Here is a 57,671-nt window from a genome sequence, read left to right as displayed (position 1 = left end):
TATTAAGTTTCTGAGATACTAAGCTTCTAAGTTTCTTAACATTGAGAAAAGAAAAGGCCGAACTTACGTTCGGTTTTTTTTATAGAAAAATCTCAGAAGCTCAACATCTTAGCGTCTTAGAAGCTTAGAAAAGAGTTAATAATTTGGTAATGTGTGCGAAATATCATAAAAAACATATTTCTTTATCTTCGTTTTTTTAAAAGCGTTAAAAAATATGAGCATTGACTATTCTGCTAACAAAACTATATTAGTTGCTCCTCTAAACTGGGGACTAGGGCATGCCACAAGGTGTATTCCGATAATCAAGGCGCTTCAAGAAAATAATTTTATTCCAATTATTGCTTCTGACGGTGTTTCGCTGGCATTACTGCGTAAGGAATTTCCATACATTCAAACTCTTGAACTGCCTTCTTACCATATTGAATATGCCAAGAATGGTAAAAATTTTAAATGGAAGCTGATCAAAAATCTTCCGAAAATGATAACTGCCATTTTAGACGAGAAAAAAATGGTAAACAGCTGGATTAAAAAACATGGTATCGACGGTATAATTTCAGATAACCGATTAGGCGTTTTTAGTAAAAAAGTGCCTTCTGTTTTTATGACGCATCAATTAAATGTCATGACCGGAAACACGACCTGGTTTACCAGTAAATGCCATCAGTATTTTATTAAAAAATATACCGAATGCTGGGTTCCCGATTCCAATGAAAAAATAAATCTTACCGGAGATCTGGGACATCTTAAAAAAGAAGAACCGAACCTAAGATATATTGGTCCTTTGAGCAGAATGAAAAGAAAGGAAACCCCAATTGTTTATGATTTGATGATTATTTTATCAGGTCCTGAACCTCAGCGTACTTTTCTTGATGAGAAACTGCAAAAAGAAGCTGCAAAGTTTGATGGAAAAGTGGTTTTTGTACAAGGACTTGTAGATAAAGCACAGGAAAAATGGCAGGCCGGAAATGTGACTTATTATAACTTCATGAATTCTAAACAACTAGAACAGACTTTTAATGAAAGTGAATTTGTTCTCTGCCGTTCCGGCTACACTACTGTTATGGATTTGGCCAAATTGGGTAAAAAAGCTTTTTTTATTCCAACTCCCGGACAATATGAACAGGAATATCTGGCGATAAAACTTCAGGAAGAAAATCTTGTACCGTATGCAATGCAAGACGACTTTACGATTGAAGATTTATCAAAGGTAAAGTCGTTTAAAGGTTTATCCCAATTTAAAAATGATATCGACTGGGACTTATTATTTAGTGTTTTTGAAGATCATATCTAGAAGTTAAACTGCGCTTGCAATCGCAATACATTTCCTTGTTGTCTGTTTATTGGAAGCGCGCTGTCTTCAAAAGTTCTGTCTGCGATTACATATTCTGCCGTTAACTCAAAAGCTTTAATTGGCTGCCATTCAACGCCCAGTTCGTAATCTCTTACAACATAACTTCTGGCATCTTTTTCATATTTTTTTCCTCCGTCATAATATTGAAATTTGGCAAAAGGATAAATATGCTGTTTTTTGATATCCCATTTATAGTTTAATAAAACGTAACCTCCGTTTAAATCTGTTTCATCAACTGTATGAGTTAATGTGTTATAACGCGGACCTCTTCCGACATTGTATTCTGTCTGGATTCCGAATGGTTTTGGATATAAAACAAATGTTGCTCCTACTCTTTGATCTTTTACATACTGCGGATCATTTACTGTTACTCCATTAGAAATTTCTCCGGTAAAAGCCCATTTTCCTGTATAAGCCTGAATTCCCGGTTCGATAATCTGGTTTCCAATTACGAAAGGATAAGTTACTCTCGCAACGACATTCAGATCTCTGTTTCCGTCTAGTTTATTGGCAATTTGTCCGTTGTAAACCCCAAAGGCAAATACTCCAAAATCTCCTGAACCTTTGTATCCGTCTTTGACCAACATAGCAAAACGCTCTCTGATTTCGGCCGGAGCCCAGTAGAAAAACATCCCTAAATCACGTTCATTTAATATGGCACTATTGATGGCATCGGCGCGGTCTAAAGTTAAACGCTGGGAACTTGACTGCATATTTTCAAATCCGTATGGAATTTTACTCTGCCCGATACGAACGCGGTATTCTTTTTTCTTATCAAAAGAAAGATCAAAATAAAGGTCCCTAATCTGCACAAAATTCTGAATTCCGGTAACAGGAGAACTGGCAAAATCTGGCTGAAAATAGAAAAACACATTGGGGTGAACTTGTCCCGAAAATACTAAACGTGCACGGCGAATAAAAAGTCCGTTGTTTGCTTTTGCATCCGGAGCGGTTGATGTTGTGCCCCACGACTTGTCGCACTGTTCGCAGGAAACCTTATCATTTGTAGAGAAAAGCCCGTTGTACCTAATCTGTGCATAACCTCTTAAAGAGATTCTGTCATACCAGTGTTCTTCAACTCCTCCTCCGGATTTAGTCTCCGGAAGTTTTGCTTTATTAATTGAATCTAAAATACGAAGTACTTCGTTTTTTACTTCTTGTTTATTTATTTCCTGTGCATTTGCTGCGCAGGTAATCAGCATTATGGCCGCTAATATTTTTTTTCTTATCATTAGTTCTTTAATTCCCTTAATTTCAGGACGCAAAGATCACTCACCTGTGTTAAGAAATCATTAACAAGATGTTACCATAATAAAAATTTAATGTTACCGACCAAAGTCGTATGTTAATTTATTGTAAAAAGCCTTTGTTTTAAGGCTTTCAGCAAAAAACAGCTTACGATTTTTTAACGTCGGTTTTTTGTGGTTTGAAGGCTTTTTCGAGCGTAAAAGAGAATTCTGAACCAATTCCGAACTCACTTTCTACGTAAACTTTCTCTTTATGTGCTTCAATAATATGTTTTACAATCGCTAAACCTAAACCGGAACCTCCTTCAGAACGCGTTCCGCTTTTGTCAACCCGGTAGAAACGTTCAAAAAGTCTTGGAATGTTTTGTTTTTCAACTCCTTCTCCATTATCACTTATACGAATTAAGACTTTTTTCTTGGTTAGGTTTACAACACCAACTTCTGTCAAACCGCCTTCTTTTCCATATTTAATAGAGTTCACGATTAGATTTTCAAGAACCTGCTGAATTCTGTCCTGATCTCCGCGAATAATAACGGATTGGACATTTTTACTTTCAAAAGCTAATTTAATTTTCTTTTTATCAGCTTTCATTTCCAGTAAATCAAAAACATTCTGAATCAGCTCAACAATATCAAAATCAGTCATATTCAAATCTAAATCACCAGATTCTAACTTGGTAATCATATCTAAATCTTCGACTATATATATAAGACGCTCAACTCCTTTTTCGGCACGTTTCAAATATTTTTTTCGGATGTGTTTGTCATCCATTGCACCGTCCAGCAAAGTAGAAACATAACCCTGAACAGTAAATAATGGTGTTTTTAATTCGTGTGAAACGTTTCCTAAAAACTCTCTTCGGTATTGTTCACGAATTTCGAGCATTTCGATTTCCAGCTTTTTATCAGTGGCAAACTTTTTCACTTCACGCGAAAGCGTTTCCATATCCGTTGTTATAGGCTGATTGATTAGTGTGGTTGATTCTAATAACGAGACCTCATCGTAAATTTTCTTTACCCTTCTGTAAATAAACCGTTCTACACGATATTGTAAAACTAAAAAAGAGAATATATAGATTGATATTATAAAAATAATTCCAAACGCGATCTGATGTTGTAATTGGTTTTTATAAAACAAAGACATCAGTATCAGCACAAATCCTGTAGAAAAGAGACTGATATACAATGCCGATTTTATAGCGAATTTGTATGTTTTTTTAAAATTAATTTTCATTGAAATATTTAAAATAATAAATCATTTATAAGGCTGTTTTTTTTACCATATAAGTGATATAAGTTCATTTAAAGATAAAAAACTTATTTCTAAGAATTAGATATGAACTTAAAAAGTAAATCTTTGTCAAAGTTCAAAACTTTGACAAAGATAAATTAGATTTTAAAGCAATTTAAATCTTTAATTTTACGAAAGTTACAACTTAGAATCTTAGTCTGTTAGCAACTCCGTATCTTAAAAATTTAAACTTCAAATTTATAACCAACACCTTTTATGGTTTTAAAAAGGTCTTCTCCTATTTTTTCGCGCAGTTTTCTAATATGAACGTCTATTGTTCTTCCTCCAACTACAACTTCATTACCCCAAACTTTATCAAGGATTTCATCTCTCTTGAAAACTTTACCTGGTTTGGAAGCTAATAAATAAAACAATTCGAATTCTTTTCTTGGTAAAGCAATTTCAACATTGCCTTTTATTATTTTATATTCTTCGCGGTTAATCTCGATTCCGCCAACATTTATAGTATCTGTAACGACTTCTTGTTCTTTTAACCTTCTTAACAAAGCCTTCACTTTAGACACTAATAATTTTGGTTTAATTGGCTTTGTAATATAGTCATCAGCACCTGCGTCAAAACCAGCTACTTGCGAATAATCTTCGCTTCTTGCGGTAAGAAATGTTATGATAACATTATTTAACTCAGGAATTTTTCTGATGTGCTCACAAGCTTCCATTCCGTCCATTTCTGCCATCATCACGTCCATGATAATTAATTCCGGCAGTTCTTTCTGAGCCTTTGCTATAGCATCTTTTCCGTTAGAAGCAGTAACAATCTGGTAGCCTTCCTGAGCAAGGTTATAGCCAACGATTTCTAAGATATCCGGTTCGTCGTCAACTAATAAAATCTTAGTTTGTGTTTTTTTCATAAATAGCAAAAATTGAGATTTTTACATCAAATATTCTTAATTATTTATCCGATGTTTTTTATTTCACAGGGTAAATATACTAACAAATGAACCTTTAAAAATTGGTGTTAACGGTAATTTAATTTGGTAACAATTTGATAATCTTAACAACACAAAAACATAACAAGTGCGTAACATGAACTTTACAGGGCGGTTCTTTCTTTGCACAAAAATAAATTAAACACAACACACTAATGAAATTCAATTTAAGATTTCTATTTATTGCATTATTTATCTGTACGATTTCGATCGCGCAAAACAAAGGTACGATTTCTGGAGTTCTAACTGACAAAGAAATGAACAATGATCCGCTGCCTTTTGCAAATGTTTTAATTAAAGGTACAAACATTAGCGTAAATACAGACGTTGACGGAAAATATTCGTTGAACGTAAATCCCGGAAACTATACTTTAATTTTTAGTTTTTTAGGATATGAAACAAAAGAAGCTCCAGTAGCTGTAAAAGCAGGCGAAACTGTTACAGTTAACCAAGTGCTTTCATCTGGAAGTTATACTCTTAAGGATGTTGTTGTACAAGCTGCTCCTGTAAGCAAGCAAAAAGAATCAGCATTGTTATTAGATCAAAAAAATGCAGTCGCTTTTAAAGCAGCTATTGGTGCAGAGGAAATTACCAGAAAAGGTGTAAACGACGTTGCCAACGCAGTTGCGAAAGTGAGTGGTGTATCTAAGCAGGATGATTCTGGAAATGTATTTGTAAGAGGATTAGGAGATCGTTACAACGTAACTACTTTAAATGGTCTTCCTTTACCATCAAACAATCCGGCAAACAAAAATATTCTTTTAGAAATTTTCTCTACAAACATTGTTGATAATATTGGAATTAGTAAAACTTTTGAATCTCAAAACTATGCTGATTTTGGCGGAGCAAATATTGATATTAGCGCAAAAAGATTCAGTGGAAAACCATTCGTAAGTTTTTCTATTGGAACAGGTGCCAATACAAACGTATTAGGACAGGATCATTTTTACCTGCAAGATGGACCTACTTACACAGGGTTCAAAAAAGTTGGAATTCCTGATGCCCCATTCCAACCGTACAGCTATGCAACAAGCTGGGATAGACAGGAAAATAAAAATGTATTAAATGCTTTCTACACATTATCAGGGGGAAGAAAATTTAATATAACTGACGAAAGTTCAATCAGCACATTTATCACGGGGTCTTTCAGTGCAAAAAACAAATTTACTGAAGGTTACAGTAGAGGAGGAATTACTTCTGACGGAGATATATTTTCTGACTTTAACAGAAAAGCTTATAAACATAGTACTACTACAACTGTTATGGGTACTGCTGACTATAAAATTAATAGCAAAAACTCAATTTTCTTTACCTCATTATTCTTAAATTCAAGTGATCAGGATTACAGTGAATACGAAGGTACAAACCAGAATTTTGACGGTGGTGGAGATGCACAACAACAAATTACAGGTTTCATTAAACGGGGAACTTTTGAAAGAACTCAGTTAATTGTAAACCAATTAACAGGAAAAAATAAATTCAACGATCAGTGGAATTTAAATTGGGGAGTAGGCTATAGTATATCTAACAGTGCAATTCCAGATCGTATGCAAAACTCTTTTGTATATGCTCCAAATGCTATAGATTATACATTCTTCACGAATTCTAACATCAATAACCACCGATTTTTTCAAAACTTGAAAGAGAATGAAATTGCTGCAAATGTTGCTCTTTCATATAACTTTAAAAAAGGCAGCGATGATACTTATAAAGGAAAAGTAACTGTTGGTTATTCAGGAAAATTCAAAGATGTAAATTATGATATGGAACAATATTCATTTTTCCCAAACAGAACTACAATTTCTTTTCCTAAGGAAGATATTCATCATGTAGATAACTATTTAGATCCTGCACATTGGGGTTCTTCTTATTCAAATAGAATCAACCAAATTTACAACGGAAATTTAGATATTAATGCTGCATTTGCAAATGTTCAGTATTCTTTAACTGAAAGATTGAGTATTATATTGGGTGCCAGACTAGAACAATTAAATCAAAATGTTTTCTTTATCACTACAACAGTCCCAGGCGGTGATAATTCTGACGATTCAAAGTTCAACATTTTACCTAGCATAATTTCTAAATATACATTAACTGACAAACAGAATTTAAAATTCTCTGCGAGCAAAACTTACACACTTCCTCAGTTTAAAGAAAAAGTGCCAATTATTTATGAAGATGTAGCACAAGCATACGAAGGAAATCCAAGGTTATATGCTTCAACAAATTACAACTTCGATTTAGGATGGGAATTTTTCCCAAAAGCAGGGGAATTAATTTCTGTAACTGCATTTGGAAAAATTATTCAAAATCCGATTAACGAAATGTTCCTTAATTCATCTTCAAATGACATATCTTATGCAAATACCGGAGAAAAAGCAACAGTAGCTGGAGTAGAATTAGAATTTAGAAAAGACATTTTTGAAATTGAAAAAAATGACAACTTAAAGACAAAACTTTCTTTTGATGCAAACGGATCATACTTATACACAAACCAAGATCTAAGCAACGATAAAGTAAACAATGAAAATGATTTTGGAGCAAACTTTACATTTACCGACAGTAAATTATCCGGAGCCTCTAATTTCTTAGCAAATGCCAACTTATCATTCTTGAATGAATTCTCAAACAGCAGAGATCTTTCAGCTACTTTATCTTACTCTTATTTCTCAGATAAACTTGCTGTAATAGGAACTTCAAGAGTTGGAAACATGGTTGATAAAGCTGTAAACAAGTTAGATTTTATTTTCAACACAAGTTTAACTAAAAACCTGAAGTTAGGTTTTATCTATAACAATATCCTGAATCCAACTTTCGAGCGTGTACAAGAGCAAGGGAAAGTACCAGGAAAAGAAGCTGTTGGTGATATAATAGTAACATCATATAAAGCAGGTTCAGATCTTAGACTTACATTAAACTATACATTCTAAAAAAATCAATTTAACAATCTTAAAAGGTGATTAGTCAATGCTAATCACCTTTTTTATTGATCATCTTTCAATGTAAATTTTATATTAAGACAATCTATGTTTTACTTCTTATACTTAATGTATTATTAATACCGTCTTAACTCAGCAAAAACATACATTCATTTACTTTGCCTTGAATAAATAAAACAATAAAACACAACAACAATGAAAAAATCATTATTTGCAATGGCTGCAATATTCGGACTTGCTTTAACAAGCTGTAGTTCTGATGACAACAACAAAAGCGATGACAATAAAAGTAGCTTCGTTTTAAAAGTTGACGATTTAAAAGGTAACATCAATGATGGTGTTGTTACTTTAGACCCAACTCAAACTTACACTTTAACTGGAGGCTTAGTTGTTAAAGGTGGAGCTACTTTAGTTATTCCTGCTGGAACAGTAATCAAAAGTTCAGCTACAGCAGAAGCAACTTCTTTATATATCGCTGTAGAAAGAAATGCAAAAATCAACATCAATGGTACAGCTGCTAAGCCAGTAATCATGACATCTGGAAAAGCAAATCCAGCTCAAAGTGACTGGGGTGGACTAATTATCGCTGGTAATGCTAAAGTAAACACTGGAGATAATGGTACATCTGAAGTAGGTGGTTTAAGCTATGGAGGTAATGACAATGCAGATTCTTCTGGAAACATCAACTTCTTGAAAATTTCTTATACAGGTTCTAAATATACATCTGAAAAAGAATACAATGGAGTTTCTTTCTTCGGAGTAGGTTCAGGAACTGTAGTATCTGATATCTACACTTTCGAAAGTGGTGATGACGGAATTGAATTCTTTGGAGGAGCTGTAAACGCATCTAACTTAACGATCATTAACTCTTATGATGATTCATTAGATTTTGCTGATGGATGGCAAGGTACTGCTACTAATGTTTATATTAAAGGTGTTACTAAAGCTGGTGTTGAAGGATCTACTAATGCAAAAGATCCAAGTGGCGCTACTCCAATGACAAATGCTAAAATTGTTAATGTTTCTATCGTTAAAGGTGGCGCTACTTTCTTAGCTGATGAGAAAGCAATCAACTACAAAGAAGGTGGTGGAAAACAAGCTTACACAAACTTATATGTTGCTGACGGAATGCCTGCTGCTCTTGCTAAATTATCTACAGATGCTGGTGCAGTTGCAAATATCGCCGCTGGTAACTTCACAATCGCAAACTATACCTTTGGAGCCTCTGTAACTGATTTTACAGGTCCAAAATTATCAGGAACAACCACTGGTGCTCTAGGTGCTGGTGCTGGTGCTGAATTACCAACTTGGGCAAACTGGACTAAATAATCCAAGGTCTTACAAAATGAAAAAGGCTGTTTGAAAAATTTCAAACAGCCTTTTTCATTTTAATCTATATGTATTAGTTAAAGTATATTTGGCTATAATACCTTCGAACGCAAAATGTTAAAAACATCCTAATAATTTAGGATGTTTTTTTTTGGTGTGGTTTTTGTAATTTTTTTTGTATATTTACTTACACAAATAAATGCGATGGCAAAAAACTACTTTTATATTACATTCTTATTGGCTTTTTTCTTTACTGTAAGTGTCTCGGCACAAGACAGTAAACAATTACCAAAAACTCAGGACGCTGCGGGTATTGAGGGACTAAGCTTGTACCCTAACCCGGTTACCAGCGGAAAAGTGTATATTTCTTCTAAAAATGATTTAGAAAAAGAAGTTATCGTTTTCGATATTCTGGGAAAAAGAGTCCTGCAGGCTCATCTATCTTCAAAAGAACTTAACGTTGCAGATTTAGTTCCGGGTGTGTATATTATTAAGATCAGTGAGCAAAACGCTTCTTCTACACGAAAATTAATTATTCGATAAGTAATAGAAAGTTTTCTTACACAAACTTTAGCGCAAATATTTATCTCTTAACCACATCAATTATAGAGAATCAAAAATAGGACATTCAGAAAGAAGGGATTCAATATTAGCAATTAGTGAATTCTCACAAAGTAAAAAGCTACGAATATTTTTTATTTCAATGAAAGACTTTTCATAAGGCACTAAAAGCTAATCAGATTTACTATCGCATTTAGAAAGATTTTCTTATTTATTTTTATCTAAAGAGTAAATTTTCCATCCGAAATATCTTAATTTCAACCTTAACAAAAAAAAAACCACTTCATAAATGAGTGGTTTTCTTTTTGCCTTATTAAATAAGTTACAAAATTACTTATCAACAACGAATTGATACTTTTCTAATCTTCATAATTCAATATCGATTTTTTTTATTTATTATAACTAATGTGTTTTATTCTCAAAACTTGACTATTATAAAGATTAAAATAATAATTCAATATTTAAAAATTTTTATATGAATAATATATAAGATTCCATTTATTGTCTATTTTTTTAAAAGTGTATTGAATATCGTATCCTGAATTTTCCTTAAAAATTCTATAAATTATCAAAGAATCTTTTTTTATTTTATCTGTTTTTACTTCATCTTTTGTTTTCCCCGTTTTGAAATCTTCTTCTGAATAAAAAATCCAATCTTCTTTTTTCCATAAATATGGTTTATTTAGTGAATCAAATTCACTTTCATCAGAATTAAATCCCTTAAGAGGAAATTTAATATGCATAAGTCTAAAATTCTTATCTAAAGAAAAGGATTTAAAAAAAGAATCAAAATCTTCCGAAGATTTTTGCTCAATTACTTTTTGTGATTTTTGAAATTGATTTAAGTCAGCTTTATTTTTTGTACAACTTGATACAAAAAAGACAATAATTAAAATTTTTAGAATTCTCATAGAAGTGGTGATTTTTTAAAATTATTTATTGGTAAGCCTGCACTAGATTTAGAACTTGAATTTGTGGCTGTACCTGCAGGCGAACTTGTTGATGATCTAACTGTAGCAGTTGTTGTTGGTGAACCTGATGCTGGAGTTGCTACAGATGCTGGACTAATAGAACTTACCGAAGTAAGTTTTGATGTTGGTTTTGAAGATGAAGATGACGAAGATGACGAAGTACCAATATTGGGTATTGAAACACTCGGTATTTCTAAATCCATAATGTCAGAGAAGTTAAAAGAAGGGCTATCGAAACTAAAATTAAATATACTAGATTTTTTTGGATAAAGTTTATCATTTAAATCATAAATGGTATTTGGATCAATTTTATTAGCTTTATTAAAAACTTCTGCCAAAGATTGTGCATTGATAATTTCAAAATGCAAATGTGGACCAGTACTGCCACCAGTACTGCCAGACTTCCCTATTGATTCTCCATTCCCAACTGATTCCCCTATTTTTATTCCATCATTAACTTTGCTTAGATGTGCATACAAAGTATAATATCCATTAATATGTTTAACGACAATATATTTCCCATAACCATCTGGATCCCATCCTACTTTTGCTATAGTACCTATAGCAGCAGATTTAACATCATTTCCAGTACCAGCCGTTAAATCTATACCTGCATGACCTTTCCATGTATGTTTTATTGGATGCATTCTTAGTCCGAAACTACTTGAAATTCTCATCGACTTAACTATTTGGGGTATGGGAATTAACCCATCATAGTCCTCAAAATATATTGGGTTATTAAATGCAAAACCATATGTTGAATTATCTCTCATTAATTCTATCAAAGGATCAATATTCATCCAACGACCTAAAGCTGGATCATAATTTCTAGCTCCATAATCATATAAATTTAATTGTTGTGCACCAATATTATCATCCTGCCACTCTTTACTGTTATATTTGTATTTTTGAGCTGTGGAATTACCGCCTGAATTAGTTATAATATTATATCCTTTTTGTTTTAGACCAAAAGGATAATAATTATTTTCTTCAATTACATTTAGATTTTGGTCAAAACTTAAACGTACATTTCCAAGATGATCTTCATATTGATAAATATAATTAAAAATTCCAGAATTATTGGCTACATACCCCTCCGACTGTGAAAAAAATTGCAGAATATTATCCTCATATATAAAACTATCTGCATAATCAGTTATTTTACCTCCAGTTACAATTTTACGTTGTTTTATGCCAGCTGCATCGTAGATATAGTCAATTGTCCCTGAAGCAAAAGTTAATTTAATTGGCAAATCTAAATAGTTATACAAAATAGAAGTTATCCCTTTATTCGCATCTGTTTTCATATTACCGTTATTATCATATGTATATTCTGTTGCTATATTAGATCCATTACTAAACCCTTCTACACTCCCAGCATCCTCAACTTTTGTGAGTCTATTACCACTATCATATGTATAAGTTAGAATATCCATATTACCAAATGTTGTAGCGGCAACATTAGTATTACCTAATCTTGCTAGGTTGGTAATATTTCCGTTCTTATCATAGCTTAAACTTTCATTATACCTTCCTGGATTATTAGCAGAAACATCACTAGCTAAAGTTAATCTATTTAAAGAGTCATACGTATATAGATAACTTTTTAAACTTGAATCTTCATTAGTAGTCTTCCATTGAGTTTGACTAATGTTTCCATTAAACAGCCCACTTCCAGAGGTTGGTGTATTATAATTTATTTTAAGTGCAAATAAATCAGTGCCCATTAACGAAACATCATTAATATTTTTAAGCCAACCTCGAATATTATAGCTATAATCAACACTTTGCAAACGTGATTGCCCTATTTTTCCCCCAACTCCTTTACTTATCAACTGTCCTAAATTATCATAAGTATTACTTACAATTAATTCTGGTTGTTGGTTATTAATTGTTTGTTTTTGAGTAAGTAATCTTCCAGCATGGTCATAAGTAAAAACATCTAGAATCTGAATTGAAACAGTTGGAACAATACCAGTTCTTAGATGTGTAGTGGTCGTTTCTAATACATTTCCTCCAAAATCTAGTTGATATTTTACAGTATTCACTGTATTCAAATAATTATTTTTATTATAATAGTAAATAGATCTTCCTTTTGAATCATAATAGTTAGCTGTTGTAATCCAATTTGAAGTACCTAGAACACGAACTTTAGTACATGTAGTCAACCCTTTAGCATTAGTTATTGGAGTAACACCGTATGACATTACAGATGCTCCTCCTTCTAAATTTATATTTAGATAATCATCATAATAATTTATAGTAAGCAAATCGATTCCCGAAATTGGAAAAGCATTGTTTGTATAATTTACAACTGTACCATTAATTGTTAAAGCTGTTGTTAGTTTGCTCTCTAAAATAGTAGTACCAGCATCAGCCAATGTCTGCACAGCTGCTCTTGTTGTTTGCGTTGCGTTTACATACTCACCTGTATATACGGTTCTATTAAATGCATCGTATTTAGTAAACATCCACTTATTAACGGCTCTTAAATTAGCATCTTGCGTTAAGATTAGCCTGTCCAGTTTATCATAAATTATATATTCCCAATCTTTACCAGGCAACTTTTTTTCTGCAATACGATTACGTGAGTCATAACGGTATTGATAACACAAATCATTTAAAACAGCAGTAGTAATTGCACCATTAGCTTTAGGAGGCAGCACATAGGTTAAATTTCCAAATATATCATAAATATAATAAGTGTCATGCGCAACTGCAGCATTATATGATCTCTTAAGAATTATATTACCACGATTATCTTTAAATTCTTCAGTTGTGTTATTATTTCCGCTCGTCCAGTTTTCATCTTTATTTATTGTTTTTATAAGTTGTCCAGGATCATAATTAGAAGGATTTGTAAGAGTTGGAACATAAATTCCGGATGGATCAAGTACAGTAGTCACAACATAATATTTTACCTCATTTGAAATATTAGTCTGATAATCAGTTTTTATTTCATGTCCTGAACCTAATGCCCAATCTTTACCCGGAGCACCTTGTTGCAGAGTTCTATTTAAAGGAGAAGATTCAAATACTTTTTGAGAAAAAGGGTTTGGACTGGTGCTATTGACATCTGAAGAAAAATTTGATATATAATAAGCATTTGTGTTTGTTTCAGCAGCTATTCTATAAGAAGCTAGACTGCTAGAAGTATCCATATACGGAAGATAATCTCTAAACTTTCTGCCAAACTCGTCATAACTTATATGTGTTATAACATCTTTCATACTTGGCGAGGCCTTTATATCTATTTTTTGTATTGGTCTTCCTAAACCATCAAAATAAGTAATATTCTCAGTAACATCGCTATTATTAACAATTCCTGAAATTGTTGTCATAGGTACTTGAAAACTACGTGTGAAAATATAATTTTCATTACTAAATAAAACTGGATTATAAATAGTTTGTGACTGTGATGTTGTAATTATAAAAAACAATAAAATGGCTATGTAGTAATTTATTTTCTTCATTGTAAGATTAGTTTTTATAGTGATATTGGTTCTCTGACAATAAATTACCTTGTGCATCTTTAACAAATCGTAATCTACCGGAACTATCATAGGCATATGTATTTTTATCCCCTTTAGAATCAGTAATTGTACTTACTCCCACAAGCGGAATATATGTATAAGTAGTTACCATTGCGCTTGGCAATGCATTTCGCAAATTTGTTAATGCTATAAGTAAGTCTGCTTCGGTTCCAGTATTTGATGCAGTCTGTGCGGCAGTAATTAGACTTAAAGTGATACTCGCATAAGTTGCGTTCTCAATTTTAGCTATAGGCTTTGTCTCATTATACCCCCAAATAATACAATTTGGAGCACCATTTTCAATTTTATATTCTTGAAGGTTTCCATCATAACTGTATTTTAAATATCTAAATTTCGTCTCGAAACTGCTGTTGCCTTTTTTATATAGTACAGATTGTGGAACTTGAATAATATCATACCATCCACTAATTTCCGTATAAACAGTTTGTTGTTCAGATAAAATTGTACTATCATTTGGTTCAGAAGGATCTCCTGTAATTAGTTCGTTTTTTTCGTAGATAGACGGAATTATTCTATTATTATACATATTTGTATTTATAGCATCAGTATAATCAAATGGATATTTATATGTTGTTAAAATTCCACTCGCTATTCCACCAGATACATTGTATAGCTCATAATCTGTATTTTTATACAAGTCACCTCCATTTATAATTGTCCCGGATACATCAGGATATCTTTTATAGGTATGCTTCTTAATTTTAGATGTGGAACCACTAGAACTAAATATTTCTTCTTTTTCGTCAGTAAGATATTTATCTGTATAAAAAATTTGATACGGAGACAATTCATAAACACTGCCTCCTCTATATTTACCCGCTATGGCATTAACTTTTAAATTTTGATTTGCCTGATATAGATAAGTATTTTTTGCTTTTAATATATTAGTATTATCATATATAGATTTTTCTAATAGCTTTCCTCTTTCAATACCTTTGTCAGTTCTTGGATATTTAAACTTATTATCAGGAATCGAGCAATTTGCAGGTAAATCAGGAAATTGTGAATAATTAGAATATTTATAAATTGTATATCCTATAGAATTTGTTGCATTAACAGAATTCGTTTCTTTTTCAATAACAGTTTCATATTCAATTGTATTCCCTGACAAATTTGTTAACCTAATGGTTGGGTTAATATTTATTTCTTTACAAACTTCTGCAGCTGATGTTCCATTATAATGTATTCCCTCAACAAAATATGTTGGAGAAAATAATAAATTTCCACTTGACCTAGTTGCACTTATATCATTCTTATATAAATATTCTTTTATATATGAGTTGCCTTTCCCATCCTTATTAGTAATCTTCTTTATTCTTAACCCACCAATAATACCATCACTGGCAACACTTAAAAGAGTACCATTTTTATCTATTGCCTTTGAATAGGTATGTGGTTCAAATTCAAATTCAGAAACTCCTCCTGTTGGATAAGTGATTTTAGTTAGAGATCCATATTTAACATAATCTGGATGAGTTTCTCTTTCTGTCTTATAATTTCTCCAGAATGTATACGCATAAGAACTGCAAGTAAAATTAAAGCGATGTCCATTATAGTAGCCTAAATGATCAATTGCACTTGACATAAAGTTTGGTAATAAATTATTATAATAATATTCAAATGAATATTTTTTATCAGTATTTAGAACCATACTTTTTAAAAACAACCTCCTGTCTGGCTGATTTTCATAATCAAATGTAAAATTGTAAACTTGTGAAGAGCTTTTATCTTTTACAACAATATTGTCAAGTTTTTTCCATTTTAATGAAGAAAGTGCAACATCATTACTTGGATATCCATTATTTGCTTCGGGATTTAAAGTCGTAAAATCTGACAATCTTCCCGAAAAATATAGAGGCTCAAAATTCAACATATCGTTAGTAGTGTTATATAAACTATTAAGGGGAAATAATGGATTATCGTCCTGCTTAAATTTCATTGCATTAGAAATGGACGAATTAAATTCTATAATACTTCCAGATCTGGGCATCGTTATCTTCTTAAGGTAAACAGGAAGTATCAATTGTCCTACTCCTTTTATAGTACGACTATCACAATTATTAGTATTATCTGGAGAAATTGTTGGAGAGTAATTTTCAGATTCAGGAAAACCATTAATTACCCCATAATTTAAATAAAAATGAGCTGCATAATATTGTCTTTCATAATCGAATCTATAAATAATGTTACCAAATTTATCAGTCACATAAGCTAAATACCATGCACTTGAAACTACAGGTGTATCATGCTGATTAACAAAATTTGGAAATGTTAATTCTGTAGCACCTGGTCCACCAAAATAGAATTTATTACCATCTTCATCTAAAAGAGTAATTGTATTGATAATTCTTGGAAATTCATGGTAGGTTGCACCTGTTCCACTGTTTGGAGGTGTAGATAAAGGCATAATCAAATCATTTGGAAAACTGCAGATTACTTTAAGATTACTTGAAGACTGTACTTTCCATTGCCCATCCTGTCCAAGAAAGAATTTTCCAGTATGCCCCATAAAGTTAAATGTAAAAATATCCGGCTCTAAATCCGGATATAGCAGCTTAGCAGATTCACCATTTTGTCCAGAAGTAGCAGCATAATTTGAGTTTGAATTTATAGTTGATAAATTAGAAGCTGAATCCCATATTGTATTATTTAAAACATTCGATGCATTTTTATATCCTTGGATCGCCCAAGGCCAGTAACCCTGCGATCCTGTACCGGTTAACCAATTAAAATGAATTGCATAATTTTCCGTTACTGTATTTAAATTTTCTCCTTTTGTTATATCAAACTCATCGGCTCTAAATCCTTTTACACTACGAGTTATAATACCACCTGCATTTAGGCTCCAATTCTGACCTACCCAGCCCGGAACTGAGTTTACTAAAACACCAGAGCTATTATACTGCATGTTAATATCAAGCGGAATTCCTCCTTCATTTATTTGATAAATTGGAATTGAAATATTGGTTTCTCCTGTGTAAAAACTAACAGGGATATCACCATATTTACCCAGCTCTGTAGCATTTGGTGAATGAATACTTTCGACTAGCGGTTCTTTGTATGTCAACTGCGAATAAGCCATACAATTGATAAACAGCAGCATAAAACATATTTTTTTTTTCATAATAAACAAATGGTTAAATTTTATTTTAGAGTTAATTTCTGATAAATAGAAGAAAAAAGATGCTTATATTTTGTTATTGAATATTAACTTATAATTAATATTATTACGTTAATAACTAATAATTTAACAAATACTTAAAAGACAAAACAAACAAACATGTTGATTTTTAAATATTTTGAAAATCATCTACATCAACTCATCCTACAACAGAAATAACAGGATATTGATTAAAAAACAATACTTTACAGAGTTTAGGAAAATAATTTATTAGAGAGGTTTAGAAACATCAAAACATATATTTTTATTTAGAAATATTCAATTATTCACTATTGCATTTGTTTAAGGCTTTTAATTTTAATCAAATTCCTAACTACTCGGAAATATTGAACCCAGCAGTCAAAAACTACAAACTATCAACCGAAAAACAATATCTTTGCACAAAAAACAAGTTTTGATTACAGCCAGCGATATATTTACGATTTCAAGCCATAAACAATTTGAAAAAACAGCATTAAAAGTCTTTCGCTATCAATACGCGAATAATGCCGTATATCGTGATTTTTGTGATTTCTTGAAGACGGATGTACAGCAGGTAAAATCACTACAGCAAATTCCGTTTTTGCCTATTCAGTTTTTCAAAAGTCATGACGTTGTATCACACAATGATCCTGTTCAGGTCACTTTTACCAGCAGCGGTACAACCGGAATGATTACCAGTCGCCATTTAGTGACCGATATTTCCCTATATAAGGAAAGTTACCGCAAAGGGTTTTCTGAATTTTATGGCAATATCGAAGATTATGTTGTTTTAGCTCTTTTGCCATCTTATCTCGAACGAGAGGGATCTTCGCTTATCTACATGGTTGAAGATCTGATAAAGCTATCGGATCAGCCTGAAAGCGGGTTTTATTTACACAATCACGATGACTTAATTAAGAAACTTACAGAACTTGATGAATCTGGTCAAAATGTGATTTTAATTGGCGTTACGTATGCCTTATTAGATTTGATTGAAAAACATCAATTCAATCTTCAAAATACCATTATTATGGAAACCGGAGGAATGAAAGGAAAACGCAAGGAAATGATTCGCGAAGAACTTCATGAAATACTCTGCAAAGGTTTTGGTGTTTCTTCTATTCATTCAGAATACGGAATGACCGAACTTTTAGCGCAAGCTTATTCTCTTGGCGAAGGTGTTTTTGAATGTCCGTCGTGGATGCATATTTTAGTTCGTGATCCGGAAGATGCTCTTACTTACGTGAACAATGGAAAAACAGGCGGTATAAATGTTATCGATTTGGCAAATATTAATTCCTGCTCTTTTATCGCAACACAGGATTTAGGCAAAAAAAATCCCAACAACTCTTTTGAGGTATTGGGACGTTTTGATAATTCTGATATTCGTGGCTGTAATTTGATGGTTTTATAGTTTAATTGTTGATTCATTTAATCGGAAAATACAATTAAACTACTCTTATTACAAAATAGTTTTTCTTTCCACTTTGTAACAGCACAAACTGATTGTTGATTAAGTCATTTGCAGTCAAAACAAAATCTTCTTTGATTTTTTCTCTGTTTACAGAAATTGAATTTGCTGTTAACGCTCTTCTTGCTTCTCCGTTAGATTTAAAGAAACCTGTTTTTTCATTTAAAACCGTAACAATATCCAATCCGTTTTCTAAGTCAGCTTTTGCGATTTCAGCTTGCGGAACTCCGTCAAAAACTTCTAAGAAAGTCGCCTCATCTAATTGTTTCAAATCTTCTGCAGTAGAATTTCCGAATAAAATATTTGAAGCCTGAATTGCTTTTTCCAATTCTTCTCTGCTGTGAACAAAAACAGTAATCTCTTCTGCCAGTTTCTTCTGCAGAATTCTTAAATGCGGTGCCGCCTGATGTTCTGCAATTAAACCGTCAATTGTTTCTCTATCTAAGAAAGTAAAGATTTTAATATATTTTTCTGCGTCTGCATCTGTAGCATTTACCCAAAACTGGTAAAATTTGTAAACAGAAGTTTTATCAGCATCCAGCCAAACGTTTCCTCCTTCAGATTTTCCAAATTTTGATCCGTCTGCTTTTGTAATTAATGGTGTTGTCAAGGCAAAAGCTTTTGCACTTTCTCCTCCCATTCTGCGCACTAATTCTGTTCCCGTGGTGATATTTCCCCATTGGTCAGAACCTCCCATTTGCAAAACGCAGTTATTGTTTTTATATAAATGATAAAAATCGTATCCCTGAATTAATTGATAGGTAAATTCGGTAAAAGACATTCCTTCACCTATTTCTCCGTTTAATCGCTTTTTAACAGAATCCTTCGCCATCATATAATTTACCGTGATTCGTTTTCCAACTTCACGGGCAAAATCAATAAACGAGAATTCTTTCATCCAGTCATAGTTATTTACCATAACCGGAGCATTTGGTTCTTTTGAATTAAAGTCTAAGAAACGAGACAGAACACTTTTGATTCCGGCAACGTTTTTAGCCAAAGTTTCTTCGTTCAGCAAATTTCTTTCATCAGATTTTCCGGACGGATCACCAATCATTCCGGTCGCACCGCCCACAAGAGCAATTGGCTGATGACCGAAATTCTTTAAATGAACCAATAAAATAATCTGAACCATACTGCCAATATGCAGCGAATCTGCTGTTGGATCAAAACCAATATATGCCGCCGTTACCTCTTTTAGCAATTGTTCTTCCGTTCCTGGCATGCTATCATGGTATAAACCGCGCCACTTTAATTCTTCAACTAGATTCTTCATTTTTAAAATATTTTGCGCAAATATAAGGATTGTCGACTGCAATAAAAAAATGTTCTGCAACAAAGACAATAAAGACAAAGTCCCGGCCGTGAATTACACCAATTATAACTTAATAAATTCGGAAAAAAATTAGTGCAATTCGTGTAATTCGCGGCAAAACCTTCAACTTTGAGCCTTTGTCCCTTTGCACCTTCCAATCAAAAACTTATCTTTACAAAATGGTATTAGTAACTGGCGGAACAGGTTTGGTGGGCTCACATTTATTACTTCATTTAGTAGAAAATGGAGAAAATGTTCGGGCTGTTTACCGAACTGATAGCAACATTCAAAAAGCAAAATCGGTTTTTGAATTGTATCAAAAAGCTGATTTATTTGAAAAAATAGAATGGCTTGAAGCCGATATTTTAGATGTTCCTTCTCTCGAAATTGCTTTCGCAGATGTTGATTATGTATATCACTGCGCCGCTTTAATTTCTTTTGACCCAAAGGATGAAGAAGCACTTCGAAAAACCAATATCGAAGGAACAGCCAATATGGTTAACTTTTCTATTGCCAGACAAATAAAAAAATTCTGCTTCGTAAGCTCGATTGCGGCACTCGGAGATTTGGCCGCTCATGAAACTTATATTACAGAAGAAACCGACTGGAATCCTGAAAAACCCCACAGCGATTATGCTATTTCTAAATATGGTGCCGAAATGGAAGTCTGGCGCGCACATCAGGAAGGTTTAGACGTTATTATAGTAAATCCGGGTGTAATTCTAGGCCCGATTCCGAGAACAAAAAGCAAACAACAGGGAAGTGCGGAATTATATGTAAAAGTGGCCAAAGGTCTTTCATTCTACACACTTGGAAGTACCGGATTTATTACCATTGATGATGTTGTAAAAATCACTTATCAATTAATGAAAAGCGATATCAAAAATGAACGCTTTACCTTAATTGCAGACAATGTAGTTTTCAAAGATATTCTGGACACAATTGCCGAAGCATTGAAAGTTAAAAAACCACATCTTCACGCAAAACCGCTTTTAATGAATTTCCTTTGGATTGCCGACGCCATATTTTCAACTTTATTTTTTCAAAAAAGGACAATTACAAAAGCCACCGCAAAAGCTTCTTATTCTAAGAATCTGTATTCTAATGAAAAAATAAAAACCGCTCTGGGAACGGTTTTTTTAGATGTACATCAATACATAAAAGACATTTCAAAATTATAAAACCTATCTACCCGGCTTTCTCATTTGTTGTCTTATAGAATCGATATTTATTTGTTTTGAAGGCTTTTTAACAGAATCCTTTGGAGTTTCTTTTGCTTTGTTTTTCGCTTCTTTTGCTGCTTTTTTGTCTTCAATTTTAACAATAGAATCTGTTGCTCTTTCTACTTTTTTAAGTCGTTTGTCAACTTCATCAAACATGTCTTTGTAGTTTTCATAATCTGAAGCATAATACATATTGTTTTGTGCAAACTGCAGACTGTCAACTTTATATTTTTGCAGGATAAACTTTGTCGGATTTGTTTCTGTAGAATCCAGCAATTCTGTATGCTGATATTTCATTGCTTCCAGGAGAGACAAATCATACATAATATCAATCATTTTGTCTTTCTCAATAAGTTTTGCAGGCTGTTTTACAACTTCCTTTTTGCAGCTTACAGAAAGAAACAAAACCAATAGTATTAGTAAACAATTCTTCATTTCAGCTTTTTTATCTGTCAAACAATAAACGTTTTCCGGCACGGATATCTTTTACTTTAAAGTTATTGTAAACCAGTTCTCCGTTTACAAAAGTATGCGTAATTCTCGATCTGAAAGTTGTATTTTCAAATGGAGACCAGCCGCATTTATACAAAATATTATCTGCATTGACACTCCATGGCAGGCTTGGATTTACGATTACTAAATCGGCAAAATAACCTTCTTTAATAAATCCTCTTTTTTCAATTTTGAAAATCTTTGCCGGATTATGGCACATTTTTTCTACAATTTTCTCAACGCTGATTTTCCCCTGATGATGCGCTTCAAACATGGCAACAACTGCATGCTGTACCAGCGGACCTCCAGATGGCGCTTTTAAATAAGATTGTTGTTTTTCTTCTTTAGTATGCGGCGCGTGATCTGTCGCAATAACGTCAATTCGGCCGTCGTTTAAAGCTTTCCAAAGTTCGGCTCTGTCGTGTTCCGTTTTTACCGCAGGATTCCATTTAATGAAATTTCCTTTCGTTTTATAATCTTCATCCGTAAACCAAAGATGATGCACACAAACCTCAGCGGTAATTTTTTTATCTTCTAATGGAATTTTATTCGTGAACAATTCCATTTCTTTTGCTGTCGAAAGGTGAAAAATATGAAGTCTTGCTCCAGTTTTTTTCGCCAGAGCTACAGCTTTTGAAGAAGAAAGATAACAAGCCTCAGCACTTCTGATTAAGTTATGAGCCGTTACCGGAATATCTTCACCATATTTTGCTTTGAATTCTGCTAAATTGTTCTGAATGGTAGTTTCATCTTCACAGTGTACTGCAATTAACATGGGTGTACTTGAAAAAATTCTTTCTAAAACTGCTTCATTATCTACCAGCATATTTCCCGTTGAAGAACCTAAGAAAATCTTGATTCCGGCAACATTTTTCGGATTGGTTTTTAAAACTTCTTCCAGATTATCATTGGTTGCGCCCATCATAAACGAATAATTCGCAAATGATTTTTCAGCAGCAATTTGATATTTATCTTCTAATATTTCCTGGGTTACCGCATTTGGAACCGTGTTTGGCTGTTCAATAAAAGAAGTAATTCCTCCCGCAACAGCAGATCTTGACTCCGATTCGATATCGCCTTTATGCGTTAATCCCGGCTCTCTAAAATGTACCTGATCGTCAATCGCACCCGGCATTAAATAATTTCCTTCGGCATCTATAACTATGCAGTCAGATGTTTTTAGGCTGATACTGTCTGCAACTTCAACAATAAGATCATTTTCGATCAAAACATCTCCGTCAAAAATAGATCCTTCGTTTACAATTTTGGCATTTTTTATTAAAATCCTGTTCATGTTCTATTTTATAATGTATTGACTAATTTTTTTAATCGTAGAGAAATTACACCAAGAATTGCTTCCTTTATAATAGCATTACTCATTTTTGAAACTCCTTTTGTTCTGTCTGTAAAAATAATCGGCACTTCTTTTATTTCAAATTTAGCACAATAAGTCCTGTACTTCATTTCGATTTGAAACGCATATCCAACAAATTTTATTTTATTGAGATTAATTTTCTCTAAAACTTCTTTTTTGTAACAAACAAATCCTGCAGTAGCATCATGAATTTTCATTCCGGTAATAAACTTTACATATACAGATGCAAAATACGACATTAAAACCCGGCTTAAAGGCCAGTTCACCACATTTACGCCTGTTACATAACGTGAGCCAATAGCTAAATCAGCTCCGCCGAAATGGCAGGCATCGTACAACTTTTCAAGATCATTTGGGTTATGCGAAAAGTCGGCATCCATTTCAAAGATAAAATCATATTTACGTTCTAATGCCCATTTAAAACCATGAACATAAGCGGTTCCTAAACCGGCTTTTTTGGCTCTTTTTTCAAGAAATAATCGTCCCGGATATTCTTCCTGCAAAGCGGTTACTTTTTCAGCGGTATGGTCCGGAGAATTATCGTCGATTATTAAAAGATGAAAAGGTTTATGTTGCGAAAGTACAGCTCTTACTATACTTTCTATGTTTTCAATTTCGTTATAAGTAGGAATTATGACAATACTATCATTCATTTTTTTCTCGGTAATTTCACCGCAAAAGTAAACTTTTTATAGCATTTGGTTCATAATAAATACATAATAAAACTATTGATACAAAAAATTACTAATTTTGTGACGCTATGATTGAACACCTTCATCCACGAATTATCGAAAACAAAGACTGGGCAACGGCTTTATTTGTCCTGACCTTTGCTGTTGTTGCCATGACAAAATCTGCTTATGAAACTCGTTTTTCAGAATTTAGTAAGCTTATTTTTTCTGATAAGTATGCTAAAATTTACCGCGACAACAGCCACATGAAAAGCAGTTTTACAGTTGGGTTGTTTTTTGTGCAGGTTATTTCGTTTGCATTTTTTATTCTGCTGACGATGAACATTTATGATAAAGCATCAAAAACCGATTATGTTTTGTTTATTCAAATCGCAACTTTCTTACTTTATTTTATTCTGGCAAAATATTTAGTGGAGAAAATTGTTGCAGCTGCATTTAATATCGACGACTTTGTAGAGCTTTTTAATTTGCAAAAAGTTACTTACAGAACTTATATTGGAGTTTTAATCCTTCCAATCAACGCAATTTTGTTCTATTATGACAATATTCCAACGATTGTTCCGCTAGCAACGATAGGTATTTCACTGTGTATCAGCCTATACTCTTATTTTATTTCAATTAAAACATATCAAAACGCAATAATCGGTAAGTTATTTTATTTTATTTTATATCTTTGCGCTCTTGAAATAGCGCCTTATTATTTTCTTTATTATTGGATAACAAAAGGGAGTGCTTAGAAAATGTTTATAATATGAAAGTGAAAACAATTTTGGTGTCACAGCCTGAACCTAAAGTGGAGAATTCTCCTTACTTTGAGCTCCAACAAAAACACAAAATTAAAATTGATTTCAGACCATTTATTCATGTGGAAGGGGTTAGCGCAAAAGAGATTCGATTACAAAAAATCGATCTTAATCATTACACTGCGATCATTTTAACAAGTAGAAATGCTGTAGATCATTTTTTTAGAGTGGCTGATGAAATGCGTTACAAAGTTCCTGAAGGATTGAAATATTTTTGTCAATCTGAAGCAGTAGCCTTTTATCTTCAAAAGTATGTTGTGTACAGAAAACGTAAAATTTACGTTGGAGCAAAAGATTTTGCAGATTTATCTCCTCTTATCAAAAAATACAAAGACGAGAAATTCCTGCTTCCTGCATCTGATCAATTAAATGCCGATGCTCCGGTAACATTAAACAGCCTTAAAGTAGACTGGGCTCAAGCTATTTTTTACAAAACTGTAATGAGCGACTTGTCTGATCTTGCTGATGTTTATTATGATGTTTTAGCGTTTTTTAGTCCAACAGGAATTAAATCTTTATTTAAAAATTTCCCGGATTTTAAACAAAATGATACCAGAATTGCTGTATTTGGAAGCACAACTCAAAAAGAAGCTTTAGATCATGGTTTAAGAATCGATATTCTTGCTCCAACTCCTGAAACTCCTTCGATGACAATGGCTTTAGAAAAATATATTGCAGAAGCAAACAAAGGGAAATAAATTTCCTAAAATATACAATTTTTAAAAATCCAAATTCCAAAACTAATCCTTTGGGATTTGGATTTTTTTTATCTCTACATTAACTTCATTGGCTCTATTACGCAAGGTTAAAACCTTGGGCTATATTTTGGATTAAATTCCAAATTTTTAAATTCCAATTTCCAAATTCTCAATTCTCTCAAGATTGAAATCTTGGGCTATGTTTGGAATTTAAAATTTTAAATATTGGAATTTTATTTTTTTAACTACATTTGATTTCTATTCAAAACCAAATTACTGCTAAATAGTTTCAAATTATAAGTTATGAAAATCAACTCCCTTTTAATCGAAATTGACGGAATCGACAAAGAAATCCTTCGGTATCTTATGGACGATGCCCGAAAACCTATTTTACAAATTGCTAATAAAATAGGCATTTCAGGAGCCGCAATTCATCAACGATTAAAAAAACTGGAACAATCGGGTGTAATTTCGGGATCGAAATTTACTGTAAATCCCAAAGTTTTAGGGTATAATACTATGGCATTTATTGGAGTTTACCTTGATAAAGCTTCGCGAAATTCTGAAGCTGTAAAAGAATTAAGAAAAATCCCTGAAGTTTTAGAATGTCATTACACCACGGGAAACTGGTCAGTTCTGATAAAAATAATCTGCCGCGACAACGAACATTTAATGCAGCTCTTAAATACCAAAATCCAGGCTATTGAAGGAGTTTCAAGAACAGAAACTTTCATTTCTCTAGATCAGCAGATTGACAGGCAGATTCAGCTTTAAAAAAGAAACCTTGGTTTAATGGGTGTTTTCAAGCATAAAAAAACCCGACAGTTTTAAATCCTGTCGGGTTTTGTTATAAATTATCTAACAAATTTAAGAATTAATCTCTCCTATTATTACTTCCTGCATAAATGGAAATATAATACAGTAACGTAGCAATCGATCCTAAAGCAGCCACTACATACGTTCTTGCAGCCCATTTTAATGCATCTTTTGCACCTGCCTGCTCTTCCTGAGTCAGCATATGTTTGTTTTCTAACCAGGCCAAAGCTCTATTACTCGCATCATATTCTACAGGAAGGGTTATGACTGAAAACAATGTTGTCGCAGCAAAAAGAACAATTCCTATCAACAACAAAGGTGGAAAAACCTTAATCATCAAAATTCCCGCTAATAAAATCCATTGCACAAAATTTGATGCCACACTAACAACCGGCACTAATGCAGATCGCATTGTTAACCACTGATATCCAACCGAGTGCTGAACTGCGTGACCACATTCGTGCGCAGCAACTGCAGCCGCCGCGGCATTTCGATGATTGTAAACCGCTTCGCTTAAGTTTACTGTTTTATCTGACGGATTGTAATGATCTGTTAACTGGCCCGGAGTAGAGATTACACGAACGTCGGTAATTCCGTTATCTGCAAGCATTTTTTCAGCGATTTCTGCACCGCTCATTCCGTTTCGTAATTGCAGTTTAGAATATAATTCGAATTTACTTTTGAGTTTTGCACTTACCATCCAGCTAAATAACATAATAGCTCCGGCAAGTATTAAATATCCACCTCCCATAATTTTTATCTTTTTTTGATTGTAAATTAAATTTACGAAACAAACATCAAATTATGAACCATTTTAACAAAATGTCATTTTGACATTTATAAGACATAATTTCAATCTAAAAGATTATTCTTTAATAATAAGGTGATTAGTTCTGCTACATTTTTGGTTTTATATTTTTGCAGAATATTTCTTCTGTGTGTCTGAACCGTTAAAAAGCTCAGAAAAAGTTCATCGGCGATTTCCTGTGTTTGTTTTCCTTTTGAAAGTAAAACAGCAATATCTTTTTCTCTTCTGCTTAAACTCGGAATTGTATCTAGATCTTCAGACATTGGCTGGCTCACAATGGCTTTAACTTCATCGCTAAATACAATTTCGCCTTCGATGGCCTGATTAATACAATTTTTAAATTCATCAAACGAAGCACTTTTTAAAATATATCCGTTTCCGCCATTTTGAATAAACTGCATAACCAGACTTCGTTCTGACTGGCTGCTCATTCCAATAACTACAACCTGCGGATATTTTTGTTTAATTGCTTTACAGAGATCAATTCCGGTACTGCCCGGCAGAAAGATATCGATTAAAACTAAATCTGTTTCGTTGTTTTCGATATAATCCAAAAGAGAGATTCCAGACTGCATTTTTTCAATGATCTCGACATTTTCCAAATCTGACAGCAATCCCGAAATCCCTGAAATTACAATGGGATGATCATCGACTACTATCATTTTATATTTTTTACTCATTTTCCTGATTTTCTTTAATTACGGTTAACTCAATATAAGCTGATGTTCCCTGATTTATTTTACTGTCTATTTCTAATTTTCCGTTTAAAAATTCTACACGGTTTTTAATGTTTTTTAATCCCATTCCGTTTTTGTTTTTTACGTCCAAAACGTCAAAACCAACTCCGTTATCTTCGACTGTAATAAAAAAAACATCTTTATTTTGCGAACAGGAAACCAGAACCTGAGAAGCTTTAGCATATTTTAAAGCATTATTCAGCAGCTCCTGAATAATTCTGTAAATCATGATTTCGTCATTCTTAGACAATTTTGATTTTTTAATTAAATATTGAAATTCAATTTTAGTAACTGCATTAGAATTTGCAGCGCACAAATCTCTTAAAGCATGTTCTAAACTCAATTCCAGCAAAGTTTCGGGCATTAAATTCTGCGAAATATTCCGAAGTTCTTTAATCGATTTATCCAGCAGCGTATCAACGCCGTTAACCGTTTCGGCATTTTCTTTTTTAGCCAGATTTAGATGAATTTTTAAACTGGAAAGCATACTTCCTAATCCGTCATGTAAATCTCTGGCAATTCTTTTTCTTTCGATCTCTTCTCCCTGAATCAAAGCTTTTGAAACAGATAATTTATGCCGGTTTTCAAAAGCCTTTAATTCCTGCGTATGATTAATTTCTTTTTGAATACTCAGCTTTTTTTGGTTTTTATTGAAAACCCACAAGAACAAAACAGTAAGGAATAAAAGGAAAGACAATACTGCAAAAAGCACTGAATTAAGCCAGTTGTTATTGACCATCAACGCTGCTTTTTCATTTTGGGACTGCAGCAAAGTGATTTTTTTTTCGCTTTCGGCTTTTTTATATTTTGCTTCAAGCTCTACAATTTCAGTTTTAAACTTCGTATTGTTTAAACTGTCATTTATAATATTGTATTTATGAGAATAAAAATAAGCTTTGTCATATTCTTTTGTGGCATTATAAACCTTTGCCATTTCATTGTAGTAATTCTTTTTGTCTGCGATAATATCGGTATTTTCCAATAGATAATCCAGATTGGCTTTTGCTTTAGCATAATTTTTCAGTTTAAAAAGCACTAGATATTCGGCAAATTTTAATCGGTTTAAAGCAAGTTGATTTTGATGTTTTTTTGCCGAAACTATCCCTTTCCCATAACTTTCCAAAGCTTCTGCCGTTTTGTTCACGCTTGCATAATATAATCCTTCTGAATAATAATAGGAATCATTTAAATTCGATTCGGGATAATCTTTTAAAGTAGAAAATGCTTTATCCAGTATTTTTCCCGCATCATAAAAATGTTTTAACTCAATCAGATTTTCTGCATTAATAATATAAGTTTCCATTTTTGATTCGGCAAGCGTTGGCGTTTTTTTCATTGCCCTTTCAATATATTTTTGCGCTTCGCTTAAATATTCGCTGGCTTTTTCGCGTTCGTCTGAGTTCATAAAAATAATAGCAACTGCTTTGTACAGACCGCTTATAAGTTCATAATCACGGCTTCTTTTGGCAGTCGGAATCGCTTCATTAACTAAAATTTTCATGTATGCTTTTTCATTATTCTTTCGCTGCTGCAAAATGCCGTAATTCTGTAAAATTACAGCGCGAAGCCGGTAAGCATCTGTATTATAATATTTTTTAAGCTTTTCATTTGCTTTAAGAAGTTCTTTTTCAAAACCGTTGATATCGCCTTTTTCTAAGTAAGAAGAAGAATTATAATAAATGGCAATATCGTTTAAAAAAGGAAATCGTGTTTTAAGCCGGTTAGCCTGCGCCAAATATTCTTTTGATTTTTTGACATCCTGAACCATTAAGTACAGTTTCGATAATCTAAAACTGTAAAGGCTTTTTAAACTGTCCGACTTTGTGTTTTTGGTAATTTTTGCAATACTGTCAATATAAACAGAATCGTCGTCTAGAGAAAGAATAATCTGTGAATGTGCTGCGGCTGATAAAAATAGAAATAAGGCAAAAAAATAGATTCTCTTCATATAGTGGTATTTGTCCAAATTTATCAAATTAAAAAACTTTAAAAAAAGAATCTTTTGACTTTTACCTGAAATCAGGTAATTCAAAATGCCTTTTATCAGGTATTGATACCTTTCTAATAAGCCCGTAGCTTTGTTTCAAAGGAAAATTAATTATTAAAGAATTTATTATGAAGTCTATTTTGAAAACTTTAGCAGTTGTATTAACCCTTGCTTTTACAGTAGTTTCCTGCAGCAGTGACAATGATGACAATGGCAGCGCAGCTTCAAGAGATATTAAATATGAAGTAACAGGAAATTTTGCCGGACAACTTGATGCAACATACATCGAAAAAGGCGGCAATGCACTTAATGAAGATATTAATGCACTTCCGTGGACTAAAGAATTCACAGCTGATGCAGGCACAAACGGTGTGTCACTTAACGTAAGTGGTCTTGGCGGAACGCCGGGACAGACCATAACAGTTAAAATTTACGCAGGCGGGAATGTTGTTAAAGAATTAACTGCAACAGCAAACAATGACGGAATTATTGTAGCGGTGGTGAGCCCTTATGTTTTTCCTCTATAAATTATAAAATTTTAAAGGTTAGAGTTTAATTTTTTTGTTTTTGGATAAAGAAAAGCTTCGTAGTACTACGAAGCTTTCTTTTTTATGATTCTAATTGATGATTGACTTCTTCAAACTTTTCAATCAAACAATTTATTTTTGCCTGCTGTTTTTTAATTTGTTTCGGGCGAATGTAAAACCAGTTTAATCCCATCCAAAGTAAAGTTATTCCGTATGTTAATCCAGCGCCTAAAAATGACATTCGGCTTGCATATTCATACATGTACAGACAAATTCCAATTGTCAGCAGTATAAAATAAAAACTGAGCATTTTGGTCTGCAAAAACTGCATTTTCTTTTTAATCAAAATCAGGTTTTGCAAGTATTCGTGGTTGCTTTGTGTGGCTTCTATATTTTTGTACCGAGTCGACAACTTATTGTAAGCAAATAAATAAATTACCATGGCAAGAATGGTAAATATGATTCCAATTTTAGTCGAAATAAACTGCGGCTGATAATAAATCCATACAAAAACAATAAAGGCACTGGTTGCAAAAAGCAAAATATTCATAATCCATAAACTTCGCACTCCGGCTTTTTTAAATTTATTTAATCTTGCCAGCAAATCCTGCATGTCTGGCCGGCTTACGGATTGTTTTTTCCATAAATCTTTAAAATCTATATTTTTATCGTTGTCCATTTTCTTTAAATTTTTGAGTCAGTTTTTCTTTAATCCTGTGAATTTTCACCCGCACATTGGCTTCAGAAAGACCAACGATTTTTGCAATTTCTGCCTGCTTTACATCTTCTAATTCTAATGAAATAATGATTCGTTCTGTTTCCGGTAATTCGGCGATACATTGGTATAAAAACTGAATCTGCGGTTCAAGCGAAATTTGCTTTTCTTCAGAAAGATGAATGGGAAGTTCTGATTTTGGAAAACGCTTTTGTTTTTCAATTTGCCTCAGACAATTGTTTGATGCAATCCTGAAAATCCATGTTCCAATAGAAGATTCATTTCTAAATGTTTCCAGTTTCTGCCAGACAATTATAAAAGTTTCCTGAGCCAGATCCTGAGCTGCATCATAATCGTTCACAAAACCCATGCAAAGCCTGAAAATTCTATCCCAATAGGTTTTGTAGATATTTTCGAATTCCATTTTAAGATTTTAAAAATGTGTTTAATTGTTTCATATACCAGGCTGTGTCATCATACATTATAAAATGCAGACCTTTATCAGCATATTGAAAATCAGCAGTTTTCAATTTCCCGTATTGCCCTTCAATTGCCGGTTTTAAATTTATAAAATAAGATTCTAATAAAATCAACGCCGGACATTTTACAGCTGCTATTTTCTCTCTCAAATCGGTATTAAAGAAATCACAATACATTTGAGCAAATGTTTTTCGGTCTGATTTTACGCTCCAATCCACAACCATTTCCAGTTTTGAAACATCTGCCAAAAGTCTTGGCATAGTTTGTTTCTGCATATCATAAAACTGAGTTTCAGTCATTGCCGTCATTTGATTTACAGTTGCAGAACAATCATTGTTTTCTTTTGACTTAAAAGATGGATCTGTCAAAGCCGCTAAACAAGGGAGCGCATCGACAATAACAATTTTACCAATTAATTCCGGATAATCTGCAGCAATTGCAAGTGCCAATCCGCCGCCCATACTATGGCCTATTAAAATTGGTTTTTCGATTTTATTGTCTTTGATATAACGGGCTATTTCATTTTTCCAGTTTTCAAATGAAGGATTTGGCTGTGGTTTTGCTCCTGCAAATCCGGCCATTGTAAGTGTATAACAGGTAAAATCTTTTTCGAAACTTGCTTTAGTTTCATTCCACACTTCGCCAGAAGAAGCAAATCCGGGAATAAATACAATAGATTGTTTTCCTTTTCCTGTTTTAACAACTTCAAAAGGATATGATTTTGTTTGTGCAAAAACATTGAGACATAGTGCCGAGAATAATAACGCTATAATTAAGATGAGATACTTTTTCATTTTTAATAGTTTTAAGTTGTTAATTTAATCGGATCCGCCCTTTGGATACGTAAACTATTAAAATGTTACAGTGGTTTTTAAAATTTTAAATATTAAATTCCAAATTCCAATGTTTCCGGGTTTTTAACGCAAAGGGCGCAGAGAGTTTTTCGCAAAGTACGCTAGGTTATTTTGCTTGCAAAGACGCTAAGTCGCAAAGCTTTTTCTCCAATCTTGTCAGTCTGAGCGAAGTCGAAGACCACGCAAGAAACTCCGCAAACTAAATTGCCAATCTTTGTCGAGCTACTTGCGTGGTCTTCGACTTCGCTCAGACTGACAAGATTGGAGAAAAAGCTTTGCGTTCTTTGGCTTCTCAAATAAAAAAACTCCTCGAACTTTGCCAAAAAACCTTTGTGCCCTTTGCGTTAAAATACGAAACGTTAGACGCAATGCAGTGTGTCTCTACAGCATAAAATGGGGTTATTTTTCAGGGTAAATACAACGAAAAAAAAATCCAAACCCCAACAAATTGGAATTTGGAATTTTTAATATTTGAAATTTAAATATTAACCCACAAGGTTAATTATTTTTCCGGGAACGATAATCACTTTATTTGGCGTTCTGCCATCTAATTGTTTTTGTGTTCTTTCGTCTTTCATTACGATTTCTTCGATTTGTGCAGCGGTTAAATCCAAAGGCAATTCGATTGTAAAACGCATTTTTCCATTGAAAGAAACCGGATATTCCTTATTCGTTTCAATTAAATGTTTTTCGTCAAAAATTGGGAACGGAACTTCAGAAATAGAAGTTGTATGTCCTAACTGTGACCATAATTCTTCTGCAATATGCGGTGCATAAGGCGAAACCAAAATGGCTAACGGCTCTAAAATCGCTCTTGAATGACAATTTTGAGAAGACAATTCGTTTACACAAATCATAAACTGAGAAACCGAAGTATTGAAAGAGAAATTCTCAATATCATCCGCTACTTTTTTAATTGTTTTATGTAACGATTTTAAGTTGTCTTTTGTTGGTTCATCATTGTTTACAATTAAACCGTTATCATCAAAATACAATCTCCAAAGTTTTTTAAGGAAACCAAATACTCCCGAAATACCAGCAGTATTCCAAGGTTTTGCCTGCTCCAACGGACCTAAGAACATTTCGTACAAACGCAATGTATCGGCACCGTATTCTGCACAAATATCATCTGGTGTAACTACATTATATTTCGATTTTGACATTTTTTCAACCTCGCGGCCTACAATGTATTTTCCGTTATCGTCTAAAATAAATTCTGCATCGGCGTAATCTTCTCTCCAAGCTTTGAATTTTTCAATATCCAATTCATCAGAAGAGTTTACCATTGAAACGTCAGCGTGAATTGGCTGTACTTTCTGATCTCCTATTTTATTTTTAGAAACAAAACTATTTGTTCCTTCTACTCTATAAACAAAAGCACTAGTACCCAAAATCATTCCCTGATTAATCAGTTTTTTGAATGGTTCTTCGGTTGGGGCAAGACCTTTGTCTTTTAAGAATTTATTCCAGAAACGAGAATACAATAAATGTCCGGTTGCGTGTTCGCTTCCTCCTATATATAAATCTACATTTTGCCAGTATGCTAAAGCTTCTTTCGATGCAAATTCTTTTTCATTATGTGCATCCATATAACGCATCCAGTACCAAGAACTTCCTGCCCAGCCCGGCATTGTGTTTAATTCTAAAGGAAAAACAGAAACATTGTCAACCAGATCAGTATTAACTACTTTGTTTTGTTTTGTATCCCAAGCCCAAACTGCAGCATTTCCTAATGGCGGAAGTCCGTCTTCAGTTGGTAAATATTTTTCTACTTCCGGCAAAATAATTGGCAGATGCTGCGCATCAATCATTTTTGGAAGTCCGTTTACATAATAAACCGGGAAAGGTTCTCCCCAATAACGCTGGCGAGAAAATACGGCATCACGCAAACGGTAATTGGTTTTTCCTTTTCCTTGTCCGATTTCCTCTAATTTAGCGATGGCTTTTTTAGTTCCTTCTTTATAATTTAAACCGTTTAAGAAATCAGAGTTAGCGATTTCAACATTATCTTTTGATCCGTAAGCAGCTTCAGAAATGTCTACATTAGCAAAAATATTTCTGATTTCTTTCATTCCGTTTTGACCTTTAAAGAAATTAGCGAAAGCGTAATCTCTTTCGTCTCCGCAAGGAACCGCCATTACAGCACCTGTTCCGTAACCTGCCAAAACATAATCGCCAATCCAAACCGGAATTGGTTCTTTTGTAAACGGATGTTCTGCATAAGCCCCTGTAAATACTCCCGAAATGGTTTTCACATCTGCCATACGTTCACGCTCAGAACGTTTTGACGTTTTTTCGATATAGGCTTCAACTGCTTCTTTTTGTTCCGGAGTTGTAATTTTAGCAACCAGATCATGTTCTGGTGCCAAAGTCATAAATGTTACTCCAAAGATTGTATCAGGACGGGTTGTAAATACATCAATTACTTCCTCATGATTTTTTACATGAAAAGTAACCATTGCGCCAACTGATTTTCCAATCCAGTTTCTTTGAGATTCTTTAATAGACTCGCTCCAGTCAATATCATTTAAACCTTGAAGCAGGCGTTCGGCATAAGCAGAAATTCGCATACTCCACTGTGTCATTTTTTTTCTTATAACAGGAAAGCCTCCGCGTTCTGAAACTCCGTTTACGATTTCGTCATTTGCCAAAACTGTTCCCAGCCCCGGACACCAGTTTACTTCTGTTTCTGCTAAATAGGTTAATCTGTATTGTAAAAGGATTTTTTCTTTCTGATCATCAGAATAAGAATTCCATTCGGCAGCAGTAAAAATTGCCACATTGTCGTCGCAAACCGCTTCGACTAATTCATTTCCTTCCTCTTCAAAAACTTTTACAAGCTCTGAAATTTCAAAAGCTCTATCTTCTTTTTTGCAATACCAGGAATTAAACAATTGGATAAAAATCCATTGTGTATGTTTATAATAATCCGGATTTGAGGTGCGGACTTCACGCGCCCAGTCAAATGAAAATCCAATTTTATCTAATTGTTTTCTGTATCCGGCAATTTGTTTACCTTCCTTGTCTACTCCACCGTCAATATTTACGCGTGTTGTATCTTCCGGACGCTGTCCTGTCTGAATTGCATATTGTTCTGCCGGCAATCCGAAACTGTCGTAACCCATTGGGTGTAAAACATTGAAACCCTGATGTCTTTTGAAACGAGAATATACATCTGATGCTATATAACCCAGAGGATGCCCCACATGCAATCCTGCTCCTGATGGATAAGGAAACATATCGAGAACATAATGTTTAGGTTTTTCAGAGTTATTTTTTGCTGCAAAAGTTTGATTTTCTGCCCAATATTTTTGCCATTTGGCGTCAATTTCGTTTGGATTGTATTTCATTTCTTTTTTTGAGTTGCTAAGTTACTGAGTAACTAAGGTTCTAAGTTTTAAGGCGCAAATTTACATTTATTGCGGATTGTAGCAAAGCTATTTCATTGACAAACAAATAAAATAACAATTTACGTATTTAATATTAAGTAAAAACACTTATTACAGCCGTTAAAAATACTTATTTATAACTTGTAATTAATAAAAAAACTGGGTGAACGAATATTAAAATACATCACACTGGTTTACAAAGTTTTTATTAATAAGCTTTGAAAAGTTTGCGTTATAATAATCAGAAATTAAAAAACTTAGCGTGCTTTGCGGTTAAACATTCTTTTTATTCAATATCTAATTGTACATTTATAGTATAAAAGTTCGTTAATAACTTTAAATAAAGAAATTCTTTATTTATTTTTACCACATAATTTAAGCAGACTATGAGTTCTAACTTTGATAAATTTCAAAAACGCAGGTTAATTTCCTCTTATTTTTCGGTAGTATTAAGTGTATTCTTGGTTTTATTCCTTTTGGGAGTACTGGGATTATTCATTATTAATTCTAAAAAACTGGCAAACGATTTTAAAGAAAAGATCGCCATGACGGTTTTCTTCAAAAATGAAGCAAATGACAGCGTTATCAAAGCTTTTAATACACAATTAAAAAGAGCTCCTTTTGCAAAATCGTATGCTTATGTTTCTAAAGAAAAAGCGGCAAAAGAGCATACTGATATTATTGGAGAAGATTTCCTGACATTTTTAGGAGAAAATCCATTGTTGAATTCATACGACATTCACTTAAAAGCAGATTATGTTGAAAGAGACAGTATCTCTAAAATAGAAAGCGGATTACGTCAGAATACCATGATTGAAGACATTGTTTACGACAAACAATTAGTAAATCTGGTAAATGATAACATCAAAAAAGTAAGTATGTGGATTTTAATCATCAGCGGTTTCCTCACTGTAATTGCTGTTTTATTAATCAATAGTTCTTTGCGTTTATCGATTCACTCCAACCGATTTATTATTAAAACCATGCAGATGGTTGGCGCGACAAAATCTTTTATCCGTAAACCTTTTGTAACGCGCAGTGTAAAATTAGGAATGCTTGGTGCTTTATTGGCTATCATAGCTTTAGTTGCACTATTATTCTATGTAGAAACTAATTTCCCTGGTTTAGGAATCCTGGAAGACAAAGCATTAATAGGATTGGTTTTATTGGCCGTTTTCGGATTAGGTGTTTTAATTACATGGGTAAGCACGCACTTTGCAACACAACGTTTTCTGAATTTAAGAACTGACGATCTTTATTAATTTTCAGATTACAGAATTTATATTTAAAATGCCTGACTTTGATCAGACCTATAATAAAAGAATAAAAATGAAAAACAACAATAAAGAAGAGCAGCAGCAAAAACAGGAATTCCTTTTTGATGGTATCAATTACAAAATTTTATTAATTGGAATCGCTGTAATTGCATTAGGATTTGTTCTAATGTCTGGTGGTGGAAGTGATAATCCGAATGTTTTTAATGAAGATGTTTTTAGTTTTAGACGTATTCGATTAGCTCCAACAACTGTATTAATTGGTTTTGGAATCACAATTTATTCTATTTTCAAAAAATCTAAATAGACTTGCTTATACATCTTAGAAATTTAGATTATCAGATAATCTTCTAAAATCTAAGAAGTCCAAAATCTAAGAAGTCTAAAAATCTAATTTTTAAATGAACACATTACAAGCTATTGTTCTTGCCATTATTGAAGGAATTACAGAATTCTTACCTGTTTCTTCAACAGGGCACATGATTATTGCCTCTTCATTTTTTGGAATCGCACACGAAGATTTCACTAAACTTTTTACCATTGTTATTCAACTTGGCGCGATACTTTCGGTAGTTGTTTTATACTTTAAACGTTTCTTTCAGACTTTCGATTTTTATTTTAAACTTTTAGTTGCTTTTATTCCTGCCGTAGTTTTAGGGTTATTGCTGAGTGATTTTATAGATGGTTTATTAGAAAATCCCGTTACAGTAGCTGTTTCACTTTTAATCGGGGGAATAATTTTATTAAAAGTGGATGACTGGTTCAACAATCCAAATGCTGCAGAAACGTCACAAGAAATTACTTATCTGCAAGCTCTTAAAATTGGATTATTTCAGTGTATCGCTATGATTCCGGGAGTTTCGCGAAGCGGAGCCAGTATTGTAGGCGGAATGTCTCAAAAATTATCCAGAACAACTGCTGCTGAATTTTCTTTTTTTCTAGCTGTTCCAACGATGTTGGGCGCAACTGCAAAAAAATGTTACGATTATTATAAAGCCGGGTTTGATTTATCTCACGATCAAATCAATATTTTAATTATTGGAAATATCGTGGCGTTTATCGTAGCGCTTTTGGCAATTAAAACTTTTATTGGATTTTTGACTAAAAACGGATTTAAAGTTTTTGGATATTACAGAATCCTTGCCGGAATCATTCTATTACTGATTCACTTTTTCATTCACCCGCTTACCATCATATAATGACACCCGAAGAATATTTAAACGGACAAGTTTTACTGATAGACAAACCTTTAAAATGGAGTTCGTTTCAGGCAGTCAATAAATTAAAATACCTTTTAATTAACAAAGTCGGACTTCCTAAAAAGTTTAAAATTGGCCATGCCGGAACGTTAGATCCTTTGGCATCAGGCCTTTTATTGATCTGTACCGGAAAATTCACAAAAAGAATCTCTGAACTTCAGGGTCAGGCAAAGGAATATACAGGAACTTTTTATATCGGTGCCACTACTCCATCTTATGATTTAGAGACCGAAATTGATCAGACTTTCCCAACAGGGCATATCGACGAAGCTTTAATTCACGAAACGGTAAAACAGTTTTTAGGTGAAATTGATCAAAAACCGCCTATTTTTTCTGCCATTAAAAAAGATGGCGTTCGTTTGTATGAACATGCGCGTGCCGGAGAAACGATTGAAATTGAAAGCAGAAAAACTACGATTCACGAATTTGAAATTACAAGAATAGAATTGCCAGAAATAGATTTCAGAGTGGTTTGCAGTAAAGGAACTTACATTCGTTCTCTTGCTTATGATTTTGGAAAAGCCATGAATTCTGGTTCGCATTTAACCGTTTTACGCCGAACAAAAATTGGCGAGTATGATGTAAAAAATGCGATTGATATTACTTTGTTTGAAGAAAGCCTTTCTTTGTAAAAACAAGAAGCACATTACAGCTGTAAAATTGTAATGTGCCTACTCCTAAAATAATGTTACACCATATTTGTTTTCTACAAATTAATAATGCGGAACATTTCTTTGTCTTCCAAATAAGTATCTGGAAAAAGAATCATAAAACCTTTCGAATAACTTTTTCATAATAGTGCATTTTTTAATTAATATTAAATAGACACCAATAAAAAGAGTAAATCAAAAAATATACAATAGAAGTGGGATTAGTTATAGCAAGATACAAAAAATTGTATTACAAATAGTGTTTTTAAAAAATTTTAAAAAAATTATAACATTTACTATCAACACTTTACCAACAAAGGGTTTCAGACAATTATTACAAAAACGCTAACAATTAAAGTCGGTTATATTTAATTTTTTCCATAATTTCAACCAGTTCTTCCTGCACAGAAATTCCTTTATCTGCCAGATACCACAATTGTAAATCTGTTTTTATTTTTTCATCAATAGGACCTACTTCCCTTTTATGTTTAGCCATTAATTCTGATGCACCTTTTGGCCTTGGTCCCCAATCTGTACGAACAATTCCCGCTTCTTTACAAATTACAATTACTTTTGGGATTGCTCTTCCTCCGTTTGTTAAATATTGATTCATTAATTCATCATTTTGATCACGAAGTACAATTCTCAGATCGACTTTTTTATCAGATGCGAGAGCCATTTTATTTAAAATTGGAAGAATCTGCGCTGCATCGCCGCACCAGCCTTCAGAAATTACCAGCCAGATATAGTGATTGTCTAAATGCCGTAGTTTTGAAATAACATCTTCAGGAATTGTAACGGTCTTTTCCAGTCGGTTCATTCTGGCTTCATTCAACTTAGTATAATTTGTCAAACTTTCAGACTGTTCGCTTCCAGTTGATTTTCCTTCAGACAATAAATCGGTAACTAATTTTCGATATTCAACATAAGAATAGCTGTTGAACAATGCTTTGGCCACTGTGCTTTTCATATAAGTTTATTTTGCTGACTATAAAATTACAAAAATTAGAAAGACGGAAGAATGACTTATGTCATAATTAAAACAATCGGTGAGACAAAAATTTCTTCCTTTCAATTTAAAAATCCTAGGTATCACAAGTAACGTCATCCCATTCTGCTTCGTTGTAATTTATAAGCCAGTTCAATGCATAATGACGTTCATAAACCACACCGGGATGAACTGCTGTCATATCCGTTCCATTTATTCTGGCATCAACACAAGCCCAGTCTAATCTATAATATAAGTCATTGAGAGCCAATATTTCCAATTTATTTCTTGTCTCCGTAATTGAATTAATAAAATCATTCGGATCTTTTTCCGGACTTACCGGATAATCTTCATCAGCAATATCATTTAAACTGCATAATTCATCCGGGAATCCTAAATCGCCTACTTTATTTAGTGCCCACATCAATACCCAGATACATTCACATTTCCAGGATTCATGGCTTTTTCTCTGCTCTGTCGGATTTGCAAAAAAGTCTTTTTCATCTGGTGTAACCAAATCCCATAAATTGTATTTTTTTAAATAGTCACCGGCTTCTTCTCCGGAAAGATTATTAAAAGCAACTAAGTTAGTCATCGCCAGTACAGTAACACGCTCTGCAATTTCTTTTGCCGTTCTGATTACAACTTCATCTTCAGATTCTATGTAAGGCAAATGTTTATTGATTTTGATACTTTTTTCTTCAAGAATTTTCTCACTGTTTGCTTTCCATTCTTTTTGCTGATCGGTTATTGAGGTCTGATCTTTGTCATAATAAGCACTGTTAATTTTTACATCCAGAGTTTCAATTCCGCAGGCTCCATTATTATCAATTATCAAATCAAGATTTTTATTTAAAAAATGCTGGCCATCAGATTTACTAATGCTTGTATCGGGCTGTGCAAAAAGAACCGCATCAAAATTCTGGGCCAGTTCATAAATCAGTTCTTTTAAGTCTTTTGTTTTTCCTTTTTCCTGAATAATAGAAAATTCGCTGTTCAGCGTTTGGATTTTGTGCAAAAACAATTCTTTTACTTTTTCATTTTCAGAAGGCAGGGAAGCAGCGTATCCTGACAATCCTCTAAGGTTTGCGGTTAAAGGACTGTCGTCGGTTTCCGGAATTTGATAAGACGGCTCATTTCTTTGTCGGTAAGTAATGGTCAGTTTGTTTGCAGAACCAAACAAGCCGTCTTTAGTTTCCATTTCTGCAATTTGAGATCCGTCTTCATCGTAGATTTTAAAATCTGCTTTCGGATATTTACTTTTTAGTTTGTTGACTATTTTATCAAAACCAATTTCATGAGAATAAAATGTGCAAATCATATGCTTTTTAAATTTTAAATTCTTTTGTTTAAAAGTATATATTTTCAGGCAAATCTGACGTTTGAACTTAAAGTTATTATTAATTCAGCTTTTACAGATAATGATTTTAAGATTAAATATTTTTAAAATCAAAAATAAAATAAATTCTTACAAATTAAATATCCCGAATTCAAATCAAATTGAAAATTATTTTTTTGTAAACACTATTTCTAAAAATCAGAATATGTCTATATTTGCACAAATTAACGCAACACGAAATATGAAATATAAAAGAATTCTTCTAAAACTTAGCGGTGAGGCCTTAATGGGTGATTTACAATACGGAATTGACCCTAAAAGATTAGCCGAATATGCTGATGAAATTAAGCAGATTCATGCAAAAGGAGTAGAAATTGCAATCGTTATTGGAGGAGGAAATATTTTTAGGGGCGTTGCCGGAGCAAGCGCAGGTATGGACAGGGTTCAGGGTGATTACATGGGAATGCTTGCTACTGTTATTAACGGAATGGCTTTGCAGGGCGCACTTGAAGACAAAGGAATGAAAACGCGTCTGCAGACTGCCTTAAAAATGGAATCTATCGCAGAACCATATATTAAAAGAAGAGCTGACCGCCACTTAGAAAAAGGAAGAATTGTAATTTTTGGTGCAGGAACCGGAAATCCATATTTTACAACAGATACTGCAGCAGTTTTAAGAGGAATCGAAATTAATGCAGATGTTATCTTAAAAGGAACAAGAGTAGATGGTGTTTATGATTCTGATCCTGAAAAAAATGCTTCGGCTGTAAAATTCGATTTTATTTCTTTTGATGATGTAATCAAAAAAGGATTAAACGTAATGGATACAACAGCTTTTACTTTAAGCCAGGAAAATAAATTACCAATTGTTGTTTTTGATATGAACAAAATTGGAAATCTTTTAAAAATCTGCGAAGGAGAAAACATCGGAACTGTAGTAAATATCTAGACTGCTTAGATTGTTGGATTTTTTAGAAGATAAGATTTTCTAAATGTTGACAATCATTAAAGCATCTTAAAATTAAATTATATTAGTTAGCAAATTAGAAGATTTTTTAAAGTCTAAAAATCTAATCTTCTAAAAAATCTAAAAACCTAAACAAAATGACTGAAGAAATCGATTTTATATTAGAAAGTACTGAAGAATCAATGAATGGTTCGATTGCACACTTAGAAAAAGAATTTCTAAACATTCGTGCAGGAAAAGCTTCTCCGGCAATGCTTGGAGGTGTTTTTGTTGATTATTATGGTGCCGCAACACCTCTTTCTCAAGTGTCAAAAATCAGCGTTCCTGATGCAAGAACAATTACCTTGCAGCCTTTTGAAAAAAATATGTTACAAGCCATTGAAAAAGCAATTTTAGTTGCTAATATTGGTTTTAACCCAATGAACAATGGAGATGTTATCATCATCAGTGTTCCACCATTGACAGAAGAACGCCGTCGTGATTTGGCAAAACAGGCAAAAGCTGAGGCAGAAGATGCAAAAATTGGAATTCGTAATGTTCGAAAAGATGCGAATACTGACATTAAAAAATTAGAAAAAGAAGGAACTTCAGAAGACATCTGTAAATCTGCAGAAGAAGAAGTTCAAAACTTAACCAATACTTTTATCAAAAAAATTGATGAATTATTAGCTGCAAAAGAAGCTGAAATCATGAAGGTATAAGTATTTGATACTGAAATTCAAAAATCCGTCTGGTAAAATTATCAGACGGATTTTTTTTATTCTTATTTTTGCATACCAAAATCAAATTCTTTCCGTTTTTGAATCTATATAATTCTCTATGAGGCTATTTTGTTTATTGACTTTATTTTTCACGCTAACTATTCAGGCGCAATTTCAAATAAGCGGAATTGTAACCGATTCAAACAACAATCCACTGCCCTTTGCAACGATTACCACTTCAGATGCCAGCAATACAATAACTGATGTTGACGGAAAATTCATTTTTAAAACCGCTGCAGAGTCAGGAATTTTTACTGTGTCTTATATTGGTTTTCAGACAAAAACGATTTCTTTGCTGCCAAAAAAGAAATTTTATTCGGTTTCATTAGCGCAAAAAACCGATGATTTGAATGAAGTTATTGTTTCGAATGAAAATCCGGCTTTAACCATTATCAAAAAAGTTATTGCCAATAAAAACAACAACAATCCGCAGAAAAAATTAAGGAGTTTTGAATACAAAACGTATAATAAACTTATTGTAACTGCAAATCCTGATTCTATCGACGGAAGAATTGATTCCTCTGCCGTATACAAGGATTTTAATAAAAAGAAAATCAACATCGATTCCTCTGATTACAAATTCAAGGAAATCATCAGTAAACAGCATTTATTTCAAACGGAAAAAGTATCGCAATATCAATTCGGAAATAATAAACTTAAAGAAACAGTTCTCGGAACGAAAATAGCCGGATTCAAAAACCCAATCTACGAAGTCATTGCTTTTAATCTGCAGTCAATATCCATTTATGACAATAAATACGAGCTGTTTGAAACTAAATATGAAAACCCTATTTCGAATACTGCTCCGGCAACATACAATTATAAATTACTGGATACTGTAAATATAAAAGGACGGGAAACTTTTATGATTTACTTTAAAAACAAACACAAAAGAAAAACATCCGGTTTAGAAGGTGTTTTGTATATCGATTCACAAAATTTTGCGATTGCAAAAGCAGTGATGCGTATAAAAGGTGTTTTGGATATCAGCGGTATTCACGAATTTGATTACGTGCCGAATGAAAAAGTATGGTTTCAAAGCAATACGACTTTTAAAATTGTAAAAGGCAAAAATGACGACGACATTAAGATTCTGGGCGGAACCATTCAGTTTGACGGAGATGTTGAAGAGAATTTTGAACCAAGAAAAAAAGCCGCTTCAGATTTTACGTACCTGCTTTCTGAAAGTAATAATTTCGACATTCATTATAATACCGAAACTCCAATAAAAAATCCATCGCTTTATATTGAAATTAAAGCCGATGCAAGCAAAAAACCAGAGGAATTCTGGAATCAGTACCGAAAAGAAGCATTAGACCAAAAAAGCCAGAAAACATATCAATTATTAGATAGTTTATCGATTAACAGAAGAATCGAAAAACGTTTGGGTCTTGGCAGAAAAATCATTAACGGTTATCTTCCTATTGGTCCTGTTGATCTCGATTTGAAAAAAATAATCAGTTACAACAATTACGAAGGTTTTCGCTTAGGTCTTGGCGGTGTAACAAATGATAAATTTTCTAAAGATTTCAGGATCGAAGGATATACAGCTTACGGAACAAAAGATGGTGTTGTAAAATACAATTTAGGTGCCGGTGTATTACTGGACACCAACACCAACACATGGATAAACGGATCGTATACAGATGATGTAAGGGAAATTGCGAGTACCGTATTTGCCGTTGACAAACGTGTCTTTAAAATTTATGATCCGCGTCCCATTAACATTAGCACATTTTATCATTACACAAGCTGGAAAGGAAATATACAAACGAAAATTATTCCGAAAACAGAAGCTGTTCTAGAACTCGCAAGAACGTATGTTGAACCAAAGTTTGATTATCTTTTTAATTACAACGGGCAGCTGTACTCGAGTTATATTATGACAACGGCAATGGTTTCTATTGTCTGGGCGCCATTTAGTGAATTTATGCAAACGCCGACCGGAAGAACCGAATCTGATAAAAAATTTCCAAGATTTACTTTTCAATATACACAGTCTTTGCCAAATGTACTGGACAACGATTTTAATTTCGGAAAAATAGATTTTAAAACCGAATATGAGAAGAAATACCTGAATGGACAAAAAACAAGTCTGCTTTTGCAGGGAGGTTATGCAATGGGAGATGTTCCGTTAACGCATTTGTACAATACAATGCCAAATAACCTTACCAAAGAAACCGTGATACAACGTATTACTTTTGCCGGAAGAAACAGTTTTGAAACAATGTTTTTTAATGAATTTTTCTCCAGCGAATATATTTTCTTTCAGGCTAAACATGGTTTTGACCGAATCAAAATTTTGAAAAAAGTCAGACCTTCGCTGGTTTTAGTAACCAGAATGGCTTGGGGAAATATGGAAAAACCGGAACAGCATGTTGGCCCGGCTTACAAAACACTTGATAAAGGTTTTTTTGAATCGGGAATTGAGCTGAATAAAATCTACAAAGGTTTTGGTCTAGGCGGATTTTATCGTTACGGACCAAATCAACTACTGAAATTTGAAGATAATATTGCCGTTAAGATTTCTTATGTACTTGATTTGGGACTTTAAAATTTTAAATTCCAAGTTTTAGAAATTCCAAATTCCAAGGTTGTTTATGAGTAAAATCTTTGTCAAAGTTTAAAGCTTTGAGAAGATCGATATACGAAATTTCAAAACACATCAATAAAAATATTAAAATAAAAAATTCCAAATTCCAAAATAAATTGGAATTTGGAATTTCTAAAAATTGGAATTTCTAAAATTTTATGGTTTCAAAATCAACACTGAAGGTGTATTATTCAGCCATGTACTTTGAGATTCTATTAGTTTTTTCCAGCTGTCTAAACTTATAATCATTAAGTTCTGGCCGTCTAAAAATTCTTTTTTAATGGTTCTGTCATGCATAATCATGATATGATTTGGAGCAATTTGTTCGATAGAACGAATAGTTTCCTGAATTTCGCGGGTATTTTTTACTTCTCCGCTGGCATCCAAAACGGTAATCTGAGAGCCGTTATTGTTAATTAATTTTTTAGCATAATCAATTAAAAAAGCATCTTCTTTGCTAAAAACCGGCATAAAAACCTGATCTACTTCTTCAAGATCTTTATCTATAAAAATTCCAACCGGCATTTTGCTTTTGGTAATAATATGACGTGTTCTTTCGTCAAAAGGAGAGTTTTCAAACAAGCCTTCTTTTCCGGTAAACTTGTCAATCAAACGATCAGGATTTACAATTCGGGTAGTAAAACCAAGAATTTTTCCGAGTAACGTTCCGTCAAAAATCGATTGTCCCAGCCCTACTAACAATAAGTCGTATTCGCCTTGATTTGCAGCATCAATAATATCGGTGTCAATATCATTAGAAACTTTAAACAAACTTATCATATTTTGATTCAAACGGTTAGATTCTTCGATAACCGGAAAAAGCATTTTACGTTCATGGTCTTTTACATCAAATGAATGTATTTCTGTACTTAATGATAAATGCATTGCGGTTACAATTGAATTATCCGGCTGTTTTTTTACGAGACTGTTAGCAATTTTTAAAAGCTTCTTTCCTCTTTCAGGAGTTCCAAATGAAAGAAGAATTTTGTATTTGCTCTTATTTCCAATTTCCTGTGGTATTGCTGTGATTTTATCTTTAAAAATAAATCCGATAAAATCCAGGGCCGGACCTGTCATAAAAGTGGTAAGCAAGGCCATAATTACCATCATGGTAAAAATTTCTGTAGACAAAACACCAAGATCGTAACCAATATTTAAAACAACAAGTTCCATTAAACCTCTTGTGTTCATTAAAGCTCCGATCGCCAAACTGTCTTTCCAGCTCTGCCCGACGAATTTTGCGGCTAAGGCACTTCCAAAGAATTTCCCCACTACTGCAACGGCAATAATTAATCCTGTAATTTTCCATAATTGAGGATCGTTTAACAAACCTATCTGCGTACGTAATCCTGTAAAAACAAAAAATAACGGCAATAATACGATTATCGATACGTCTTCAACTTTTTCAATAAATATGTTTCTGAATTTATTGTTTTCAGGCATAATGGCGCCTGCTAAGAAAGCTCCAAATAAAGCGTGGATTCCAATTAACTCTGCAGCATAAGCAGAAAATAAAAGTGTTAAAAAGAAAATAGCAACAACCGGTTTGTTTAAACTTTCACGCGTTGAATTTAAATCTCCGACACGTTTTAGAAACGGACGAACAATTTTCAGCATAATGATCACATATAAAATCGCTAAACCAATTACGTATAATGAACTGGAAAGTGAACCTGCTTTTACAATTGCAATTACAACGGCAAGAATACACCAGGCTGTAATATCATCTGCGGCGGCGCAGGTAATGGCAATTGTTCCGAGTTTTGTTTTCTGCATTCCTCGTTCCTGAACAATCCTGGCCAAAACCGGAAAAGCAGTAATACTCATGGCAATTCCCATAAACAATCCGAAAGAAGAGAATTCAACTCCAATAGGTGCAAAAGTCTGGTAGATAAAATAAGCAAGCGTTAATCCTAATGCAAACGGAATAACAATACTGGCATGGCTGATCACGACTGCATCGTGCGCTTTGTTTTTAAGCACTTTTAAATCCAGCTCCATACCAATAACAAACATGAAAAGGATTAAACCAATCTGGCTTAAAAACTGCAGGTTTCCTAAAGATTCTTTTGGAAATAAAGCGGCAGAAAATTCAGGAAAATACATACCCACCAAAGACGGCCCTAAAACAATACCTGCAATCATTTCTCCAATTACAGATGGCTGTCCTATTTTTCTGAAAAACCATCCAAATAAACGCGCCACTAAAATAATAGTAACGATTTGAGCCAGTAAAATTGCCAGTGGATGCTGTAAGTTCTCTACCATTGAATGCAGAAAATCATTCCAATGATTGCTTTCAATATTTTTCTTAACGATATGTCTTCCAGCCTCAAGTGAAGCGCCTATTGAAATTATCCAATAAATGAGGGCGGTAAATCCTCCAATAATGGTAACGTAGAATAAAGAGTTTTTAATGTTATTCATCACTCGTTCTTTTAATTTATTGCAGCAAATATCAGAAGTGAGTTCGAAGTGAAAAAACAAATTCCGCGCTAATTTTCAATGTATGTAATAAGGCTGAAAAACTTTGTAATAAGTTATAATTTTACCTTTTTCAAAAAATCAAATCGATAGGTTTCGCTCAAAATTAAGGTTGTATTTTTATTGTTTTCCTCCAAATGATGCAAAACAATTTCGTTGTGATTAAAGAATTTTATTGCTTTAACGGCAATGATTTCTTTTTTGTTGATTCGGCAGAAATCAGCTTCGGGCAATTCATTTAATAAAGTATCGAATTTAACATTTTTTAAATTCATAAAACTTCCGTCAGTCAATAAAACAGTTTTATCGCGACTGTCGCTTACAGCCGTTTTTATATATTGAATCTGATTAAAATACAGCAGTGTTTTGCCTTTATCAGTATTAAGCTGAATGAATTTTTTGGCCCTGTCCGGTTTTTCAAAACGCTCTAAAGCTTTTGAAACTGCTTTTTGCAGACGTTCCAGTTTTACCGGTTTTGTAATGTAATCAACTGCGTCGATATTAAAAGCATCGGCGGCATAATCTTTATAAGCGGTACAAAAAATCACTAATTTATCGCTGAGCATCTCAGCCAGATGAAGTCCGTCCATTCCGGGCATTTCGATATCTGAAATTAATAAATCAAATTCGAGTTCGGGAATATCAGACAAGAGTTTCTGCGGATTATTAAAAGTTTTTACGATTTCCAATTCCGGAATTTGTTCGCAAAGCATTTTCAGGTATGTTAATCCAGGAAGTTCATCGTCCAGAAGCAAGCATTTCAGTTTTGTATTCAAGTAAATCAATTTTTAGATGGGCAATATAAACATCGTTTTCTACAAATTTCTCGAGTTTAAAATTATTCTTGTAAATAATCCGCAGGCGATGCTCCAGAGTTGCATGTCCAAAACCGCTTCGCTCTTTTTTGAGCACTTTTTTATCTGAGATCTTGTTGGAAACGGTCATAAAAAAAGCATTGTCCCTGAACTCAAAAACTACGGAAATAAAAGCATCGGCACTTTGAAGATCGGCATGTTTAAATGCATTTTCAATTAAATCTATCGAAATCAAAGGTGCCAATAAAGGCTGATCGTACAGTTTATCTTCTTCATTGATATTTGTTTTGATCTTCAGTTCAAAAAGCGGACTGATTTTAATTTTATTAATTTCGATTAAATTCAGCGCAAAATTGATTTCTTCTTTTGCCGTGACAAATTTCTTTTTGCTTTCGTATAAAATATAATCCAGTACGTTGGCCAGTTTATCCAATGCAAAATAGGTTTGATAAGCGTGCGACTGAATCGAATTTAAAATATTCTTAAACAAATGGGGGTTCAGTTTTGACTCTAAATTTTCCAGCTGTAAGTCATTTACTTTTGCTTCGAGCGCATAAAAACTCTTTTCAGCATCTTCTTTTGCTTTATTTGTCTGCATTAATTGATAAATCATAAAACAAATTATGACAATTAAGAGTAAAAGAATAGCTAAAAAAATAAAAGTTGTGGTATTGTTTTCCTGCATTGGTTAAGATTCTAGCGTTGTTTTAAATAAAACTTTATAATAAATTATATTTCCTATTGTCAATATTAATATACTTAATACCCATAAATAATAACCTAATTCCAAAGAAACAATCTCAGCCATAGAACCACTTTCTGCTCCTAAGATCTCTTCCCAAAAAGAAAAAGATATTGCTAAACAAGATGCAATTAAACTTAACAATACTGCATTTTTATTGTTTTTAATAAAATAAATAATTACAAAAAGACATAAAGGGTTTGCCATCCAAATAATTTGCTCTAGTAATCCTCCACCCAAAAGAGCAGTGCTTCCCATAAAAAAATATTCAAGAGAAGAAACTACTCTTATTTTACCTCCAAAATTTATAGTTACTGCATTTTGGGATAATGAAATTCCAAAAATTAACAGGCTTAAAGTAATTGTTGAAATTCTTATTTGTTTAAAATTCATAAATACGTTTTTAATGACTAGAAACAAATTTCAACCCAATAATAGAAGCAATTAATGTTGTCAGAAAAAATATTCTCCAGAAAGCGGCCGGTTCTTTAAAAATAAAAATTCCCACTAAAACGGTTCCAACTGCTCCAATTCCTGTCCAAACGGCATAAGCGGTTCCAATTGGCAAAACCTGCGTTGCTTTATACAATAAAATCATACTGATCGAAAGACATACAAAAAAACCAGCCATCCAATACGTTGATGTGATTCCTGTTGTTTCCTTTGCTTTTCCAAGACATGATGCAAATCCAACTTCAAATAGTCCGGCAATAATCAATAAAATCCAGTTCATTTTCTTTTCATTTTAAATTAATTGCAAATATGAGAAAACCTTGCGATTAAACACTAAAAAGAAAGAAAATTATCACAAATTAAAAAGCTTTCATTTGTGTTAACATTAAGTAAAATACAATCGATTGTTTATGATTTTGAGCAGTTTTCACTACATTTGCAACCATTTTTAAAGAATTTATGAAAAACGCTATTCAAGTTGGGTTTTGGGAAAAATTAGCCAGAATCATACTTAAAAACAGAATTACGATTTTGGTTGTTGTCGCGGCCCTTACAATTTTCCTTGGCTACCAATGGAAAAACCTTGCTATGACGTATTCCGAAGCTAATTTACTTCCTAAAAACCATATTGCAAATAAAGATTATCAAAAATTCTTAGATAAATTTGGAGAAGAAGGAAATCTGGTTGTAATAGGTTTTAAAGATCCGAAGTTTTTTACTCCAAAAAACTATGCGGCATGGAACGAATTAATGACAGGTTTAAAAAAATCTAAAGAAGTTGATTTAGTTGTTTCTTTAAACGATTTAAAAAAATTAGAAAAAGATACCGTAAACCAAAAGTTCGTTTTAACTCCTTTCATTGACCAAAGTAAAGCTGTTGATCCTGAATATTTAAAAAAGATTCAATACGATTTATTTCACAATCTGCCTTTTTATGAAGGTTTGCTTTTTAACAAAGAAAGCGGAAGTATAAGATCTGCAATTTACATTAACAAAGCCCTTGTAAATACAGCAGGAAGAAAAACTTTTATACTTGAAAATTTAGTTCCGAAAATCGATAAGTTTGAAAAAACCACAGGTATTGACCTTCGCGTTTCCGGAATGCCTTACATCAGGACAATTAATGCAGATAATATGAAAGGTGAAATCGCGCTTTTTATCGGAGCTGCACTTTTTACCGTTTCTTTGATTTTCTTTTTCTTTTTCCGTTCGTTCAGAGCAACTTTTATTTCAATTTGTATTTTAATTGTCGGCGTAATCTGGTCTTTCGGAACATTAGGATTATTTCATTATAAAATCACGATTTTAACAGCCATCATTCCACCATTAATTATTGTAATCGGAATCACAAACTGTATTTTCCTGATTAACAAATACCAGCAGGAAATTAAACTGCATAACAATCAGGCAAAAGCTTTACAGCGTATTATTTCAAAAATTGGGGTTTCGACTTTAATGACGAATTTAACGACTGCAATTGGTTTTGCAACTTTTATGATTACGGGAAATGATCTGCTTTTTGAATTTGGACTGGTAACTTCTATCAACGTAATTTCGGTATATCTTTTAACGCTTTTAATTGTACCTATTGTTTACAGTTTTATGCCGCTGCCAAAAGAAAAACATTTATACCATCTGACTAAAACTTATATTTCGACCTTATTAAATGTTGTCGAAAATATAGTTAAAACAAAACGCAGATACGTTTATATTGTATATGGTTTGCTTTTGGTATTTAGTGTAATTGGTGTTTCGCAAATGAAAGTTTCAGGAAGTTTGATTGGTGAGATGCCAAAAAGTGCTTCTTTCTTTAAAGATATTTTATTCTACGAAAAAGAATTTAACGGAGTTATGCCTTTGGAAATCATGATTGACACCAAAAAGAAAAAAGGTGTTATGAAGGCTTCTACGATTCGCAAAATGGATGAACTGCAAAATACGATTGCAGAAATTCCTGAATTGGCAAAACCGGTTTCGATTGTCAATCTGGTTAAATATTCCAAACAGGCTTTTTATAATGGAAATCCGGAATATTACCAATTACCAACTTCGCAGGAGCAGACTTTCATTTTAAGTTATGCTAAAAATGCAACCAAAAACAGCAAAGAAAATTTAATGAAAGCCTACGTAGATTCGACCGGACAATATGCCAGAATCACCACTTTCATGAAAGATATCGGAACGGATGAAATGGCGAAAGTAGAGAAAAAACTTCACTCAAAAATTGATGAAATTTTCCCTAAAGATCGTTTTGAAGTTACCGTTACCGGAAAGGCATTGGTTTTCCAGAAAGGAACTTCGTATCTGGTTGGTAACTTAATCGAATCATTGATTTTTGCTATTTTAGTTATTGCAATATTGATGCTGTATTTATTTCGCTCTTTCAAAATGGTTTTTGCTTCGGTAATTACAAATATTTTACCGCTTTGTATTACTTCAGGATTAATGGGGTATTTAGGGATTCCATTGAAGCCGTCAACGATTTTAGTTTTCAGCATTGCGTTCGGAATTTCGGTGGATAATGCGATTCAGTTTATGGCAAAATATCGACATGACTTTCTTCAAAGCGGCGGAAAAGTGAAGAAATCTGTTTTTAGTTCGTTGAGAGAAACCGGAATCAGTACTTTTTATACTTCGGTAGTTTTGATTTTAGGTTTTGCCACTTTTACATTGTCAAGCTTTAGCGGAACAATTGCGCTTGGAGGATTAATTTCCTGTACTTTGGCTTTTGCGATGTTTGCGAATCTGGTTGTATTGCCTTCTCTGGTTTTGACTTTTGAAAAGAAGAAAACTAAGAAAGAGGAATTGGAGAGTTTGGAGAAGTAATTTTTTTGCCCGAATTCAAAAGCTTAGACAAAATGGTAAAGAAAAGCATATTGCCAATTATTTTTTTGTTTTTGTACACTTTAAATTCTCATGCAGAAGGACAAGATGGATTAAATAAAATAGCCAATATCTTTAATTTAATTTATAATATTGGGATTTTAATTTGTATCACTTGTTATATAATTATTGCAAGAGTTATTTTGAAATCGGTTTTGAATAAAAAAACAATAACGTTTTTTGGAAAAAAAATAAACAATACCGCTTTTCGAACTTCAGTTGTGATAACATTTTTATCAGCAATATTTTTAGGAATGATTGTATGGCTATATGATAGTTTTTAACTTGACAAGACAATTATAAAAACACAATATTGTCATTTCGACGAAGGAGAAATCTCTGCGACAATATTCTACAAAGATTAGAATTACTTTACAGAGCTACTTGCGGAGATTTCTCCTTCGTCGAAATGACAAAAATACGAAGTAAAAAAAATACTTCTTTTGAAAACGAATATCCTAGCCCTGATAGAAGCGGCATCCTTTCTATTTTTTCTTTAAAAATAGAAAGATACAGCGGATAGCAGGAAACAGCTTCAAAAATTAATTATTATCGTTTATATTTGCAATTCGATATAAAAAACACTGATTCTATTTAATGTAAAATCAGCAATCTAAAAATCTAAAATAACAATGAAACACACAAAGGTTAAAGACTTATTAAACAGTACGACGACGCTGCAGGAAGTGAATGCAAAAGGATGGGTGAGAACTTTTAGAAATAATCAGTTCATCGCGCTTAATGACGGTTCTACCATTAATAATATACAATGTGTTGTTGATTTTGAAAATACTCCGGAAGAAACTTTAAAAAGAATCACTCCAAGTGCTTCGATTTCTGTAATTGGAACTCTGGTAGAAAGTAAAGGTGCGGGACAGAAATATGAAATTCAGGTTTCTAAATTAGAAATTCTTGGTGATTCTGATGCAGAAGCTTATCCAATTCAGTTAAGAAACAGACCTAGTTTAGAATTTTTACGTGAAAAAGCACATTTACGTGTACGTACAAATGCTTTTGGTGCCATTATGCGTGTGCGTTCGGTATTGTCTTATGCGGTTCACAAATATTTTCAGGACAAAGGTTTCGTATATGTAAATACGCCGATTATTACCGGAGCCGATGCTGAAGGTGCAGGAGAAATGTTTCAGGTAACTTCTTTACCATTGGATAATCTTCCAAAAAATGAAGAAGGAAACATTGATTACAAACAAGATTTCTTTGAAAAGCATACCAACTTAACGGTTTCAGGACAATTAGAAGGTGAAACTTTTGCAATGGCTTTGGGTCAGATTTATACTTTTGGGCCAACCTTTAGAGCAGAAAACTCAAACACTTCTCGTCACCTGGCAGAATTTTGGATGATCGAGCCGGAAGTTGCTTTCAACGATCTTGATGATAACATGGATTTGGCTGAAGATTTTATTCAGTACGTAATTAAATATGCTTTGGACAACTGTAAAGATGATTTACATTTCTTAGAAGGAAGACTTCTTGAAGAAGAAAAATCAAAACCACAGGCAGAAAGAAGTGAGATGGCTTTGCTAGAGAAACTAAACTTTGTTTTGGAGAATAACTTCAAACGTGTTTCTTATACTGAAGCAATTGATATTTTAAGAGATTCAACTCCAAATAAAAAGAAGAAATTCCAATACCTAATTAACGAGTGGGGAGCAGATTTACAGTCTGAACACGAGCGTTATTTAGTTGAAAAACACTTTAAATGTCCCGTAATTTTATACGATTATCCGGCAAACATTAAAGCATTTTACATGCGTTTGAATGACAATACAGAACCAGGAAGAGAAACGGTTCGTGCCATGGATATCCTTTTCCCTGGAATTGGTGAAATCGTGGGTGGATCTGAAAGAGAAGAACGTTATGATGTTCTGGTTCAGAAAATGGAAGCACTTGGAATTGACAAAGAAGAATTATACTGGTATTTAGACACCAGAAGATTTGGTTCTGCAACACACGCAGGTTTCGGTTTAGGATTTGAGCGTCTGGTATTGTTTGTTACAGGAATGACAAACATCAGAGACGTAATTCCTTTCCCAAGAACTCCTGGAAGTGCAGAGTTTTAATTTATTTAGTTTAAAAAAGTTTCAGGTTTCAGGTTTCAAGTTGTTGGAACCAGAAACTAAAAATTTATAAAATTTGTTTCAAGTTTCACGTTTCAGTTTTGTCATACTGTTGGCAACTTGAAACCTGAAACTTGAAACTTTTAACAAAAACAAATGCTCAAGCAATTTTTAAATTTAAAATTATCTCAAAAATTATCTCCACAGCAAATCCAGCTGATGAAGTTAATTCAATTGCCTACGCAAGCTTTTGAACAACGTTTATTAGAAGAAATGAACGAAAATCCGGCATTGGAAGCTGGTAAAGAAGACGAATACGAAGCTGATGAATTTGCGAATGAAGATTATGACGACTACGATGATGCCGAATCGGACAGAATCGAAGCAGATGACATTAATATTGACGAATATCTAAGCGACGATGATACTCCTGATTATAAAACTCAGGTAAATAATTACAGTGACGACGAAGAACGCGAAACACCTTTTGCTTCGCCAATTAGTTTTCATCAGGATTTAATTAATCAGCTGAATACTTTTATTTTAAATGATGAAGAACGCGAAATTGCTGAATTCCTCGTTGGAAGTATTGACGATATGGGTTATATCCGCAGAAGCGTTCCCGACATTGTAGACGATATGGCTTTTACCCAGGGAATTTATACTGATGAAGCAATGGTTGAAAAAATGCTGACGGTTATTCATGAACTGGAGCCTTCAGGAGTTGGAGCCCGTGACCTGCAGGAATGTCTTTTATTGCAGTTAAAGCATAAAACTCCAACAGAATATGTTGACCTTGCAATCGATATTATCGAGAATCAATTTGATGCTTTTACTAAAAAACATTACGACAAACTTTTACAAAAATACAGCGTTTCGAACGAACAGCTTAAAAAAGCGATTCATGAAATCGAAAGATTAAATCCAAAACCGGGCGGTTCTTTTACAGGAAACAATAAAGTCACGGAAAATGTAGTTCCGGATTTTGCTATCAGAATTGTAGATGGCGAACTGGAATTAACCTTAAACGGACGAAATGCTCCTTCCCTGCACGTTTCTAAAGATTATCAGGAAATGATGCAGACGTACAAAGATTCTCGTGATAAATCGACTGCACAGAAAGATGCAGTTCAGTTTATAAAACAAAAACTGGATTCGGCTAAATGGTTTATCGATGCGATAAGACAGCGTCAGGAAACACTTTTCGTGACGATGAATGCCATTATGCATTATCAGGAAGAATATTTCTTAGACGGCGATGAAACCAAACTAAAACCAATGATTCTTAAAGATATTGCGGATATGGTTGGCCTGGACATTTCGACAATTTCACGTGTTGCTAACAGCAAATATGTAGAAACGCCATACGGAACAAAACTAATCAAAGAATTCTTCTCTGAAGCGATGAAAAATGATCAGGGTGAAGATGTTTCGACTTTAGAAATCAAAAAGATTTTAAAGAATACGATTGAAGAAGAAGACAAGAAAAAACCTCTTCCAGACGATCAGTTAGCAGAAATTTTAAAAGAAAAAGGCTATCCGATTGCCAGAAGAACTATTGCAAAATACCGTGAACAGCTTGATATTCCGGTTGCGAGAATGAGAAAGAAAATTTAGGTTTTTCTTTTAAACTATACAAGAATATAAGTTCATTTAAAATCAAAAGCCCAATAAACTTTGGTTTATTGGGCTTTTGATTTTTGCTTTACAAACCGTCCTTGTTATTAACCGGATTAAAATCCGGCCTTACAATATAGTTCGAGCCAAAGGCTCTTTCAAAGTTCCAAAGGAACGAATCATTTTAATAGAGCTGGACTTCAGTCCAATATTTGTTGTTAAACCGGATTAAAATCCAGCCTTACAATATAGTTCGAGCCGAAGGCTCTTTCAAAGTTCCGAAGGAAAGAATTATTTTATAGAGCTGTACTTCAGTCCAATATTTGTTGTTAAACCGGATTAAAATCCGGCCTTACAATATAGTTCGAGCCAAAAGCTCTTTCAAAGTTCCAAAGGAACGAATTATTTTATAGAGCTGGACTTCAGTCCAATATTTGTTGTTAAACCGGATTAAAATCCGGCCTTACAATATAGTTCGAGCCAAAGGCTCTTTCAAAGTTCCGAAGGAACGAATTTTATAGAGCTGGACTTCAGTCCAATATTTGTTGTTAAACCGGATTAAAATCCGGCCTTACAATATAGTTCAAGCCGAAGGCTCTTTCAAAATTCCGAAGGAACGAATCATTTTATAGAGCTAGACTTCAGTCCAATATTTGTTGTTAAACCGGATTAAAATCCGGCCTTACAATATAGTTCGAGCCGAAGGCTCTTTCAAAGTTCCAAAGGAACGAATCATTTTATAGAGCTGGACTTCAGTCCAGTTTACATTAATTGAGATTATTCATCATTCGATTAATCAAACGTTCCTTCGGAACGTATCTCTCAAAAACCAAATATTTTTCTACCGATGAAACATTCCTACGGAATGAATAAGTCCTTTTAAAACAAAAAACCCGACAGGTTTTAAAAACCTGTCGGGTTACCAATTTGTAAAAGTTCAAATTATTTATATTGATCCGGCAATATTTTCACCGTAAACAAAAAACTTTTCTTTTTATCGCTATAACTATAAATCAAAGTATAATCATTATCTCTAAAAACCTGAAGTCCCGGA

At 33.2% G+C, this 57,671-nt stretch carries 45 protein-coding genes (1 of these 45 running past the window's edge); 20 read left to right on the top strand and 25 right to left on the bottom strand.

All coding sequences use genetic code 11. The features are described from left to right. The first annotated feature begins 214 nt into the window (after positions 1-214). Positions 215-1,291, top strand: a complete 1,077-nt coding sequence (locus tag ASE21_RS09040; RefSeq protein WP_057122259.1) for a glycosyltransferase — start codon at positions 215-217, stop codon at positions 1,289-1,291. On the opposite strand, the gene ASE21_RS09035 is transcribed toward ASE21_RS09040, so the two are convergent. From ASE21_RS09035 to ASE21_RS09025, 3 genes are all read right to left on the bottom strand, one after another. Beyond that, the gene (locus tag ASE21_RS09035; protein ID WP_057122258.1) at positions 1,288-2,583 is read right to left on the bottom strand and encodes a porin; all 1,296 of its coding nucleotides are present in this window, start codon (positions 2,581-2,583) and stop codon (positions 1,288-1,290) included. The genes ASE21_RS09040 and ASE21_RS09035 overlap by 4 nt on opposite strands. 163 nt (positions 2,584-2,746) lie before the next feature. Beyond that, positions 2,747-3,832: a sensor histidine kinase gene (locus ASE21_RS09030; protein ID WP_057122257.1), complete on the bottom strand. Its 1,086-nt coding sequence runs from the start codon at positions 3,830-3,832 to the stop codon at positions 2,747-2,749. Between the two features lie 242 nt (positions 3,833-4,074). Further along, positions 4,075-4,758, bottom strand: coding sequence for a response regulator transcription factor (locus ASE21_RS09025; RefSeq protein ID WP_012022635.1), 684 nt, complete (start codon positions 4,756-4,758; stop codon positions 4,075-4,077). Positions 4,759-4,991: 233 nt separating this feature from the next. On the opposite strand from ASE21_RS09025, the gene ASE21_RS09020 reads away from it, so the two are divergent. The 3 genes from ASE21_RS09020 (at position 4,992) to ASE21_RS09010 (ending at position 9,647) form a co-directional block, all read left to right on the top strand. Next, on the top strand, positions 4,992-7,766 hold the full coding sequence (locus ASE21_RS09020; protein ID WP_057122256.1) for a TonB-dependent receptor: 2,775 nt from the start codon (positions 4,992-4,994) through the stop codon (positions 7,764-7,766). 204 nt (positions 7,767-7,970) lie between these two features. Next, entirely contained in the window at positions 7,971-9,104 is a 1,134-nt protein-coding gene (locus tag ASE21_RS09015) for a hypothetical protein (RefSeq protein ID WP_057122255.1), read from the top strand. Positions 9,105-9,308: 204 nt separating this feature from the next. Next, positions 9,309-9,647 carry a T9SS type A sorting domain-containing protein gene (locus ASE21_RS09010; RefSeq protein WP_057122379.1) on the top strand — a complete coding sequence of 113 codons (339 nt, stop codon included), beginning with the start codon at positions 9,309-9,311 and terminating at the stop codon, positions 9,645-9,647. A 479-nt stretch (positions 9,648-10,126) separates the two neighbouring features. On the opposite strand, the gene ASE21_RS09005 is transcribed toward ASE21_RS09010, so the two are convergent. The 3 genes from ASE21_RS09005 to ASE21_RS08995 are packed head-to-tail and all read right to left on the bottom strand — an operon-like array spanning position 10,127 to position 17,293. Then, positions 10,127-10,576 carry a hypothetical protein gene (locus ASE21_RS09005; protein WP_057122254.1) on the bottom strand — a complete coding sequence of 150 codons (450 nt, stop codon included), beginning with the start codon at positions 10,574-10,576 and terminating at the stop codon, positions 10,127-10,129. Continuing rightward, positions 10,573-14,109, bottom strand: coding sequence for a DUF6443 domain-containing protein (locus tag ASE21_RS09000; RefSeq protein WP_165871932.1), 3,537 nt, complete (start codon positions 14,107-14,109; stop codon positions 10,573-10,575). The genes ASE21_RS09005 and ASE21_RS09000 overlap by 4 nt, the downstream gene beginning before the upstream one ends. A gap of 7 nt (positions 14,110-14,116) precedes the next feature. Further along, a complete protein-coding gene (locus ASE21_RS08995) occupies positions 14,117-17,293 on the bottom strand; it encodes a hypothetical protein (protein ID WP_128414674.1) in 3,177 nt (1,058 codons plus the stop codon). A gap of 454 nt (positions 17,294-17,747) precedes the next feature. Between ASE21_RS08995 and ASE21_RS08990 the strand changes: the two genes are divergently transcribed. Further along, on the top strand, positions 17,748-18,746 hold the full coding sequence (locus ASE21_RS08990; RefSeq protein WP_410503559.1) for an acyl transferase: 999 nt from the start codon (positions 17,748-17,750) through the stop codon (positions 18,744-18,746). A 34-nt stretch (positions 18,747-18,780) separates the two neighbouring features. Here the strand turns inward: ASE21_RS08990 and tyrS are convergent, their stop codons facing one another. After that, positions 18,781-20,079, bottom strand: coding sequence for a tyrosine--tRNA ligase (gene tyrS / locus ASE21_RS08985; protein WP_057122250.1), 1,299 nt, complete (start codon positions 20,077-20,079; stop codon positions 18,781-18,783). Between the two features lie 218 nt (positions 20,080-20,297). On the opposite strand from tyrS, the gene ASE21_RS08980 reads away from it, so the two are divergent. Further along, the gene (locus tag ASE21_RS08980; RefSeq protein ID WP_057122249.1) at positions 20,298-21,299 is read left to right on the top strand and encodes an NAD-dependent epimerase/dehydratase family protein; all 1,002 of its coding nucleotides are present in this window, start codon (positions 20,298-20,300) and stop codon (positions 21,297-21,299) included. A gap of 3 nt (positions 21,300-21,302) precedes the next feature. On the opposite strand, the gene ASE21_RS08975 is transcribed toward ASE21_RS08980, so the two are convergent. Genes ASE21_RS08975 through ASE21_RS08965 form a run of 3 tightly spaced genes read right to left on the bottom strand, consistent with a single transcriptional unit; the run spans position 21,303 to position 23,861 of the window. After that, positions 21,303-21,776 (bottom strand): DUF4296 domain-containing protein, encoded by a 474-nt coding sequence (locus ASE21_RS08975; RefSeq protein ID WP_057122378.1) that lies wholly within the window; start codon positions 21,774-21,776, stop codon positions 21,303-21,305. A 10-nt stretch (positions 21,777-21,786) separates the two neighbouring features. Further along, positions 21,787-23,127 carry a dihydroorotase gene (locus ASE21_RS08970; protein WP_057122248.1) on the bottom strand — a complete coding sequence of 447 codons (1,341 nt, stop codon included), beginning with the start codon at positions 23,125-23,127 and terminating at the stop codon, positions 21,787-21,789. 8 nt (positions 23,128-23,135) lie between these two features. Beyond that, positions 23,136-23,861, bottom strand: coding sequence for a polyprenol monophosphomannose synthase (locus ASE21_RS08965; protein WP_057122247.1), 726 nt, complete (start codon positions 23,859-23,861; stop codon positions 23,136-23,138). 107 nt (positions 23,862-23,968) lie between these two features. Between ASE21_RS08965 and ASE21_RS08960 the strand changes: the two genes are divergently transcribed. The 3 genes from ASE21_RS08960 to ASE21_RS08950 all read left to right on the top strand — a co-directional run bounded on the left by ASE21_RS08960 (position 23,969) and on the right by ASE21_RS08950 (position 26,175). Next, on the top strand, positions 23,969-24,637 hold the full coding sequence (locus tag ASE21_RS08960; protein WP_057122246.1) for a DUF4271 domain-containing protein: 669 nt from the start codon (positions 23,969-23,971) through the stop codon (positions 24,635-24,637). Between the two features lie 14 nt (positions 24,638-24,651). Beyond that, complete coding sequence (locus tag ASE21_RS08955) at positions 24,652-25,401, top strand: uroporphyrinogen-III synthase (RefSeq protein ID WP_057122245.1); 750 nt, start codon at positions 24,652-24,654, stop codon at positions 25,399-25,401. Positions 25,402-25,704: 303 nt separating this feature from the next. Next, a complete protein-coding gene (locus ASE21_RS08950) occupies positions 25,705-26,175 on the top strand; it encodes an Lrp/AsnC family transcriptional regulator (protein ID WP_012022648.1) in 471 nt (156 codons plus the stop codon). Between the two features lie 100 nt (positions 26,176-26,275). On the opposite strand, the gene ASE21_RS08945 is transcribed toward ASE21_RS08950, so the two are convergent. From ASE21_RS08945 to ASE21_RS08935, 3 genes are all read right to left on the bottom strand, one after another. Then, complete coding sequence (locus tag ASE21_RS08945) at positions 26,276-26,968, bottom strand: zinc metallopeptidase (RefSeq protein WP_057122244.1); 693 nt, start codon at positions 26,966-26,968, stop codon at positions 26,276-26,278. A 101-nt stretch (positions 26,969-27,069) separates the two neighbouring features. Further along, entirely contained in the window at positions 27,070-27,705 is a 636-nt protein-coding gene (locus ASE21_RS08940; RefSeq protein WP_057122243.1) for a response regulator, read from the bottom strand. Further along, positions 27,698-29,710, bottom strand: coding sequence for a sensor histidine kinase (locus ASE21_RS08935; protein ID WP_057122242.1), 2,013 nt, complete (start codon positions 29,708-29,710; stop codon positions 27,698-27,700). Before ASE21_RS08935 ends, ASE21_RS08940 begins: the two co-directional genes overlap by 8 nt. 167 nt (positions 29,711-29,877) lie before the next feature. Between ASE21_RS08935 and ASE21_RS08930 the strand changes: the two genes are divergently transcribed. Continuing rightward, positions 29,878-30,276 (top strand): hypothetical protein, encoded by a 399-nt coding sequence (locus ASE21_RS08930; protein ID WP_057122241.1) that lies wholly within the window; start codon positions 29,878-29,880, stop codon positions 30,274-30,276. 82 nt (positions 30,277-30,358) lie between these two features. On the opposite strand, the gene ASE21_RS08925 is transcribed toward ASE21_RS08930, so the two are convergent. The 4 genes from ASE21_RS08925 to leuS all read right to left on the bottom strand — a co-directional run bounded on the left by ASE21_RS08925 (position 30,359) and on the right by leuS (position 35,675). Then, positions 30,359-30,955, bottom strand: coding sequence for a hypothetical protein (locus ASE21_RS08925; protein ID WP_057122240.1), 597 nt, complete (start codon positions 30,953-30,955; stop codon positions 30,359-30,361). Next, positions 30,942-31,415, bottom strand: coding sequence for an RNA polymerase sigma factor (locus ASE21_RS08920; protein WP_057122239.1), 474 nt, complete (start codon positions 31,413-31,415; stop codon positions 30,942-30,944). Before ASE21_RS08920 ends, ASE21_RS08925 begins: the two co-directional genes overlap by 14 nt. A gap of 1 nt (position 31,416) precedes the next feature. Then, a complete protein-coding gene (locus tag ASE21_RS08915; protein WP_057122238.1) occupies positions 31,417-32,265 on the bottom strand; it encodes an alpha/beta fold hydrolase in 849 nt (282 codons plus the stop codon). 545 nt (positions 32,266-32,810) lie between these two features. Beyond that, entirely contained in the window at positions 32,811-35,675 is a 2,865-nt protein-coding gene (gene leuS / locus ASE21_RS08910; RefSeq protein WP_057122237.1) for a leucine--tRNA ligase, read from the bottom strand. A gap of 425 nt (positions 35,676-36,100) precedes the next feature. Here leuS and ASE21_RS08905 point away from each other — a divergent pair, with 425 nt between their 5' ends. The 4 genes from ASE21_RS08905 (at position 36,101) to truB (ending at position 38,879) form a co-directional block, all read left to right on the top strand. Further along, positions 36,101-36,976, top strand: coding sequence for a cell division protein FtsX (locus ASE21_RS08905; RefSeq protein ID WP_057122236.1), 876 nt, complete (start codon positions 36,101-36,103; stop codon positions 36,974-36,976). A gap of 67 nt (positions 36,977-37,043) precedes the next feature. Further along, positions 37,044-37,295 carry a DUF3098 domain-containing protein gene (locus ASE21_RS08900; RefSeq protein ID WP_057122377.1) on the top strand — a complete coding sequence of 84 codons (252 nt, stop codon included), beginning with the start codon at positions 37,044-37,046 and terminating at the stop codon, positions 37,293-37,295. Between the two features lie 94 nt (positions 37,296-37,389). After that, positions 37,390-38,187, top strand: a complete 798-nt coding sequence (locus ASE21_RS08895) for an undecaprenyl-diphosphate phosphatase (protein ID WP_057122235.1) — start codon at positions 37,390-37,392, stop codon at positions 38,185-38,187. Next, positions 38,187-38,879: a tRNA pseudouridine(55) synthase TruB gene (gene truB, locus ASE21_RS08890; protein WP_057122234.1), complete on the top strand. Its 693-nt coding sequence runs from the start codon at positions 38,187-38,189 to the stop codon at positions 38,877-38,879. Before ASE21_RS08895 ends, truB begins: the two co-directional genes overlap by 1 nt. A 370-nt stretch (positions 38,880-39,249) precedes the next feature. Here the strand turns inward: truB and ASE21_RS08885 are convergent, their stop codons facing one another. Together ASE21_RS08885 and ASE21_RS08880 are read right to left on the bottom strand one after the other, a co-directional pair. Next, on the bottom strand, positions 39,250-39,867 hold the full coding sequence (locus ASE21_RS08885; RefSeq protein WP_057122233.1) for a thioredoxin family protein: 618 nt from the start codon (positions 39,865-39,867) through the stop codon (positions 39,250-39,252). 115 nt (positions 39,868-39,982) lie between these two features. Beyond that, positions 39,983-41,206: a DUF4272 domain-containing protein gene (locus tag ASE21_RS08880; RefSeq protein WP_057122232.1), complete on the bottom strand. Its 1,224-nt coding sequence runs from the start codon at positions 41,204-41,206 to the stop codon at positions 39,983-39,985. 259 nt (positions 41,207-41,465) lie between these two features. Between ASE21_RS08880 and pyrH the strand changes: the two genes are divergently transcribed. The 3 genes from pyrH (at position 41,466) to ASE21_RS08865 (ending at position 45,506) form a co-directional block, all read left to right on the top strand. After that, positions 41,466-42,173, top strand: a complete 708-nt coding sequence (gene pyrH / locus ASE21_RS08875) for a UMP kinase (RefSeq protein WP_057122376.1) — start codon at positions 41,466-41,468, stop codon at positions 42,171-42,173. Positions 42,174-42,328: 155 nt separating this feature from the next. Then, the gene (frr, locus tag ASE21_RS08870) at positions 42,329-42,892 is read left to right on the top strand and encodes a ribosome recycling factor (RefSeq protein ID WP_057122231.1); all 564 of its coding nucleotides are present in this window, start codon (positions 42,329-42,331) and stop codon (positions 42,890-42,892) included. Between the two features lie 118 nt (positions 42,893-43,010). Then, complete coding sequence (locus ASE21_RS08865; protein ID WP_057122230.1) at positions 43,011-45,506, top strand: DUF5686 family protein; 2,496 nt, start codon at positions 43,011-43,013, stop codon at positions 45,504-45,506. Between the two features lie 195 nt (positions 45,507-45,701). Here the strand turns inward: ASE21_RS08865 and ASE21_RS08860 are convergent, their stop codons facing one another. The 5 genes from ASE21_RS08860 to ASE21_RS08840 form a co-directional block, all read right to left on the bottom strand. After that, positions 45,702-47,972, bottom strand: a complete 2,271-nt coding sequence (locus tag ASE21_RS08860) for a cation:proton antiporter (protein WP_057122229.1) — start codon at positions 47,970-47,972, stop codon at positions 45,702-45,704. A 113-nt stretch (positions 47,973-48,085) separates the two neighbouring features. Beyond that, positions 48,086-48,805 carry a LytR/AlgR family response regulator transcription factor gene (locus ASE21_RS08855; RefSeq protein ID WP_057122375.1) on the bottom strand — a complete coding sequence of 240 codons (720 nt, stop codon included), beginning with the start codon at positions 48,803-48,805 and terminating at the stop codon, positions 48,086-48,088. Then, on the bottom strand, positions 48,768-49,529 hold the full coding sequence (locus ASE21_RS08850) for a sensor histidine kinase (protein WP_057122228.1): 762 nt from the start codon (positions 49,527-49,529) through the stop codon (positions 48,768-48,770). The genes ASE21_RS08855 and ASE21_RS08850 overlap by 38 nt, the downstream gene beginning before the upstream one ends. A 3-nt stretch (positions 49,530-49,532) precedes the next feature. Next, a complete protein-coding gene (locus ASE21_RS08845; protein WP_057122227.1) occupies positions 49,533-49,979 on the bottom strand; it encodes a hypothetical protein in 447 nt (148 codons plus the stop codon). 10 nt (positions 49,980-49,989) lie between these two features. Continuing rightward, positions 49,990-50,319, bottom strand: a complete 330-nt coding sequence (locus tag ASE21_RS08840) for a DMT family transporter (protein ID WP_057122226.1) — start codon at positions 50,317-50,319, stop codon at positions 49,990-49,992. A 179-nt stretch (positions 50,320-50,498) separates the two neighbouring features. Between ASE21_RS08840 and ASE21_RS08835 the strand changes: the two genes are divergently transcribed. From ASE21_RS08835 to rpoN, 3 genes are all read left to right on the top strand, one after another. After that, positions 50,499-52,865, top strand: coding sequence for an efflux RND transporter permease subunit (locus ASE21_RS08835; RefSeq protein WP_057122225.1), 2,367 nt, complete (start codon positions 50,499-50,501; stop codon positions 52,863-52,865). A 689-nt stretch (positions 52,866-53,554) separates the two neighbouring features. Next, positions 53,555-55,003, top strand: a complete 1,449-nt coding sequence (gene asnS, locus ASE21_RS08825; protein WP_057122223.1) for an asparagine--tRNA ligase — start codon at positions 53,555-53,557, stop codon at positions 55,001-55,003. Between the two features lie 153 nt (positions 55,004-55,156). Further along, positions 55,157-56,617, top strand: coding sequence for an RNA polymerase factor sigma-54 (rpoN, locus tag ASE21_RS08820; protein WP_057122222.1), 1,461 nt, complete (start codon positions 55,157-55,159; stop codon positions 56,615-56,617). Positions 56,618-57,559: 942 nt separating this feature from the next. Here rpoN and ASE21_RS08815 read toward each other — a convergent pair. Then, on the bottom strand, positions 57,560-57,671 hold the final stretch of the coding sequence (locus tag ASE21_RS08815) for a hypothetical protein (RefSeq protein WP_242410240.1). The gene runs 308 nt beyond the window's last position; the window shows 112 of its 420 coding nt (coding positions 309-420); its start codon lies off the right edge, out of view; it ends in the stop codon at positions 57,560-57,562.

Source organism: Flavobacterium sp. Root901, assembly GCF_001429765.1.
GTDB lineage: Bacteria > Bacteroidota > Bacteroidia > Flavobacteriales > Flavobacteriaceae > Flavobacterium.
This window is presented reverse-complemented; position numbering and strand designations above follow the sequence as displayed.

Bases quoted from the DNA above. Each gene is read 5' to 3' on its own strand.
- ASE21_RS08915 (WP_057122238.1), bottom strand. From the start codon at position 32,265: ATGAAAAAGTATCTCATCTTAATTATAGCGTTATTATTCTCGGCACTA.
- ASE21_RS08850 (WP_057122228.1), bottom strand. From the start codon at position 49,529: ATGCAGGAAAACAATACCACAACTTTTATTTTTTTAGCTATTCTTTTA.
- ASE21_RS09040 (WP_057122259.1), top strand. From the start codon at position 215: ATGAGCATTGACTATTCTGCTAACAAAACTATATTAGTTGCTCCTCTA.
- ASE21_RS08970 (WP_057122248.1), bottom strand. From the start codon at position 23,127: ATGAACAGGATTTTAATAAAAAATGCCAAAATTGTAAACGAAGGATCT.
- ASE21_RS08905 (WP_057122236.1), top strand. From the start codon at position 36,101: ATGAGTTCTAACTTTGATAAATTTCAAAAACGCAGGTTAATTTCCTCT.
- pyrH (WP_057122376.1), top strand. From the start codon at position 41,466: ATGAAATATAAAAGAATTCTTCTAAAACTTAGCGGTGAGGCCTTAATG.
- ASE21_RS08965 (WP_057122247.1), bottom strand. From the start codon at position 23,861: ATGAATGATAGTATTGTCATAATTCCTACTTATAACGAAATTGAAAAC.
- ASE21_RS08900 (WP_057122377.1), top strand. From the start codon at position 37,044: ATGAAAAACAACAATAAAGAAGAGCAGCAGCAAAAACAGGAATTCCTT.
- frr (WP_057122231.1), top strand. From the start codon at position 42,329: ATGACTGAAGAAATCGATTTTATATTAGAAAGTACTGAAGAATCAATG.
- ASE21_RS08995 (WP_128414674.1), bottom strand. From the start codon at position 17,293: ATGCTGCTGTTTATCAATTGTATGGCTTATTCGCAGTTGACATACAAA.
- ASE21_RS08865 (WP_057122230.1), top strand. From the start codon at position 43,011: ATGAGGCTATTTTGTTTATTGACTTTATTTTTCACGCTAACTATTCAG.
- ASE21_RS09000 (WP_165871932.1), bottom strand. From the start codon at position 14,109: ATGAAGAAAATAAATTACTACATAGCCATTTTATTGTTTTTTATAATT.
- leuS (WP_057122237.1), bottom strand. From the start codon at position 35,675: ATGAAATACAATCCAAACGAAATTGACGCCAAATGGCAAAAATATTGG.
- ASE21_RS09030 (WP_057122257.1), bottom strand. From the start codon at position 3,832: ATGAAAATTAATTTTAAAAAAACATACAAATTCGCTATAAAATCGGCA.
- ASE21_RS08895 (WP_057122235.1), top strand. From the start codon at position 37,390: ATGAACACATTACAAGCTATTGTTCTTGCCATTATTGAAGGAATTACA.
- asnS (WP_057122223.1), top strand. From the start codon at position 53,555: ATGAAACACACAAAGGTTAAAGACTTATTAAACAGTACGACGACGCTG.
- ASE21_RS09025 (WP_012022635.1), bottom strand. From the start codon at position 4,758: ATGAAAAAAACACAAACTAAGATTTTATTAGTTGACGACGAACCGGAT.
- ASE21_RS08920 (WP_057122239.1), bottom strand. From the start codon at position 31,415: ATGGAATTCGAAAATATCTACAAAACCTATTGGGATAGAATTTTCAGG.
- ASE21_RS08885 (WP_057122233.1), bottom strand. From the start codon at position 39,867: ATGAAAAGCACAGTGGCCAAAGCATTGTTCAACAGCTATTCTTATGTT.
- rpoN (WP_057122222.1), top strand. From the start codon at position 55,157: ATGCTCAAGCAATTTTTAAATTTAAAATTATCTCAAAAATTATCTCCA.
- ASE21_RS09005 (WP_057122254.1), bottom strand. From the start codon at position 10,576: ATGAGAATTCTAAAAATTTTAATTATTGTCTTTTTTGTATCAAGTTGT.
- ASE21_RS08840 (WP_057122226.1), bottom strand. From the start codon at position 50,319: ATGAACTGGATTTTATTGATTATTGCCGGACTATTTGAAGTTGGATTT.
- ASE21_RS08935 (WP_057122242.1), bottom strand. From the start codon at position 29,710: ATGAAGAGAATCTATTTTTTTGCCTTATTTCTATTTTTATCAGCCGCA.
- ASE21_RS08945 (WP_057122244.1), bottom strand. From the start codon at position 26,968: ATGGGAGGTGGATATTTAATACTTGCCGGAGCTATTATGTTATTTAGC.
- ASE21_RS08940 (WP_057122243.1), bottom strand. From the start codon at position 27,705: ATGAGTAAAAAATATAAAATGATAGTAGTCGATGATCATCCCATTGTA.
- ASE21_RS08980 (WP_057122249.1), top strand. From the start codon at position 20,298: ATGGTATTAGTAACTGGCGGAACAGGTTTGGTGGGCTCACATTTATTA.
- ASE21_RS08975 (WP_057122378.1), bottom strand. From the start codon at position 21,776: ATGAAGAATTGTTTACTAATACTATTGGTTTTGTTTCTTTCTGTAAGC.
- ASE21_RS08950 (WP_012022648.1), top strand. From the start codon at position 25,705: ATGAAAATCAACTCCCTTTTAATCGAAATTGACGGAATCGACAAAGAA.
- truB (WP_057122234.1), top strand. From the start codon at position 38,187: ATGACACCCGAAGAATATTTAAACGGACAAGTTTTACTGATAGACAAA.
- ASE21_RS09035 (WP_057122258.1), bottom strand. From the start codon at position 2,583: ATGATAAGAAAAAAAATATTAGCGGCCATAATGCTGATTACCTGCGCA.
- ASE21_RS08880 (WP_057122232.1), bottom strand. From the start codon at position 41,206: ATGATTTGCACATTTTATTCTCATGAAATTGGTTTTGATAAAATAGTC.
- ASE21_RS08835 (WP_057122225.1), top strand. From the start codon at position 50,499: ATGAAAAACGCTATTCAAGTTGGGTTTTGGGAAAAATTAGCCAGAATC.
- tyrS (WP_057122250.1), bottom strand. From the start codon at position 20,079: ATGAAGAATCTAGTTGAAGAATTAAAGTGGCGCGGTTTATACCATGAT.
- ASE21_RS08955 (WP_057122245.1), top strand. From the start codon at position 24,652: ATGAAAGTGAAAACAATTTTGGTGTCACAGCCTGAACCTAAAGTGGAG.
- ASE21_RS08930 (WP_057122241.1), top strand. From the start codon at position 29,878: ATGAAGTCTATTTTGAAAACTTTAGCAGTTGTATTAACCCTTGCTTTT.
- ASE21_RS08925 (WP_057122240.1), bottom strand. From the start codon at position 30,955: ATGGACAACGATAAAAATATAGATTTTAAAGATTTATGGAAAAAACAA.
- ASE21_RS08845 (WP_057122227.1), bottom strand. From the start codon at position 49,979: ATGAATTTTAAACAAATAAGAATTTCAACAATTACTTTAAGCCTGTTA.
- ASE21_RS08960 (WP_057122246.1), top strand. From the start codon at position 23,969: ATGATTGAACACCTTCATCCACGAATTATCGAAAACAAAGACTGGGCA.
- ASE21_RS09015 (WP_057122255.1), top strand. From the start codon at position 7,971: ATGAAAAAATCATTATTTGCAATGGCTGCAATATTCGGACTTGCTTTA.
- ASE21_RS09010 (WP_057122379.1), top strand. From the start codon at position 9,309: ATGGCAAAAAACTACTTTTATATTACATTCTTATTGGCTTTTTTCTTT.
- ASE21_RS09020 (WP_057122256.1), top strand. From the start codon at position 4,992: ATGAAATTCAATTTAAGATTTCTATTTATTGCATTATTTATCTGTACG.
- ASE21_RS08860 (WP_057122229.1), bottom strand. From the start codon at position 47,972: ATGAATAACATTAAAAACTCTTTATTCTACGTTACCATTATTGGAGGA.